Annotated in this window: 41 protein-coding genes and 4 pseudogenes (1 of these 45 only partly in view); 18 read left to right on the top strand and 27 right to left on the bottom strand. The window is 40.1% G+C overall.

The window, feature by feature from the left end:
* Together BW961_RS15690 and BW961_RS15685 are read right to left on the bottom strand one after the other, a co-directional pair.
* A protein-coding gene (locus tag BW961_RS15690) for a GGDEF domain-containing protein (RefSeq protein WP_068579384.1) crosses the window boundary here: on the bottom strand, nt 1–344 show its beginning. Its footprint begins 349 nt before the window's first position; only the first 344 of its 693 coding nucleotides appear in the window; the start codon lies at nt 342–344; its stop codon lies off the left edge, out of view.
* Nucleotides 345–495: 151 nt separating this feature from the next.
* Complete coding sequence (locus BW961_RS15685; RefSeq protein ID WP_068579380.1) at nt 496–3057, bottom strand: winged helix-turn-helix domain-containing protein; 2562 nt, start codon at nt 3055–3057, stop codon at nt 496–498.
* A gap of 403 nt (nt 3058–3460) precedes the next feature.
* Between BW961_RS15685 and BW961_RS15680 the strand changes: the two genes are divergently transcribed.
* Complete coding sequence (locus BW961_RS15680) at nt 3461–4621, top strand: asparaginase (RefSeq protein WP_068579377.1); 1161 nt, start codon at nt 3461–3463, stop codon at nt 4619–4621.
* A gap of 119 nt (nt 4622–4740) precedes the next feature.
* Here the strand turns inward: BW961_RS15680 and BW961_RS15675 are convergent, their stop codons facing one another.
* The 6 genes from BW961_RS15675 to BW961_RS15650 form a co-directional block, all read right to left on the bottom strand.
* The gene (locus BW961_RS15675) at nt 4741–5451 is read right to left on the bottom strand and encodes a stalk domain-containing protein (protein ID WP_068579373.1); all 711 of its coding nucleotides are present in this window, start codon (nt 5449–5451) and stop codon (nt 4741–4743) included.
* A gap of 26 nt (nt 5452–5477) precedes the next feature.
* Nucleotides 5478–6683 (bottom strand): hypothetical protein, encoded by a 1206-nt coding sequence (locus tag BW961_RS15670; RefSeq protein ID WP_068579370.1) that lies wholly within the window; start codon nt 6681–6683, stop codon nt 5478–5480.
* 269 nt (nt 6684–6952) lie between these two features.
* Nucleotides 6953–8455: a sensor histidine kinase gene (locus BW961_RS15665; RefSeq protein ID WP_068579367.1), complete on the bottom strand. Its 1503-nt coding sequence runs from the start codon at nt 8453–8455 to the stop codon at nt 6953–6955.
* 2 nt (nt 8456–8457) lie between these two features.
* Nucleotides 8458–9150: a response regulator transcription factor gene (locus BW961_RS15660; protein ID WP_068579364.1), complete on the bottom strand. Its 693-nt coding sequence runs from the start codon at nt 9148–9150 to the stop codon at nt 8458–8460.
* A gap of 238 nt (nt 9151–9388) precedes the next feature.
* Nucleotides 9389–10777 carry an MATE family efflux transporter gene (locus BW961_RS15655; protein WP_076576908.1) on the bottom strand — a complete coding sequence of 463 codons (1389 nt, stop codon included), beginning with the start codon at nt 10775–10777 and terminating at the stop codon, nt 9389–9391.
* Nucleotides 10778–10951: 174 nt separating this feature from the next.
* On the bottom strand, nt 10952–11608 hold the full coding sequence (locus BW961_RS15650; RefSeq protein ID WP_068579358.1) for a M48 family metallopeptidase: 657 nt from the start codon (nt 11606–11608) through the stop codon (nt 10952–10954).
* 529 nt (nt 11609–12137) lie between these two features.
* Between BW961_RS15650 and BW961_RS15645 the strand changes: the two genes are divergently transcribed.
* The 5 genes from BW961_RS15645 (at nt 12138) to BW961_RS15630 (ending at nt 18826) form a co-directional block, all read left to right on the top strand.
* Nucleotides 12138–13667: a flavocytochrome c gene (locus BW961_RS15645; protein ID WP_068579354.1), complete on the top strand. Its 1530-nt coding sequence runs from the start codon at nt 12138–12140 to the stop codon at nt 13665–13667.
* A gap of 376 nt (nt 13668–14043) precedes the next feature.
* Complete coding sequence (locus tag BW961_RS30595; RefSeq protein ID WP_156510081.1) at nt 14044–14193, top strand: hypothetical protein; 150 nt, start codon at nt 14044–14046, stop codon at nt 14191–14193.
* A gap of 420 nt (nt 14194–14613) precedes the next feature.
* Nucleotides 14614–15354 (top strand): LytR/AlgR family response regulator transcription factor, encoded by a 741-nt coding sequence (locus BW961_RS15640; RefSeq protein WP_068579351.1) that lies wholly within the window; start codon nt 14614–14616, stop codon nt 15352–15354.
* A 1-nt stretch (nt 15355) separates the two neighbouring features.
* Nucleotides 15356–16648 (top strand): sensor histidine kinase, encoded by a 1293-nt coding sequence (locus BW961_RS15635; protein ID WP_068579349.1) that lies wholly within the window; start codon nt 15356–15358, stop codon nt 16646–16648.
* Nucleotides 16649–16771: 123 nt separating this feature from the next.
* Nucleotides 16772–18826 (top strand): serine hydrolase domain-containing protein, encoded by a 2055-nt coding sequence (locus tag BW961_RS15630; RefSeq protein ID WP_068579346.1) that lies wholly within the window; start codon nt 16772–16774, stop codon nt 18824–18826.
* Nucleotides 18827–19079: 253 nt separating this feature from the next.
* Here BW961_RS15630 and BW961_RS15625 read toward each other — a convergent pair whose 3' ends face one another.
* The 3 genes from BW961_RS15625 to BW961_RS15615 form a co-directional block, all read right to left on the bottom strand.
* The gene (locus tag BW961_RS15625; protein WP_068579343.1) at nt 19080–21329 is read right to left on the bottom strand and encodes an S-layer homology domain-containing protein; all 2250 of its coding nucleotides are present in this window, start codon (nt 21327–21329) and stop codon (nt 19080–19082) included.
* Nucleotides 21330–21829: 500 nt separating this feature from the next.
* Complete coding sequence (locus BW961_RS15620) at nt 21830–22444, bottom strand: glycerol-3-phosphate acyltransferase (protein WP_068579337.1); 615 nt, start codon at nt 22442–22444, stop codon at nt 21830–21832.
* Entirely contained in the window at nt 22441–23544 is a 1104-nt protein-coding gene (locus BW961_RS15615; protein ID WP_068579335.1) for a glycosyltransferase family 2 protein, read from the bottom strand. The genes BW961_RS15620 and BW961_RS15615 overlap by 4 nt, the downstream gene beginning before the upstream one ends.
* A gap of 156 nt (nt 23545–23700) precedes the next feature.
* On the opposite strand from BW961_RS15615, the gene guaD reads away from it, so the two are divergent.
* Nucleotides 23701–25071, top strand: a complete 1371-nt coding sequence (gene guaD / locus BW961_RS15610) for a guanine deaminase (protein WP_068579331.1) — start codon at nt 23701–23703, stop codon at nt 25069–25071.
* A 393-nt stretch (nt 25072–25464) separates the two neighbouring features.
* On the top strand, nt 25465–26817 hold the full coding sequence (locus BW961_RS15605; RefSeq protein ID WP_068579328.1) for a uracil-xanthine permease family protein: 1353 nt from the start codon (nt 25465–25467) through the stop codon (nt 26815–26817).
* A gap of 138 nt (nt 26818–26955) precedes the next feature.
* Here BW961_RS15605 and BW961_RS15600 read toward each other — a convergent pair.
* A pseudogene (locus tag BW961_RS15600) lies at nt 26956–27578 on the bottom strand (GH32 C-terminal domain-containing protein); the annotation flags it as partial.
* A gap of 1123 nt (nt 27579–28701) precedes the next feature.
* Here BW961_RS15600 and BW961_RS15590 point away from each other — a divergent pair.
* Nucleotides 28702–29229, top strand: a complete 528-nt coding sequence (locus BW961_RS15590) for an RNA polymerase sigma factor (RefSeq protein ID WP_068579323.1) — start codon at nt 28702–28704, stop codon at nt 29227–29229.
* The gene (locus BW961_RS15585) at nt 29226–30392 is read left to right on the top strand and encodes a DUF4179 domain-containing protein (RefSeq protein ID WP_068579319.1); all 1167 of its coding nucleotides are present in this window, start codon (nt 29226–29228) and stop codon (nt 30390–30392) included. Before BW961_RS15590 ends, BW961_RS15585 begins: the two co-directional genes overlap by 4 nt.
* 293 nt (nt 30393–30685) lie before the next feature.
* Here the strand turns inward: BW961_RS15585 and BW961_RS15580 are convergent, their stop codons facing one another.
* From BW961_RS15580 to BW961_RS30585, 4 genes are all read right to left on the bottom strand, one after another.
* Nucleotides 30686–31309 carry an alpha/beta hydrolase gene (locus tag BW961_RS15580; RefSeq protein ID WP_244555975.1) on the bottom strand — a complete coding sequence of 208 codons (624 nt, stop codon included), beginning with the start codon at nt 31307–31309 and terminating at the stop codon, nt 30686–30688.
* A 115-nt stretch (nt 31310–31424) separates the two neighbouring features.
* Nucleotides 31425–31625 carry a helix-turn-helix domain-containing protein gene (locus BW961_RS31590; protein ID WP_082867277.1) on the bottom strand — a complete coding sequence of 67 codons (201 nt, stop codon included), beginning with the start codon at nt 31623–31625 and terminating at the stop codon, nt 31425–31427.
* 65 nt (nt 31626–31690) lie between these two features.
* A complete protein-coding gene (locus tag BW961_RS30590) occupies nt 31691–31861 on the bottom strand; it encodes a hypothetical protein (protein ID WP_156510080.1) in 171 nt (56 codons plus the stop codon).
* Nucleotides 31862–32272: 411 nt separating this feature from the next.
* Entirely contained in the window at nt 32273–32449 is a 177-nt protein-coding gene (locus BW961_RS30585; RefSeq protein ID WP_156510079.1) for a hypothetical protein, read from the bottom strand.
* A gap of 519 nt (nt 32450–32968) precedes the next feature.
* Here BW961_RS30585 and istA point away from each other — a divergent pair.
* From istA to BW961_RS29930, 7 genes and pseudogenes are all read left to right on the top strand, one after another.
* A complete protein-coding gene (istA, locus tag BW961_RS31250) occupies nt 32969–33664 on the top strand; it encodes an IS21 family transposase (RefSeq protein ID WP_244555973.1) in 696 nt (231 codons plus the stop codon).
* A 228-nt stretch (nt 33665–33892) separates the two neighbouring features.
* Nucleotides 33893–34213 carry a Mu transposase domain-containing protein gene (locus BW961_RS31245; protein WP_244555972.1) on the top strand — a complete coding sequence of 107 codons (321 nt, stop codon included), beginning with the start codon at nt 33893–33895 and terminating at the stop codon, nt 34211–34213.
* A pseudogene (gene istB, locus BW961_RS15560) lies at nt 34210–34958 on the top strand (IS21-like element helper ATPase IstB). Before BW961_RS31245 ends, istB begins: the two are co-directional and overlap by 4 nt.
* A 52-nt stretch (nt 34959–35010) precedes the next feature.
* Nucleotides 35011–35463, top strand: a pseudogene (locus BW961_RS15555) (transposase); the annotation flags it as partial.
* 24 nt (nt 35464–35487) lie between these two features.
* Nucleotides 35488–36179: pseudogene (locus BW961_RS31240) on the top strand (IS3 family transposase); the annotation flags it as partial.
* 470 nt (nt 36180–36649) lie between these two features.
* On the top strand, nt 36650–36928 hold the full coding sequence (locus BW961_RS31950) for an IS3 family transposase (RefSeq protein WP_326110800.1): 279 nt from the start codon (nt 36650–36652) through the stop codon (nt 36926–36928).
* Nucleotides 36843–37295 (top strand): DDE-type integrase/transposase/recombinase, encoded by a 453-nt coding sequence (locus BW961_RS29930; protein WP_139331659.1) that lies wholly within the window; start codon nt 36843–36845, stop codon nt 37293–37295. The genes BW961_RS31950 and BW961_RS29930 overlap by 86 nt, the downstream gene beginning before the upstream one ends.
* A gap of 156 nt (nt 37296–37451) precedes the next feature.
* On the opposite strand, the gene BW961_RS15540 is transcribed toward BW961_RS29930, so the two are convergent.
* Complete coding sequence (locus BW961_RS15540) at nt 37452–38447, bottom strand: hypothetical protein (protein ID WP_068579310.1); 996 nt, start codon at nt 38445–38447, stop codon at nt 37452–37454.
* A gap of 548 nt (nt 38448–38995) precedes the next feature.
* On the opposite strand from BW961_RS15540, the gene BW961_RS15535 reads away from it, so the two are divergent.
* Nucleotides 38996–39220 (top strand): hypothetical protein, encoded by a 225-nt coding sequence (locus BW961_RS15535; protein ID WP_068579307.1) that lies wholly within the window; start codon nt 38996–38998, stop codon nt 39218–39220.
* Between the two features lie 2031 nt (nt 39221–41251).
* Here BW961_RS15535 and loaP read toward each other — a convergent pair.
* From loaP to BW961_RS15485, 10 genes are all read right to left on the bottom strand, one after another.
* Nucleotides 41252–42085, bottom strand: a complete 834-nt coding sequence (gene loaP / locus BW961_RS15530) for an antiterminator LoaP (protein ID WP_068579304.1) — start codon at nt 42083–42085, stop codon at nt 41252–41254.
* A 583-nt stretch (nt 42086–42668) separates the two neighbouring features.
* A complete protein-coding gene (locus BW961_RS15525; RefSeq protein WP_068579300.1) occupies nt 42669–43295 on the bottom strand; it encodes an HAD family hydrolase in 627 nt (208 codons plus the stop codon).
* A 36-nt stretch (nt 43296–43331) separates the two neighbouring features.
* Nucleotides 43332–44546, bottom strand: a complete 1215-nt coding sequence (locus BW961_RS15520) for a DegT/DnrJ/EryC1/StrS family aminotransferase (protein WP_068579297.1) — start codon at nt 44544–44546, stop codon at nt 43332–43334.
* Nucleotides 44547–44602: 56 nt separating this feature from the next.
* Nucleotides 44603–45109, bottom strand: a complete 507-nt coding sequence (locus BW961_RS15515) for a type II 3-dehydroquinate dehydratase (RefSeq protein ID WP_244555971.1) — start codon at nt 45107–45109, stop codon at nt 44603–44605.
* Nucleotides 45093–46088 carry an ROK family protein gene (locus tag BW961_RS15510; RefSeq protein WP_068579294.1) on the bottom strand — a complete coding sequence of 332 codons (996 nt, stop codon included), beginning with the start codon at nt 46086–46088 and terminating at the stop codon, nt 45093–45095. Before BW961_RS15510 ends, BW961_RS15515 begins: the two co-directional genes overlap by 17 nt.
* On the bottom strand, nt 46081–47205 hold the full coding sequence (locus tag BW961_RS15505; RefSeq protein WP_068579746.1) for a Gfo/Idh/MocA family protein: 1125 nt from the start codon (nt 47203–47205) through the stop codon (nt 46081–46083). The genes BW961_RS15510 and BW961_RS15505 overlap by 8 nt, the downstream gene beginning before the upstream one ends.
* Nucleotides 47206–47286: 81 nt before the next feature.
* Complete coding sequence (gene panD, locus BW961_RS15500; RefSeq protein ID WP_068579291.1) at nt 47287–47673, bottom strand: aspartate 1-decarboxylase; 387 nt, start codon at nt 47671–47673, stop codon at nt 47287–47289.
* 278 nt (nt 47674–47951) lie between these two features.
* On the bottom strand, nt 47952–52655 hold the full coding sequence (locus BW961_RS15495) for an SDR family NAD(P)-dependent oxidoreductase (RefSeq protein ID WP_068579288.1): 4704 nt from the start codon (nt 52653–52655) through the stop codon (nt 47952–47954).
* A 19-nt stretch (nt 52656–52674) separates the two neighbouring features.
* The gene (locus BW961_RS15490) at nt 52675–56577 is read right to left on the bottom strand and encodes a non-ribosomal peptide synthetase (protein ID WP_068579285.1); all 3903 of its coding nucleotides are present in this window, start codon (nt 56575–56577) and stop codon (nt 52675–52677) included.
* Nucleotides 56578–56672: 95 nt separating this feature from the next.
* Complete coding sequence (locus tag BW961_RS15485; RefSeq protein WP_068579283.1) at nt 56673–57632, bottom strand: Gfo/Idh/MocA family protein; 960 nt, start codon at nt 57630–57632, stop codon at nt 56673–56675.
* Nucleotides 57633–57671: the final 39 nt, after the last annotated feature.

Here is a 57671-nt window from a genome sequence, read left to right as displayed (position 1 = left end):
TCCCCGGTTGCATGTCCATAATGATCATTTATTACTTTGAAATTGTCTACATCAATTAGAAAAATGAGAAGCTTCTGCGCTTTTCGATCCGACCTACTTTTCAATTTCGGGAACATATCCACGATGAATCGACGGTTGTAGCTTCCTGTCAATAAATCCTTTTCCGAAAAGTATTTAACCTTATCGTATTGCTTGCCGAGCCTCCAACCTAGAAACAGGAAGAACGCTGAAACCAATAAAAACATGATATCCGTGTAATTATTGACTATATCGTTATAGACAATTAATCCGAGCGAACTTATGACAACAATAACCACGGATATGATGCGCCCTGTGTATTTCATATGTTAATACCACCCCCTATGTATTCACGTACTAATAATCCAACTCTAGCTGTTTTTGTAGTACATCTGACAAACACCGAGCTTATTCTAATATAGTTCTAATTTTATCAATATTTTCGACATAAAAATATCCCCCGTTTGGGGGATAACATTAATCCAATATGTTTAATTCCTTGGCTCGTTGTAATGCTTGTACGCGATTACTGACTCTTAGCTTCCTGTACACATTTTTAATATGCGACTTTACGGTTTCACCTTTAATGCTCAGGTCATAGGCGACTTCCTTGTTCGACAATCCATTGCCTAGCAACCGTATGATCTTCGCTTCCTGTTCTGTTAATATTTCTTTAAGCGATATATCATCTTCCGGTGTGATATTCATAACTTGAAGTAGATATTTCACATATGTTAAGGATACCAAGAGGGGATTTCTTAATCGACTATTCGTTTGTTGAACCTTCAAATAATTAGATAACAACTCCCCCATTATAGGGCCTTCATCCAGAAAACTTCGGATGTAACCTTCAGGTTCCGCCAAGTGTAACGCACTTTCTAATGGAACGAGCGCTTTCTCTGTTTGATTTGCTCGCTGAAGCGTCATACTTTGCAGAATAAGTACCTTAATCCGATCCCGAAGACGATCTTCCTTCCTCAATAAAAGATTTAATCTTCCCAATAGATCTAGTGCTTCTTCCGATCTTCCGCACTCTCCAAGCACTCTAGCCAAGGCTAAATGCTCGGCCACACGACCCATTGAAACCTCATCGGTATGCGCCAGCTTGTATTTCTCCATCCAATCTAAAGCATATTCCGACGAGCCTTGTTGCAGGGATAGAATAGCTTCTTCCGCTTCGATTTTTACCACAAATAATTCATAATCAGGGGAGTCAATCTGCAACTTCACCTTTCTAAGTATGGCTATTGCGCCATCAAGATCCCCTTGGGCTTGCTTGATCCGTGAAGCACTAATCGTATTATGTATGACTATCCGTGCAAAGGGTTCTATATCCTTACGTCTCAGCGCTTGATTGACATAGAATTCTGCCTCTTCTAGCCGATTCCACTCATACAACAACTTACTATAAGAAGCATATATGTAACCGATAAAAGGATAGACCTTCTTTTTCTTCCACAGTCTAATCCACTTCACGAGGAATGCATCTGCCGCATGCAAATCGTTGATAAATGCCAAATGATCATCAAATGAATCATAACCTTGAAATCTATTACGTCCCATCGTTTGAAAGAAACTACCTTCAGGCATATATCGTTCTACCAACTCAAAATATTCCGAAGTTCGCACCAAATCTTTCTGAAGATACGAGGTGACCGCACAGAAAAAGTAAATGTTACCCATAACCTGATGCCATTCCATCTTGGGCAATGTATCCTGTAACGCATGGAACCACAGCTCCGCTTGTTTCACTCTTCTAAATGCGGATTCCCATTCCCCCACCCCTAGTAATATAGAGATATAGAACATTTCGATCATCGGCTTCTCAGCAAAGGAATTTTCCGGCAATACAGATACCCATCGATTCAGCGTTACACTCTTCGATTGCATCAATGTTTGAAGATTCTTCTCAATTAATCGAACAACATCTGCATACTGCTTTCCCTCTAAAAAATGCTCAACGGCTTCTTCATCAAATCCCGCATTCTCCAACCAGTATGCTGCACGGATATGTGCTTGCTCCCATTGACCTGGATCTGACTCCGATAATAACCGACGCAAGAATTCTGAGAACAAATGGTGATACCTATACCAATTCCTATTATCATCTAGAGGAATAATAAACAAATTAAGTTGTTCTAATCTTTCCAGTTGTTCCTGAGCATTCATCTGACCCATCACGGCCTGACATAATGAAGAGTTCATTCGATTTAATATGGATGTATTCAATAAGAATTCTCGGAGGGTCTCGGATTGATGACGCAGCACTTCTTCTAATAAATAATCGGAGATATGATGATGTTGACCACTAAATCGATCGATGGATTCAGCTATATTATCACTACGCTTCAGAGAAATGGCTGCCAACTGCAACCCACTAACCCAACCCTCTGTCTGCTTGTAAAGCTCAGTAACTTGTTCATTCGTGAGCGATAAATCTGTTGTATCACGGAAAAAGTTAATCCCTTCATCCAATTGAAAACGTAAATCCTGTATGTTAATCCGATATAACTCACCTGTTGCCAGAAGTCTAGCAGTAGGGATCGCCAAATCGTTACGACTTGCTATGTACACGTGAATATGGGAAGGCAAATGGTCGATCAGATATATAAAAGAATGATGTATGACAGGTAGTTCTATCGAATGGAAATCATCGAGAATAATGATCAATTCATTTGATAACCCATTCAGTTCATTCAGTATCGCTGTAATCACAATCTCCCATTGTATCGAAGAGCCTTTTTCAAGGAGAGGGAATATCGTCTGACCATATCCCGGAACCCTCTCCTCAATGGATGTCGTTATATAACTCCAAAAACGTATCCAATCATTATCTTGATGATCTAACGAGACCCACGCCACGAGTTCACTGCATTGTTTCGCCCATTCACTTAATGCTGTTGTTTTCCCATATCCAGCATTTGCAGAAACAAGTGTCAACTTAGCTGATCTCCCCTCATCAAGCTTGTTCATCAGTCTAGGGCGAGACACTAATGAATTCCGTACATGAGGAATATATAGTTTTGTACTTACAATCATTAATAACTCCTCCGTATTCTTAAGTTCCAATAAAGCACTTCAATCCCCACTCAATACTCACAATAATTGTATCAATTTTCGACTAATTCTACCAATTTTCTTTCAAGATTCGAGTTACTCTCAATTACCTATTAGATTCATTAAGATCCACTATGCATTAATGTAATGTTTTCTTACATCAAAAGTAATGAATATGGTTATTTTAATCATTTTCAATAAAGTGAGTATTATATCGATTTTAGAACTATATGGCATTATTATAGTTAATTAAGCGTTTTATTAGTATATTCCATATTTGCTTTTCATTATATCTCATCGATATAATCTAGTTATCAGTCATCGACTATGTTATTTATAGTAACATGAAAGGTGATAATACATACTAAAAATAGGGGGTCACATCATGAAACTATCAACATCAACAGCTCTAAAAACTACTTTTGCAGCAAGTCTAGCTTTTACCGCTCTCTTCTCAACGATTACCGTGTTACCCAACTCACACGCTTATGCAGCAGAAGCCATTGTATCCGCTGAATCAGCTCCAAAGCTTCCCAAGGTACAAGTGATTGCAACGGGTGGAACCATCGCAGGTAAATCTGTTGATGAAACAAGCTTCCAGAATTACAGAGCTGGTACGTTATTGATGGAAGATATGGTAAAATCACTCCCAAATAAAGACCAAATCGCTGATGTGTCAAGTTTTCAATTTGGAAATGCGGGTTCCAGTTCCTATACGATGCAACAATTATCTAGTCTTTCTTTAAAAGTGGATCAAGCCCTTGAAACACAGGATGGCGTAGTCGTGACAACAGGTACAGATACGATGGAAGAAATCGCATATTTCCTCGACCTTACAGTACGCAGTGCCAAACCAGTTGTTGTAACAGGTTCCATGCGCCCTTGGACCGTTATCGGAAGTGACGCACAAGCGAATCTATACAATGCTATCAAGTTAGCTGCAAGTGGAAAAACGAAATATTACGGAACAGTCGTGATGCTTAATGATGAGATTCATGCTGCAAGAGATGTCACCAAAACCAATGCGACTCGAGTGGATACATTTGAAACGCCTATGACGGGTATGTTGGGATATATCGATGAGCAGAACATTCGTATGTATCGCGCTAATGCTAGAGCACTCATGAGTGCCGATAAATGGGCAACACCTTTCGATCTTAGAACGATCAAGAGTAGCAGTATGGCGAAGGTGGAAATAGCTTATTCTTATCAGGAGGCTGGAGCTGGAGCGATCAACGGATTTGTCGAGGACGGTGCTAAAGGTATTGTTACTGCGGGAACAGGAACTGGTGGTGTTTCCAAAGCCATTGGAGAAGCTCGTGCGAAAGCCATTAAAGAAAAAGGTGTTATCTTCGTTTCCACAACTCGCACAGGTTCAGGCAGTAACTACTCATCCGGTGATGGTATGATTGCGGGAGACAGCTTGAACGCTGCACATGCTCGTATACTGCTACAGTTAAGCCTATCATTTAGTAAAGATTTCAAAACGATCCAAGGATGGTTTGATACTTACGGATCTGGCCAAGTTAACATTCCAACGAAATAATCGAAATCTCATTGTTAAATCAAGATTATTACTTACTTACCAAGGTAGAACATCCCAATCAATTTAAAGCCTAAAAAGCTGCACCAACGAATCTCCGTTGGTGCAGCTTTTTAGTGTTATTACTTCAGTTTCGCTACACTCACAGCTACCTTCTCGATTTGTGCCTTGCTTAAGGAATGATCTTCTGATCTGATAGTCACGATCCGATCGTCAATCTTGAAGCCTAAGATTGACGTTTTATCAGGTGTATACCACTTGGCTTGAGTGCCATTTGATAGTTTAACAGGCTTGCTCTCATAACCATCAGAGTAATCTCTCGGTGAAATATTTACGGTCATATGATTAAATCTCAGGGTCACACCATCTTCTGAAGCACCCGTCTTTAAATAGGTATCTCCCTTAATCATCTGTTGTGGAGCATATGCGGTTTCGAAATGTTCGAAATTAGCAAACGCCTTCGTCATCTCTTTGATCTGCTCCTTGCTATACTTCACCTCTGTTACATTCACTTGCGACGTCGTATTTCCTCCGGATTGACTGGTTCCAATCAGCACCTGACCCGTCTTACTGTCATACTGAACCGGGACTTTCAACACATCCGCTAACGCTCGCACAGGTAGATAAGTTGTATTTTGATACGTGATTGGAGCTAGTTGTTTACCATTAATATCTGTTGGAGTATAAGTAGTCCCGTTTACTTTCAACCCAATACTATGGTTTAGATATGCCGTGATCTTCTGCATATTACTTCCTGCATAGACACCCGCAGCACCCGATACTGTCATTCCGATTACAACCAAAGACATAATAGACTTTCTGATTTTTTTCATAATATTTATCCCCGTTTCATTATTTCTTATTTAAAATCAATAACCTGTGTGACAATGATCGATTTCTTGTCTTCAATCGTGATGCCAAGCCGTTTGCCAGATGGGCTCCATGTCAGTGGATACTGAGGGTTGTAGGACATCCCAACTGGAGAGTAAGATGAACCCATAGGCGATACCTTACCCGAAGAGGAGTCGAAAATATACACGCCATTCATCCCATTCTTGTCCGTCGTATACACGTCGAAAGCAAGCCTTGATGAATCCGGTGACCAGGCTAAATAAGACATCAATTCGCCTTTAGCGATTTCAGAACCTTTCATATTACCTGCGGAATCGTAGATGAGTAGCTCAGTACCTAACTTGCCCGGAGCACTTACGGTAGTTACTGCAATATGCTTACTATCTGGTGATATTTCGAAGTCCCATACCCCCTTTACGAGGACAGAAGGCTGTTTCTCCCCCGCCTCCAAACCTTTCAAGTTATTCTTCGAATCCGTATAGTAAATACGACCATCACTCACAGTGAAGCGATTAAATATTTCATTAACATCCTCATCCTCAATTTCCAAATTTGTGGATGTACCATCTGTGGCAATTTGGCGTATATCGCCGCGTCCTTCCATAGAGCCTGCTGCGAGAATATACGTATCCTTATTCAACCAACCTCCCAATTCCATATAGTTATCGCCCTTTACGGCAATACTTTTACCTGTGCTCAATTCCTTAATGAAATTATCTGCCGTATACTTATCCAACCACTTCTGAACGAAGCTAAATTTACCATCCGGTGATATGGTCTCCTTAACGATCTTTAGAGACGTCTGATGGTCCATTACATCTCGTTGTTCCTCAGTACTTAAATCAACAATTGACGTTGTGTACGAATATTTCGGTTCCTCTGTATTCGTCCCAGCTTTCAGTAATTTCGTTGTATTAATCCTAACCTCATTGTCCGAGAGCCAAGCTTCGATATTGGAGCCTTCGAGTCGGTGAATTCGTTCTACTGCCAATTCTTGATTATCTTTCTGTGCAGATCCCGCTACAACTGTAAGCTTGCGATCACTTCCACCTGATTTGTTGCCTGAACTGACCTGAGCATCTGCAACCGTCTGATTGTTACTCGGTGTAACCGTGGTGACCCTCTCATGGGAGGATTGGCAGGCAATCAATGTAACCAAAAGGGTTATAACTGACAACAGTTTCACACTATTCCTTCGATTTATGCGTTTCATACAAATCCTCCAGTGTTATCACTTCGATTAGGGAGCATATAGCCCGAATCTCAAGCAGCCTTGCGATGTTCTCCCTTCTTCAACTATCCCTCTTAACTACAGTATAGATTCGGGATATCTCGAAAATATATCTGACTTGTAAACAACTTGTAAACAATGTACCCCTAAACATGTAGTAATGGCTGCGCCGTCCTTCTCCAAGGACAGCACCCGTTTCAGAGGAATATAATAAAGCCCAGACTCAATATAGTCTGGACTTTCATGTATCGTCAGAGTCCGTCTGTATTCAGATGAACCATTGGCAGTTTGATTTCAAAGCGCGAACCGTTCGGTCCAGAACTCACGAGCCGAACTAAGCCATTCTGCTTCTCAGCTAGACTGCGCACTAGCGACAATCCGAGTCCCGTGCCTCCATGCGTCCTAGATCGATCACCGCTTACCGTATAGAAGGGATCAAATATCCTGCTGTGCGCTTCCATTGGAATTCCGATACCCGTATCCACTACTTCTATTACCATATAACCTTCGCTGTTTGAACCTTCCACCAAATGGTTAGAGAGGGTAACCGTTCCGCCAGGCTTGTTATATTTCACTGCGTTATCTAGTACATTAAGCACCATATGCATCATATTCTCCGGATCAGCCCATACCGTTCCTTCTCTTAAACGGGTTTCCATAGTAACTCCATGTCTTTCCGCCTTTATCTGAAGGCGGTTCACCGCTTCTTGAAGCAGTGGCAATACCTCAACGACTTTCGCCTTTGTCTCGAATTCATAGATATCCATGGACGATAACTGTAGCGCTATCTCTACCAGTCCATATAAGCGTTCCGCTTCCTTGCCAATTTGCATTCTGGCTTCTTCCAATAGAGATGGATCATCACGATACATCTCTAGCAGATCAGCATAAGCTAGAATTGAAGTCAGTGGTGTCTTCAGCTCATGGCTAATGTTACCGATGAACTGTTTCTGTTGCTGTTCCAACTCTTGCAATCGTACGATAGCGTCCAGTAACTTCAACTTTTCTTCCGTAAGCTGGCTGAGCGAGGTTGCGATACTTCCGCTCATCTCATAAATTCCTTGAGCAAGCTCTCCCAGCTCGTCCCTTCTAAGGACCGGAGGAACAATGAGATACTTTCCTTCCCCAATCTGTTTAGCGGCATTGTTCAATTTCTCAATCACATTCACCTGGCGCCTGACATACAAGTATCCGATTAAGAATCCCGCTGCTAGAACTGCTGCACCAGTAACAAGAAATAAGTTCTGAATCCGTGAATAGAAGGCATATTGATCTGCAAGCGATGCATGAAATTGTACAGTCCCAAGTCGCTCATCTGCATTATATAGTGGAGCCAAATACAGCAGTTGGTCTCCTTCTGTTATATAGACAGACTGTCCCTTAGCTGTATATTCGAGAGCATCCTTAACATCTGTTCTAGCCTGAATCGGAAGTGAGGTGCCTGCGAACGAGGCGTCAGCTTTATAAAGCGTGACCGCCATACCGCTCTGTGCACCCAAATCAACCGCTAGCCGCTGTGCGCTCCGTTGCATGAATAGATCTGGCGTTATTCTTGTTCCCGTCAGGAATTCCTGCCTTACTCTCAAATTAGCATTTGCCGATTCATGAGCAAATGACTGTTCCAACCGATTACGTTGATCCTCACGTATTCCCGCAAGCACCATGGTACTGAGCACAACCAGAACAGACGTAAGCAACAAGGCAAGTAGCAAAGCTAACTTGCCCTTTAAGCCTATGTTTATTTTTCTCTTCATATTTATGGAGTCTCCTTACTTTTGTATCCAATGCCATATACCGTTTGGATCACTCCGTGCAGTTCACCCAGTTTCTTGCGTAATCTCTGCACGTGAATATCAACCGTACGTGTCCCACCAACAAAATTCATATCCCATACTTGCTCAAGTAGCGCTTCTCTGGAATATACTCGCTCAGGATTACGTGCCAGTAGCACAAGTAAATCAAATTCTTTTGGCGTAAGATCAAGCTGTTGCCCCTCCATGCGAACTGTGCGACTGAACAATTCTATGTTGAGGCTCGCCAGTTGGATCTCCTCTTCATTGTGGGACAATTGTCCTACGGCATCATTAACACGTCTACGTGATAATGCCTTCACTCTAGCCGTAATTTCCCGTATATCAAAAGGTTTCGTCATATAATCATCTGCACCAAGCTCCAGGCCTAGCACTTTATCTACAATATCATTCTTAACGGTCAATAGAAGAATCGCCGGCCGTTGTTGTCGATCTGCAAGCTTACGACAGACATCATATCCACTGAGTCGTGGCATCATGACATCCAACACCATCACATCAGGCTTGAATATTTCTACACGATCAAGAGCCTCTTGCCCATCTCCAGCCGTTTCCACCGTATATCCTTCTCTGCGGAGCGCATAAGCTAAGGCGCTAGCAATGCTAACTTCATCATCTACTATAAGCACTTTCGTCATGGATTATGCTCCTCTACTTGTTATAGGATTGATTATGAAACCCTGACGCACTTATCTTGACTACCCGTCATCGTACTGCAAGTATAAATTAACCTGACCTATAATATCAAAATGCAAATAACCACGACTTCATTACGGCGCTTCTCTCTAGAATAAATATATCTATTTATGTCACAGTAGAGCAAAAAGAGCTGTCGATTAGACAGCTCAGGAACGAGGTGAAAGAACCATATTTCATTTAAATCAACTTATGAGCATACCATTTATCCCCTCTGAATCGTAATCCAAAGATCAATCCACGAACGCCCCATTCGGCAACCATCGCAACCCATACACCCATAATACCGAACCCGAGTGTAATGCCCAATACATAACCAAAAATGATGCGGAATGCCCACATAGATAACAACGAAGAGATCGACGTATATTTCGAATCTCCAGCTGCTCGTAATGCTGAAGGAAGAACAAAGCTAAATGACCATAATATAGGTTGAGCAATCGATATTAACAATGTAAGTGCGAAGATCGAAGGTATAATGTCTTCCGGTGGAGAGAACAATTTCACAATAAACGGGAACAATGGTAATAGGATTAACGTTACGATCACGAAGAACACCGTGGAAAGTCCGAGAAAAGATTTAATAAACTTCCTTGCATCCTTAACGTTCTTTCGCCCGATACACTGACCGACAACCGTTACGATGGCAATGCTAAGTGCACTCCCCCCGATTTGAAATAATAGCGATATCGAGCCGCTGATCGCGTTCACTGTCATTGCAATCGTCCCTAACTGAACAATAAACGTCTGCGTTAATAGTTTACCTCCATTGAAGAACATCTGTTCTGCTGCAAATGGAATCCCAATGAACATAATTTTCTTCATAATCGCTACATTCAATCTCAGTGCATTTCTTATCTTGAAACCTAACGTATGATTATATTTCGTCAAATAGATCAACGAAGTAACCATTCCCAATACTCTTGCTAGAATCATCGAGATCACTAGCCCCATGACACCCATATGAAACATACTGATTAACACGATATTTAAACATAAGTAAGTTAAATTCATTATTAATGATAAACCCAAGCACGCTTTGGTCTCCGCGACACCTCTCAATACGCCACTCACCGCTTGAAATATCGCAATAAATGGATAAGAGATACAACTACCAATTAGAAAAATCTTCGCATTATTAAATACTTCAACATCCGCATTCCCAAACAGTAAGTTTAAGGTTGGCATATGGAACACGATAACGAACGTACTGATCAGTACGGATAACATGGCAACTGCAGATATGGCTTGCGAAGCAGCTTTGGATACCATCTCTTGATTCCCACTACCTTTATATTGCGCCACAATGACCGTACCACCTGTCGCCACAGCGACAAATACATTAATCAAGAAAATATTCAGCGAATCCACCATACTCACGGCACTGACAGCAGCAATCCCTGAGGAGCTTATCATCGCAGTATTCAGCAAGCTCATCAGAATAATAAAAGCTTGATCTACAAAAATCGGAATAATGATTGCGATAATTTGTTTGTAATCCATCGATTCCCCTGTAAAATACTTGTTTAGCCAAAAAACTGTTTTTAGTTTAATATTCGGTCTAAGTATATTCACCGTATCATCTTCTTTGCATGGATTATGTCGAGATTCATCGTTTAGGGTTGAGCTACTTTGCATATTATACCATTACTATAGAACGTGTGCTGTGAAGTGTATTGCTCCAATAATCTCGTATGTAATAACAAAAACGGCTACATTTTTTTCAAAATGCAACCGCCATATTTAAAGTGTCATGGATCGTCCGTTCCTAGCTAAATACTCTTCTTTTTCCTTATAGTCGGGCATTATGCTACCCACACGTCTCCAAAATGATCGATCATGATTCATATGCATCAGATGACATAGTTCATGAATGATCACATAATCTATCACTTCAATTGGAGCCATGGCTAGACGATAATTAAACGTTATTTTTTTGTCTGCACTACAACTACCCCATTTAGTATTAGACTCCACGATCTCTACCGATTTGGGCGGCTTCACACCCAGTTCGCTTTGAAATACTTTAATACGTTCTCCTACAATTTTCTTAGCGTTTGCGAAATAGAACTTCTTAAGATTTTTTTGTAGTTCTTCTTCTTGTAATTCATGCGTCTCGATTAATTCATTAAGCGAGCACTCTTTGCCAAGATAAAGGAACTTACCCTCTTCTTCGTACTCTCTCGTATGGTGGGCTTCTTGAACTAAAGCAATCTGACGCGACTTCTCTAGTATCCACTTACCTTGTTGTTGTACAGCTCTAATAATACTCTGTTCACTTGCATCGTTAGGAACTTTAGCCGTGACGAGACCAGCCGCATCCATATGAATCGTAATTTTAGTTCTATGACCATATTGAACATTATATTCTATAACATTATTGTCAATTTTAATTTTCATACATAAACACCATCTTTTCTGTACAGTTATTTCATATCTCAAACCTTATTCATTGTTACTATTGTATAACCCCTTACTCGTTCACATCCCACCAACCTGCACTTTTCGAGTTACCTCTCATACTAACCTTCACCGATTATATCACGTATGTATTCTCTTCTCTTAACCTTTTCGATATGTATCAGCCATCTAGCCTCCCGCATCCTCAGCGCCTTCATAACAGCAGCCTCCAAACTCGGTAATCGTAACTGGTTTGTTATATTTTAGAAACCCGAAGCATGATTACAGACGAAAACCAAAACATTGTGAAATATATCACTATGTAAAGGGCCGATGGTGTATTAAAATGAAGTGAACCTAAAGAGGCTAACGATGCGGAATAGGGTGGTAACCGTGAAAGATATGAAGTTCAGAGCATAAAGACGCAGTTCACGCTCCTTCACTTCTAATTTTCTCCGTTACTCCCTCCTTTTTTGTTTCATTCTTTATGTTCATCTAAATAAAAGACATAGAAAAGTGGAGGGTTAACATGAAAAAGAAAGTAACAGCAACGCTTATTCTCCTTCTCTCTCTCATGCTTGTGATCGTAGGATGCGGCAGCGAGAACCAGAATCAAAACCAGAGTCAGGGCAATGTGAAAAAAGAAGAGACCAAAGAAACGGAAGCCGTTTCGGGAGCGTCTCAAACCAGCTATACACCATTCGATCAACTAAAAGATAAATATGATATCATCATTGTCGGTGCAGGTGGTGCCGGTATGTCTGCTGCACTTGAGGCAAAAGAAAAGGGCATGAACCCGGTTATTTTTGAAAAAATGCCGGTTGCTGGCGGGAATACATTAAAATCATCTTCGGGAATGAATGCTTCTGAAACCAAGTTCCAAAAGGAGCAGAGCATTAAAGACAGCAATGATGTATTTTATGATGAGACCTTAAAAGGCGGTCATGGTACAAACGACAAAGACATGCTTCGTTTCTTCGTTGACAATTCTGCAAGTGCAATCGATTGGCTGGATTCCATTGGGATTCGGTTGAACAATATCACGATTACAGGCGGTATGAACGAAAAGCGTACACACCGTCCTGAAGATGGCTCAGCGGTAGGACAATACCTTGTCAACGGTTTGCTGAAAAATATGCAAGAACAAGAAATACCACTTTTTGTAAATGCTAGTGTGACGGATATTACGGAAAAAGACGGCAAAGTAAACGGTGTCAAAGTCGTCTTCAACCAGACTGATGAGAGAAATATTGCAGCGGATGCAATCATTGTGACAACCGGCGGTTACGGCGCCAATATGGATCTAATTTCCGAAGTTAGATCCGATTTAAAAGGGTACGTGACAACAAACCAAGAAGGCAGCACTGGTGACGGCATTAGGATGATTGAAAAACTCGGCGGTACAACGGTCGATATGGATCAAATCCAAGTTCACCCGACGGTGCAGCAAGATAAATCCTATCTCATTGGGGAAGCTGTTCGCGGAGAAGGAGCTATTCTCGTATCCAGTGACGGCAAACGTTTCACAAACGAACTGGATACTCGTGATAATGTTACTGCCGCAATCAATAAACTTCCTGAAAACTCGGCTTATCTTGTATTTGATTCTGGCGTAAAAGCCCGCGTTAAAGCGATCCAGCAATATGAAAAAATGGGCTTTGTCATTCAAGCGAATTCGATCGAGGATTTAGCCAAAGAAATGGGCGTTCCGGTAGATCAGCTAAAAACCACGCTGGATACATGGAACAGCGCAGTGAAGAATAAAAAGGATGCCGAATTCGGCAGAACGACAGGCATGGACAACGACTTGTCCAACGCGACATACCATGCAATTAAAATCGCCCCCGGGATTCACTACACCATGGGTGGCGTAAAAATCAACACGAACACGGAAGTTCTGAATAAAGACGGCGAACCCATTCCGGGACTGTTTGCAGCAGGCGAAGTTACTGGCGGCTTGCACGGTCAAAACCGGATCGGCGGCAACTCCGTTGCGGAGATCATTATTTTCGGTCGCCAAGCCGGCATAAAATCGGCTAAATTCATAAAAGCACAATAAGATATCAGCTTCCTCTTTTCACTCAACAAACAACAAACGCTTGGGCTTATCATAGTCCAAGCGTTTGTTGTTTTATTTGGCCGGATCGACGGACGACCAGGAGACGCAGCTCTATCTGCAATGGTTATCTATAATCTTAAAAAAGTTCATTTTCAAATAAACGATATCCTGTTTAGTGACTAGAGCATGAAGCAGATCTGATGTAAATTGACTCATAGGGGAAGACCTCTTTTATTCCCTTTTATCCTCTGATATTGTATCCGAAATAGGAATTAAATTCGAAAATGGGGATAAACTTATTCGGAGTTTTGGGATCGATGGAGACGAATACACTTTTCAAAAACACCATGATCGGATCCAAATAGGCGATTTTATCATGGAAGGCACTCCTATTGATCTTGGTGTTTTCCATGATGATATTAATTACATTAACGGCCTCATCGGTCTAGACATCCTTAAGAATGGTAACATGATCATTGACCTTCATCGGATGGAAATGTATCCAGCACACCTCAATCGCAAATAAAATAGGGACGTGAATAGCTCACGTCCCCATTTCGTCCCCAACTTCCCTATTCACTCAAAACCCTTATTAATCAACAAATAAACGCTCTCGATAACCATCAGTATTAAGCACCCCACATGTGTCGAGACAGTGAAAGGGATATAATGGTTAACGCTTTTTAAACACATATAAAAAGACTTTTTTTACCGTGAATTTCTTGTTCTCGGATAGAACTTGGACTTTAATCTTTCCTTCATCATCGTAATCCAAATTAACCTACTAGTAAAAAAACTTTGCCTCCGGAAAGGCATTCATCACCTAAGGAGTGATTGAGGGATTCAAATTTGCATTTCATCCAAAAGTTAACTATACAAAGTCAAAAAGTTGTATCATGCTTACATAGAGTTCTAGAATAAATGTAATGGAAATGAGGGTCTATCATTGTATAGAGTGGCTATTTGCGATGATGAAGAAAAACAAAGAGAGCTTGTTAAAAGCATCCTCATTACTTTGTCGATAAAGACAGATATAGATTTTGAAATGGAATTATTCGGATCGGGAGAGCAGTTGGTATCTCATTATGAGAGCCATGAAACGCCATTTCATATTTTAATTTTGGATATTGAAATGGGTGGGATGAACGGAATTCAAACAGCCCAAAAAATAAGAGGGTTAAAGAATCTGGATGAACAAATTATTTTTCTAACAAGCTACCCTGAATATATGGTGGAAAGTTTCGACGTCATGACATTCCAGTATTTGATAAAACCCATTACCCCCTCGATCTTGGAGGAGAAAATCATCAAGCTATGCCAATACTTTCAGGCACTTGATAAAAAGTTTATGGTCATCAAATCAGCCTATGAAGAAGTCGTTCTCAAATATGATGACCTCATTAGTATTGAAGCTGCCAAAAGCTTAACCATAAAAAGCAAACTACATTTTATTACCCCTAATCAAACCTATGAAAGCAAAGGCACCATTTCAGATTATGCTGTGGCGTTAAAAGACTGTAACTTCTTACAAATCCATCGTTCCATTATTATTAACCTGCTTCATGTGAGGAAGTTTGCCAGCGGAGTTGTTCTAATGTCCAATGGGTTGGAGTTACCCATAGGTCGTTCTAAAATTAAAGAGGTTAAAGATGTTTACACCAAGTTTATGATAATGAAGATCAATTGATATGATTCAATATAATTTGCCTATAGTCTTTTGTGTTGTATTTGTGATGGGCGTTCAACTTAATTTTTTCTTCAACTCGGTTTTTGATAAATCAACTAAAAAACATAACCGATTCATTTACTTCATTATCTTTATCTTTGGGCTGCTCGTTTACCTGTATCTGGTTATCCTTATCTCTCCTATTTTATCTTCGATTCTAGCTTGGCTTGTGGTATTTAGCTTTGCGCAATCTTATCAAGTAGAAATTAAAACCAAGATCATTTTTTCACTGCTTTACGGTGTTTTACTGTCTATCATTTATTCGATCTCCCTTTATATTTTATATACCCTGGGTTCAGTTGACGACAGCTTTACACTTTCAAATCAATCCAATCAAATAGCCAACACAAAAACTATTTTACTCAGTTGCATGATCATGTTTGCTGTCATTCCGTTCATACGACTAGTTGCCAAACAAAGAAGTTTCTCTCTGCCTTATCGTTACTACATCTTATTTTTGGTTATTCCACTCCTAAGTATATATCATCTGGATCTTTTAACTTATAAGAGCGTCTATGATTTCATTTCCGCCATTGGGTTTCTTTTCTTAAACGTTATGATTGTCTATATATTTGATACGATTATGGATAAATTCCAATTCATGCATGAGAATGCTCAGCTGCAACATCAGATGGACTATCAGGATGCCAATTACGAAAAAGTCGTTCACAGTTTCAAATCCATTAAAAGAATCATTCACGATACGAATCAACAGTTTTTGTATATTGAAGAATGTATTAAGCGAAATGAGTTAGCAGCAGCAATGGAACATATTAAGTCTACATTAAATAAAGTCGAAGGAGCCTATCAACGGGTTAATACGGGGAATCTGGTTATAGATGCCCTTGTCACAAATACCCTCAATATTGGACAAGCCAATGGCATAAGAATAGATACAAAGCTTAACTTATGTTCACAAGAAGTCCATATTGACCGTTATGACTTATGTGTTATCATTGGAAATATGCTGGATAACGCAATAGAAGCTTCTAAACGTGTAAAAATCGCAGAAGATAGGTATATTCTTATAAAAATACATGCTACCGAGTCTACCCTTCTCATTCACATCTTGAATCATATGGAGAATGAAGTTGCCCACTTGCACAGCCAAAAACCAAACCCGGAATTTCATGGTATTGGATTAACCAACATAGCTAGAATCTGCGACAAGTACGGTGGTCATATGACCATTGAAACGAAACATAAAATATTTAATAATATGGTCCTACTGCCATTTCAAACGAACCATCCTTAGACAATATGTTGTTTAGGGATGTTTTTTTTCGTTTCAGGGTGTTTTTTTAACTAACATCCTTTTTCCTTGTATGATGAATTCAGTAAGTACAATCTAGAAAGAAATTACGAGGAGGAATTAATAATGAAGAGAATGTTTTCTGTAGTAATGACCGCTATGCTTATTGCAATACCGGTCACCCCTGCTTTTGCTCAACCGAATAATGATACTGCAAAAGAAAAGGCACAGGTGCTGGCTACGACGATGGTGTCCGATTATGGTGTGAGTGGATTGCAGTATGCCATTATGGATAAGGGATCCATTGTTTTATCAGATAACGCTGGTGTATACGATAAAGCTTCCAATGCTCCGATCACCAAAGACACGATGTTTGGTATAGGCTCGTTAAGTAAAATGTATGTATCTGCTGCAACGATGATGCTAGCTGAGTCTAAAAAAGTGGATATTGATAAACCACTCACAACGTATATCAAAGACTTTACAATGGCAGATGAAAGATATAAAGAAATTACGCCACGTATGTTAATGAATCATTCGTCAGGACTTTACGGTACTCACTTTCCGAATAGTCTGTTATTCGATGACAATGATACAAAAGTCCATGATGAATTATTGTTCTGGTTACAGTCGGAAAAATTAAAATCAAATCCCGGTGAATATTCCGTATATAGTAACGATGGATTTGATTTGCTTGAAATAATGATTGAACGAGTGAGCGGTATAAGCTATACCGAATTCCTTGCGAAATATGTTAGCACCCCTCTGAATTTAAGCTCAACTAAAACACCACTCGATCATTTTGAAAGAGAAAGGTTAGCCAAAACTTATTTTCCTACGATTGATCAGGCTTTACCCATTGAATATACCAACACCATTGGGTCAGGCGGGATTTACTCAACTGCAGAAGAATTAACTAAGTTTGCAGAAATATTAATAGGTAATCGAACAGATGTTTTATCTAAACAATCAGCCAAGGACATGCAAAGTCCTGAATATAAAAAAGGAATATGGGTTTCTGAAGAAACAAACACCTTTAACTATGGTCTTGGTTGGGACAGTGTTAGCTTGGCACCGTTTGATAATTATGGAATAACGGCATTATTCAAAGGTGGGGACACCTCAAGTTATCACGGTTCCTTGATTTCAATACCAGAATATAATATTTCTATGGCTGTGCTTTCTTCAGGAGGGACTTCATTCTTCGATCTTACATTTGCATCTAATGTTTTATTAGAATACTTAAGAGACAAGGGGCATATTAAGGAAATTCTACCCGAGAAAACATTTAAACCTTCCTTGAAAGTGAAAATGCCGTCTGAATTGCTTTCGTATGCTGGATTATATGGTTCTGTGGGTTCAACCATAAATATGGAGATTAAGAACGGAGAGATTGATTTACCTGCACAATTGGGGGGGCTTATACCAGCACAAAAATATGTGTATACGGGCGATGGACAATTCAAAAACAGTGATGGCAGTATAGCAGTAAGCTTTGACAAACAAACAAATGGAAAAACATATGTGAAGCTTAACGCTTATACGAATTTCCCGGGATTAGGTCAGTTCATGATGGTGATCTATGCCTATCAAAAGCTGGATCCCAATCCTCTAAATCATACAACTAAAAAGGTATGGGAAAATAGAAACGGGAAAAATTATTATGCGTTGGATGAAAAGATAACTTCTGGATATTATCTATTCCCAACGGTCTTAAATAAGAATATATCCGTTGATATGGATCACGGATACGCAAACGGCACTAAAATTGTTGATGGGAATAAAGCAGTAAATGCAGTCGAAATTCCGGTTATGATGGGAAGAGATGCATTTGATCTCAACTTTTATAAAGTAGGACATACGGAGTATTTAAAGATTGATGGAACATCCTATATCAGTGAAGATGCTGTTAAGGCAATCTATGGCGGAAAATCATCGACAACTACCATACAATCTAAAGGTCAAGCAGTATGGTATAAGATAGATGAAAACTCAGCCAATCGAGTCATGACCGTTGAGGCTCAAGCAAGTGGAGGATTTGCCGTTTATGACGCGAAAGGAATGGCTGTGGACTTTTCAAAAGCAAGCAATAATCATTCGGTAGTACTTCCAGAAGGTGGGATGATCGTTTTTGGTGGTAACGAGGGGGATGTATTTAAAATTAATATGAAGAATAAATAGACTTGTAGCACATAAAGTGTGGTTGCACAATCAAAACAGCCCGGTCACCAAATGATCGGGCTGTTTTGATATAGATAAATGTGGTCCTAGTCACTACCCTCTCACCAGCAACACACAGCACTCCACATGAGTCGTATGCTTAATATTGATAAAATAACTTTTTAATACTATCGCAAATTCGGTTTCAAATTTGACCGAATGCAAAAAAAACTTAGAAGGTCCACAAGGACCGTCCAAGCTTGTTATTTTTACTTTACTTGCTCTTTTGAACCAACATTTTCAGCAGAACCGTTACGGCTTCAGCCCTCGTTGCATGGTCTTGAGCGACGAATTGATTCGCGCCTTTACCTTGTACAATACCTGCTTGCTTCACGTAAGCAACACTGCCTTTTGCCCACGTAGGAATATCCTTGTCGTCGGCGAAGTCAGTTACGGCATTTGCTTCGATAGACTGACCCATAGCATTCCCAATCATTGCTACCATCTCAGCGCGTGTGATCTCAGCATCCGCACGGAAGGTACTGTCCTTATACCCTTTAATTATACCTGCTTGTACAGCTTGCGCGACCGCCTTCTGCGCCCAAGCTCCGATCTTCGCAGAATCTGTGAAGGTCAGCGCCACTCCTGCACCTTGCGGCTTCAGCGCATTCATCAGCATTACTGCAAATTCCGCACGTGTCACGGTATGATTCGGCTTAAATGTACCATCCGGATAACCTATGATGATTCCGCTACTTATTGCTTGCTTGATGTTCGCCTCTGCCCAGTGCCCAACGATATCACTAACATTAGCTTCCGTCGACGTTTCCGTTGGGTGGTTGGTTACGGGCATGCCCGTAGCTTTATCTACAACGAGTAACGCAAACTTTCCAAAGTGATTAACTTCCACACTAATGCGGTTGCCGTTGATCTTCCCTTCGGAGACACCCGTCCATTCTTTCTTCCCATCCTCATAATAGAAGACACCCACCGATTGATTACTCTTCAAACTAGTTGGATCAAATGTTAGAGCTATCGTTACCGGTTTACTGAAGTTTTCCGGGAAGTTTTTCACAATTTCAAATATCGAACTGCCCAGAATCTCTTTATTATTTAGAATATTTTGAGAGTTCAGGACTTTCCCTATCGTTAATTTCAGTTCTTTATTTGTTGCATTAGCCGGAATCGAGATTCTGATCATATCCTCAAGACTAACCTCGCCCATTTTACCCACGGGAAGCGTTATTTGGCCATTTGTTGAAGTCAATTTGGTTTCACTTGGTGACGGTGACGGTGATTGTGTTGAAGACACATCCGTTACCGGATAGACGGGTGGCAATGGTAGGTCCGCGGTTCGGGCTTCCACCAGATTGGAGGCCATTCTGTAGCCTGGAGCAAAATTGGCGCTCAGGCGGAACTGATAGTTTGTATTGACTGTCAATGGATAAATCGTTGTCTGCGTTTCATTGGCGGTCAAGGCTTTTTTGCTCCAGGTTTCTCCGTCTTTCGACCATTCAAGCTCGAGATCGGTTGCCCCCTCTACCTCAGGCCATGTTATGGTCGCCTGGTCTGAAGTTGTCACGATTTGCGGGCTGTCCAAGGTGAGTGAAAATTTTTGCACACGGCGCAGCATGGAATCATCTACATAGATATTTCCGGCATGATCGGTGGCAACACCGAATGTAACCTCAAATTCTCCAGGAGCTGAGCCTTCCTTGCCCCACATTCTGATTGATTTCCCATACGGATCAAGCACTTGAATCCGATAATTCTTCGTCTCCATTACATGCAGATTTCCGTACCTATCAAAGGTGAGCGCTTGTGGAAAACTGAATTGCCCCGGTTCGGCGCTTTCCCCCTCTCCCCATTGTCCAAGATAGTCGCCCATGGCATCGAATTTCTGGATGCGGAAGTTGCCCGGGTCAGCGATATAAATGGTGCCATCGCGATCGATTGCGATGCCAGACGGTGCATTGAATTGCCCGGGAGCTGCTCCAGGCGCTCCCCATGTGAGCAAAATTTGTCCAGTCGGATCATATTTTCGTACCTGATGCAATCCCGCATTCGATACATACACGTTACCCTCCTGATCGACTGCCATCCCCAATACGCCAGCATTCAGAAAATCACTATCATCCCAACGCCTCAGTTCGGTGCCGTCTGGCTGAAATACCCGAATGTTGCCTTGTCCATTATTCACATAGACAAGCCCACTATGATCAACCGCAATGGCCCGTGGCATTCCGTAGACCATTCCGTCAATATCCCATTCTTGTAGAAACTGCCCATTTGATGTGAATTTCTGCACACGGCTGTTCATTGTATCCGCAACGTAAAGATTTCCTGCTTGATCCATCGCCATCCCTTGGGGAAAACTAAATTGCCCCTCCTCCTCGCCATCTTCTCCCCATTGACTAAACACGGGAGCAGCGAACGCCTTCTCTCCATATCCGACGAACAACGCGGACGCCATCACAACAGCTGACAAAACACATTTCGTAAATATTGACATGCTTTTCTTCATTATTGTCTCACTTCCCTTTTCACCATTCTTGTTGGTATGTATTAATCTGTAGTTGTCAAACCTGAACCTGTTGCTCACATCTCCTCTCAAACTAGCTTTGTGATTCGATAAAGATAATCATTCTCAATAATACCCAAAAAAAGAGAGAGTGATTTATTTCTAAATAGCTCATTTTAATGATAATGATATTCATTATCAACTATGTAGTACTGCTATAGTAGCAATAAAATAAAAAAATTGTCAATCAATTGTTTTATCCATGTCGTTGTTCTGTCCGATACTGATAGTTGAAATACCCGTTTCGCAAACCCTCCGGTGCCTGATGATAGCTCACTATTCTTTCATTTAATTGAAATTGAGTACGATAAACTTAAATCCTGAACACAAAATAAAGAGGGGAAGAGTTAAGCACCAATGCTTAACTCTTCCCCTCTTTATCTTCAATCTGATGTAAAATCCTGAATCTTAACTTCGTTTTTTCCGGACCGCACTCCGCATGATTATTCACCTATATTGAACCTTCTTTTCAACCATGAATACCATTCTAATCTGTGGGTATAGACAAGAATGACTAAATTTCCAAACCACACCCACAGAATCGCAGCTGAGAACATCCTCATATACAAATAGACGAACAGGAGCACCATCCCACTTACGACCTGCAATCCATCCTCCTCCGAGGATTTAGCCTTGCTTTTGGTAATCAAACGGTTCACAACCGCCAGCAGCGCTAGAATCAAGGCATATACCAAAGAAACCTCGAACCCCGTCAACGCACACCATACCCCGAAAGTGACAGCAATAGCCTTCCCACCTTTCCCTTTAAGGAATGGAGAAAAGGCGTGGCCCGCAATGGGAGCTAAGGCAAGTGGAACGATGAGATAGCCTTGAGCATAACCCCTTTCGATCATCCAGACAAGAGGAAGATACCCTTTAACAATATCCAACACAACACCGAGGATACCCCATTTATAGCCAGATGCCTTCCAAAGGTTCAAGGCACCCGGGTTACCGTCACCAACGTCTTTTAGATTCTTGTTACCTGCTAAACCCAGCCAATATGAGAACATGAGAGAACCCGATAGGAATGCAACCACAATCAACCACATCATCATCGATTTCGCTTGCCCCTAACTGGGACGTTCCTTCCCTTCCATCTCACCTGACCCAGTACGACCACTTGATACATCGAATACAGCATGATAACTATGAAGAATAAGGAGGCTACCACATGCATCACAGGGATCAGGATTCCGAATTTCCCTACATATCTAATGAAATAAAATAATTGAACAATATACATGAGATAACCAATCAATAAAGGCACTGCCCATGAAGTATTCGCAAAAATAAACACGGTTTCCGATACCAGGAGTCCCACCACCCAAATGGCTATGGGGACAATCGTCCAAGGACTCAGTGTTGCTGTGCTTAAGATGGCACCTTTACTAAATCCTTCGATTTCGCTTCGGATCCCTTCTGGATACATACGGAACGACACCGTGTTATATCCGTTAAAATTGGTGACGGGTACACCCACTGCTACAAATTTCGATCCGATTAACAGATCATCTAGCACTTCAGATTTAACACTCTCATGACCATTAATTTTCTCATAATCCTTCCTTAAGGCCACTATGCAGGAGCCATAAAGACCTTTCTGGGGATTTCCTCTTTCAAAAACCGATGTAAACGCAAATATGCCCAACATGTTCATGATCAGGGCAAGTTTCTCATGCATTTTTTCCGTATGATGAAAGGGAACAACCGAAATAACTCCCTTCGAGCGCTCCCTTGCATGTATCAACGATGCCAACGCATGGGGCGCCAGTCTTATATCCGCATCCAAGAAGGCAAAGATATCGCCGGTGGCCTGCAAATATCCATTCCATACCGTCCAACTCTTACCTGTCCATCCCTCTGGAAGAGCACTGCCCACAATAACCTTAACGCCATCATAGCTTTCTGCTATTTCCTTCGTACGATCGGTCGAGAAATCATCCACCACAATAATTTCGTAAGGTGGATAGGTCTGCGCCATGAGAGAATCGAGTAGATAAGGCAAATTGCTTTCTTCATTTCTAGCCGGAATGATAATGGACAATTTCCCTTGACCCTGATCGGGCTTATGATAGATGGGCACTGTATTTTTTCTGAACAGAATAAATCCAGAGAGACATCCGACTACCATTAGAATGAGAATACATATCCACATATCCTGATCCCTCCCTTCTGTTTGTATATATATGAGGGACTGACGTGTATTATATTCGTCCGGTTTAATATCCTTCTAAAAATAGACTTTACATTTCATATCTCCTATAATATCTAGATATAATTCAACAAAAATACGAATATAAAGGTGTAATCCATGACGAAATATACGCGAATTTTTCAGGGAACTGCTTTTTCATCCAAGTCACCCAAAGAAGTACAAATTCTAAAAGATTATCTATTCTGTGTGAATACGAACGGTATGATCGAACAAGCCGTTACCCCAGGAGATGCAGACTACCGAACATTATTAGATGCTTATCAAGGCAAAGAGAACTTCCATCGTTTGGCGGAAGGCCAGTATTTCTTACCTGGGTTCATCGATTTGCATGTTCATGCGCCGCAGTGGGCACAAGCCGGAACAACTTTAGATATTCCACTAGACGATTGGTTGAACACGTACACGTTTCCGCTAGAGTCGAAATTTGCAGATTTGAATTTCGCACAAGATGTCTACCAAGATGTAGTAAGCACCCTACTCGCTAACGGAACTACGACGGCACTTTATTTTGCAACCGTTCATAAAGAAGCAAGTATATTGCTAGCTGAAATCTGCGCGAAACAAGGGCAGCGTGGTTTGGTTGGGAAAGTCGTTATGGATCATCCCGAGAATAATCCAACCTATTATCGTGATGCAGATACTCAAAGCGCATTAGCAGATACAGAGGAATTTATTATCGCGATCAAGGAATTAGCGAAATCAACGAAACAAGGGGTCTACCCTGTTGTCACGCCACGCTTTATCCCAAGCTGTACGGATGAAGCATTACAAGGGTTGGGAGCATTAGCTGCGAAGTATGATACTCACGTGCAATCGCACTGCAGTGAAAGTGATTGGGAGCATGGGTATGTGCAGGATCGTTTCAACAAGAACGATGCATTTGCTTTGCATGATTTTGGTCTATTGCGTGATAAGTCCGTTATGGCGCATTGCAATTTCTTAAACGATGACGATGCCGATTTATTCGCTGAAACAGGCACAGCGGTTTGTCATTGTCCCATCTCAAATGCTTATTTCGCCAATAGCGTGATTCCTATCGCGCATTTGCATGCTAAAGAGGTTGAGATTGGTTTGGGATCTGACATCTCAGGTGGCTTTTCACCGAGTCTCTTCGATAATGCCAGACAAGCTGTGATCTCCTCCAGAATGTTAGAAGACGGTGTGAATACGGCTCTTCCTGCGGAAGAACGCGGTGTCCCGAATTCACGTATCACCATTAACGAAGCGTTCTACCTCGCAACTGCCGGAGGTGGTGAAAGCCTCAGCTTACCGATCGGCCGCTTAGAAGCGAACTACGCATGGGATGTACAAATCATCGATACGACATTAGCCTCTGCCAAGCTGCCTATTTATCAGGCCAATGAGGATTTACATGACGTCTTCCAGAAGATCATGTATCTTGCCCGACCTGAGAATATCCGTGAAGTTTGGGTCCAAGGTGAACAGGTTCATTCACGTATGTTGTAGTACTAATTCCTGATGGATACAAATTCAAAGTGAAAGAGGGGCCCTCTGCCCCTCTTTTTTCATTCCCAAAATGGAAGATATTCCGAATGTGATCAGTGGCAGAACTATAACTCCAATACTACCGTTAGGACTAAAATTTACGCCTAATTCGCCTTTTAGTATGGACTTATCATTTTTGACGGATTATAATAACAAATACATCCCCCAAAAGCGAACATTATGACAATATTGATGGTTGAATATATGCAATTACTAAATTCAATTATTAAAAGACTATCTTAATTGTATCTTACACCCGGGATGATTAATAAAATTGGCAGTACTCTCTTCAATGAGAATGAAGATTCACATGTTAAGAATATAAAAAAAAGAAAATCCGAGGTGCACAACTGAGTGAAAACACAAGTAGACAAGCAAGATCAAGCTCAAATGAAGTCACAACATTTAACTGTCTTACCCGATGATAAACTTTCATTCAGTAAATCAGCCATCCTAGGTTTACAGCATGTATTAGCAATGGACGTTTATGTCGTTCCTTTCCTTATTGCGATGTTAATCGGTTTACAACCCAATCAGTCAAGTGCATTGATTCAATCTACTTTTATTGCAGCTGGACTTGCAACGATTGTTCAAACTTATTTCTGTATGAAACTTCCTATGGCCCAAGGTCCTTCTTATGTTCCGCTTGGTGCGATCGTCAGTATTTATGCCACAAGTGGTGGCGGAGAATTAGGTTGGAGTTCCGTGTTAGGTGCTAGCTTAATTGGTGCAATCTTAGTTATCATTTTGGGCTATACCGGCATTTTCAATAAAATTGTTAAATCATTTATTCCTCCGATTGTAGGCGGAACGATCATATTCATTGTAGGCCTTTCTTTATTGCCTGTAGCGATAAGAGACAATATTTATGGCGCTACTGACGCTACAATTAATCAAAACGTGTTATTAGCCCTTATTTCAGGCGCTGTGCTTATTATTTTCGTAATCCTAGGTTCTTTGCTTGGTAATAAAGGATCCCTATTCCGAACTACTTCCGTGATGTTCGCATTAATTGTTGGATGTATTACTGCAAATTTTATGGGCGTCTTAGATTTCTCAGTAATTGGAAACGCCAAGTGGTTTAGTATGCCGCGGGTACCTTTTAAAGATTTCGGCTTTTCTTTCGATTTTTCTGCTATTATCACCATGGTCATCATATATCTTGTACTGCTGGCTGAAACAACAGGAACGTGGTTTGCTATCAGCAACGTGATCGATAAACCATTAACCGATAAGAACATTAACCGAGGTGTGATTGGAGAAGGGATTAGCTGTCTTATTGCCTCTGCACTCGGATCAACTCCTGTTACAGGCTATTCCACTAATGCGGGTATTATCTCCATCACAGGTGTTGCGAGCCGCCGAGTCTTTCTCGCTGTAGGAGGATGGTTCGTCATCTTTGGTTGTTCAAGTAAATTAGCCGCATTAATATCTTCGATTCCAACAGCTGTCATCGGAGGCGTATTCGCCATCGTCTGCGGCATCATCTCGATTAACGGTGTGCAGGTCATGAAGAACGAGACCATTGGCGAAAAACAAATGTATATTATTGCGATACCCATGATTATAACCTTAGCGTTAGTTCTCATCCCTAAAGACTTCTTATATTCCTTACCTACTTTTGCACAATATTTATTAGGCTCGCCTCTTTTAGCAGCTTCCATTGCAGCCATATTATTGAATAAATTATTGCCAAGTGCAAAGTAAGTTGTAAGGCGAAGCGATTGCATTCATAGGGATCGCTTCCCCCTTTAAATTAGTAATTGCTAACCTAAATGGGGCTGATGCCAAAGGATACAGTTTATGTATCCTTTGGCGTCAGCCCCTAATTTTTTGTTTAGTATATTACACTTTGTTGAAGTGCTTAATTACAATATTGTTAAAGATCGCCGTGCCACCTTCTGTAAATAGGGTAATTGCTTTATCGTTCGTTTCCGGAAAAATTTCATTAGAAATAACGATTTTACCATCATCTATAAAAACTTCAATGCTTGTTTTATCAACAAGGATCTTTAAATGAACCTTCTTTTTTTTCACATCAAATGGCACTTTGCTTTCAAGATATCTCTTACTCTTGTCGGGCTGCCCTATAGAAGCTCTATTAACATAAGCATATTGACCTTCTACAAAAATACCGACATCTACATGGCGGGTTGTATCCTTTGACTCTCGAAGCCTTAATCCTACATTCTTGATGTCCGACCAAGATATATCAGCGTCAAGTTGGTACGTATCGCCTGTCATATCGAGCGTTGTGGACCCATTCACTTTTATTTGTTCCAAGGAATTCTTAGAGCTTATCAATTTATTTAATGCTTCAATAGGTTGTGATACCAGACTATACGTATGATCCCAACTTGTTTTAATTTAATTTGGCGAACTATTGAATCCGTTCCATTAAACCCTTCTTTAAGCGTTGGTGTATTATGAGCGTAATCCCAATTATTCATCCAGGCCAAAGCATAACGATGGTTGTATTAAGACACAGAAGAAGGATTCCGTGTCTTTCAATAACAAATTGGTTTATTTGCGCAACTGAAGGCTGACATCAATCTATATGAGGTGCTCAGTGTGAACAAATCTTATACGATGTGCCCCCATCCAATGACTCTGAAATACCAATTGCCTTCAAGAAGACTTTTCAGAAAACAAAATTTTGTTAAGCAACAAACAGGCTCACCCGTAATGGGTGGGCTTTATTAACACTTTTCTGGTATTTTCCCTTTGATTTCCTGCATTATTTTCTGCACTTCCAATTCGCGGTCAAACAATACTTCTAACAATGGTCCGTTATCTGAGGCAATCTCAATCCCTCATTAGTTTCAATGTTCGGAATTGACTCTAAAAAGTAATTATTATCCAACTAGAGACACCCAACGTTCTGAGATCCATTCTGATACGTCGTGATAATTATAGCAGTACTATTTTATAATACGTTTGTGAATATAGGAGATGGTCGTTTCGGATAAGCCCTGAATACTTGACGAAATACACTTCAGTATTCTCAATCGCTTCATCCTCAGTAAAACTCTATTACCTATGTCGCTAAAACGCTCGCACGCTACAACCTCAATAGTAATCTAAATATATTGAGCGTCATTCTTTCCGTTTAGTCCTTATTACTCACTTTTAAAACGATCTATCCCGTGCTTAGTAAGAATTCAGTAAGGAAGACGATACTTGTGTAGATCACGTAATAGGACAATTGCCGGTTACCCAGGTACCGTCCTTTATAATGCAGTTTTCTTGTTGCTCAACTATCGCCTGCACCATCAGCGCTTCCGCATCACAACATGCTTGTGCGGAGCTTTTAGCTCGGACGCAAGCTTGCTTGGTCCTTGTTTGGTCCCTGTCTCACAAACGGGGTGCAGTCCTTGAATACGTTGGTTTTTTTCATGTAACCTTCTAGCAACCTACCCGATCTAATATATACGTAACGTTACGAACATTCTAATACTTCTAGTCAAGAAAGCAGGTGAACTCTTGCAGTTAGTTTTTTTTCCATGTAACCTTCTAGCTACCTACCCGATCTAATGTATAGTAACGTTACGAACATTCTAAACACTTCTAGTCAAGAAAGCAGGTGAACCCTTGCATACAGATCCTATTGTCCTCAAAGCCAAAGCTGGGGACCCTGAAGCATTCATGCAGTTGATGCAAGAGATAGAGTTACCCTTGTATAGAACTGCAAGGTCCATCGTCAACAAAGACGAAGATTGTGCAGATGCCCTACAGGAGACGATACTTAAAGCCTTTAAATCCATCCATACTCTCAGAGAGCCCGCTTTTTTCAAAACGTGGATCTTCCGAATTCTGATTAATGAATGCAATAAAATGGTCAAAAGCAACTCAAGAACCCTCCCTTACGGAGAGGTTCCCGACGTCCCTTCCACTTCCAAGGATTATGAGAACATCGAATTATGGGATGCCGTTCAACATCTTGAGGAAAACCTACGGATTGTCATTCACCTTCATTACCTACAGGACATGCCGATCAGTCAAGTTTCCGACATTCTCGAAATTTCTACGGTAGCCGTGAAGACCCGGCTACATCGCGCCCGCAAAAAGCTAAAACATTCATCTCAAATCAATCAAGAAAAAGGAGTTGCGACATCGTGAACACTAAATTAGAAGAACAATTAAAGAACTGCCAAAGCCTACTTCCCGATCAGTTATCTGATATTGCCCGCTCCAAGCTGAATGAGACTTACCAAATCATCAGGGATACCGATAATTCCATTTCCCCCATTCAGAGAAAGACAAATGTATCAAGAACTTTAAATAAATGGTGGGTTTCCACTGCAGCCGCTGCAATCCTTGGAGTTACACTCATTGCTTCCGGATTTGTATCTCCCGCCATGGCAGATGCACTCAAGCAAATTCCGGTTCTAGGACAAATCTATTCATTATGGGGCGAAAAGAACTTAGATCCCGGTCTTCAACAAGCCGAGGATTTCATCACAAACGTAAACCAAAGCGTGACCCATGGCAATGTGACTATGAATATTCCAACGTTGTTATTTGACGGGACCCGAATTCTTATGAACATAACCACTCCTGGAAACCGTCTTGCTTCGGAGCCCAATTCGCCGCCTTCCGATGCCAATAAAGGGGCGGTAGATAAGTTTGAGGTCCTCTATAACGGCCAACCTCTGCAATGGGGTTACGAACACATGGACGGTGAGACTGCTTCCAGCATAATGGTTCAGGTTTTCAGCACTTATTATGAGCCGCGCACAACAACACCGACTATCCAGTTCCCTGATCAGTTTGACTTGACTGTAAATGTAACGTTAAAGGGCTACGATGTCCCGTTCCAATTCGTTGTGCCTGTTACAAGATCAACGCCCATTACCGTTCTAACTTCAGAGGAGACCAAGCATCACGATAACATTAACTTGCAGAACAGTAAGCTGGAAATCACACCAATCACAACGCAGTTATCCGTTGAGTACAAAACCAAACCGGGCCAGAGCGTAGAAGAAATGCTCGCTTCTATCCCTTCGAAATACAAGGGTGCTAACGGGGGCGTCATCGCTCTTCAGTATGACATTGTGGATGAACATGGCGTTCAACTGAAGCCCATCGGTGGTCACCCCTTAAGCGAATCTTATAATGTTCTCTTTGAACCTTTCAAGACTCAACCGCGTACCGTAACCATCAAACCGTACTTAATCGTATCCGAAGGTCAAGCGCCAGCTGGGGCTATAGGACTGGTGGAAGTCAAAAATATAGTCAAGGAATATATCCCTGAGCTAGAGACTGTATTTTCGGTGCAATAGTTCATCTGTAAAAAGGACCTTATTATCTAGGATTAAAAAGGTATGCAAACCTACAAAAGACGGAGCCATAATTGGCTTCGTCTTTTTCTTTAAATGACTTTAACCCTTGTCTGGCCTAACTCAAGTCATCTTATCCTCTAGTGTTTTGATGATATCTATTCCACCTTTTCCCCCGTTTCAAAGTACATAAACATATTAAGTATAAATTAGTTTCCCGGGTACAGTTCATGGATTTTGGAGACCAAGTTTTCTGAATTGGTACGGAACACTTGGTTTGAATCCGTCCAATCCGATTACAGAAAATACGCAGCATGAAACTTCCATCCCAGATGAGCTGGATTAAATTCCATTTGAATTTCGCGCCCGGGACTTCCTATGTACACCTTAGAACCTGGCTTACGCCATCTACCAATTTGGGTGATCCTGTCCGGATTCTGGCCAGTAATATATGTAAACCTGCCATTGTATGGAATGTCCCTCAAATGAAACTTTGGACACCCTACAGCAAATACTTGAACTTGCTGATATCCGTACTTTTCCTCCAAATAAAGCCCTGTCCGATAGGCGATCATTCCTCCAGCACTATGCCCGATAAGGATTAAGTCATCCGAAACTTCTACATGCTCGCGGATGATTTGCGATACGCTTGTTACTCGCTTGGACTGGTCATAGTGTTGGTCATAGCCAACTTGAGTAAGCTGCCTTGCCAGGAGACGGATTAAAGAGAAACCCGTAGTGCCGTTTGCAATCCCATAGGGAAAGATCATCACAACTTTGGCATTTCGATATCTTTTGGCAATCTCACTTGCAGCGTCTTCAAAATTATTTCGATAAGTCAGTACACCGGCAAAAAAACAAACCACCGTGCGGTACTTTATTGTACATGTGCTATTGGAGGATACGAACGTCTCTATCATGATTTCACAACTACCTCCTTATGAGGTGCAAATTTATTCATTAGTAATCAGCTATTAATATGTACCATGCACCTATCTTTCTCTTCAACGCAAGGTAACGAAGCTTAGTAAATATTCAGTAAGGAAGACGATACTTGGCAAAACACCCTTCTAGACTCTCTATCGTCGGACTCTTCTCCCCACGCTCTAGTTGTCCAATATATACGCTATGGAGATTAGCAAGGTTAGCCAACTCTTCCTGGCTATATCCCCGCCCCTTCCTATAATTGTAGACTACTTGATCTCCTAAATGAAGAGGAACTCTCTCAAGATGAATGGCGTACTGAGAATACGCTAGTTCGAAATGAGAATACTTTGCTTAGTGAATGTAAGGTTGAATTGTTAAAGCATGTTAACAAAGAAAAAGACCTGGACACTAACATCCAAGTCTTCGAAAAACAAGTAATGAATTTGCTGCACCTCAATATTGCAGATGAGCGGATCCTGAAGCAAATCGTTATGAAGCTCATCCAGAAGATCGAAGTATTCGATGATGGCAGCATTAAGATACATTACAATATTGCTCATCCATATCAAATACAAGGGGCGTAGGAATTAAGCTTGCCCCACCCATTTTAGCCACACTGTACACTCCACATGCACCGTATGCGGGTTGATCAGGCCTTCCGATATAATCTGTTATAGTAGGCTGAGGCCTTGGATTTACTGAGTTTTCAGTTTTCACTCTCCATTCTGTTTGGGTGGTTTAGGATGGTTGGTGTTACTTTTCAACACCAATTTAACACCAGTATTAATATCAACGGTAGTTCCAAAAAGCTTGTGAAAAACGATATAAATATCTATCGGATGTCTTTTTCAAGCTGAATCCAAAATCTAAGCTTAGAAGAAGAAAAAGATTCAGCTTCTATCTCAATCACAATATTTGCAACCATCAAGATAATAAATAGGGAAACTGTAGAACACCTAGGCGAGGGCATGTTCCTTCACCACGTTATCCGTTATTATATCCCCATGATTGGACGCATAAATTGAAGAAGCATTGTAATATAATATTCGTACTTTCTCTTTCTCAGTCACTTCCTTTTGATTAAAGCGCGGGAGTACAGGACTAATTCGGTAATCGGTACATATTCTTGTCATCCGACATTTACCCATTGTAGTTCATTTTTAATTGCTGATTAACTGTCCTGTATAGAGGCATCTTGCCCCTGTCAGCCAACAACAGAAGTCAAACCATCATTTATTACCACCAATAAACACCTTAGATGAATCACAAAGACAAAAAAAACGGCATTTCTGCCGTTTGTGTTTAAGGTGTTGGTAGAGACTAAGGGATCGAACCCCTGACCTCATCACTGCCAGTGATAGAGATAGGCTAGGATTTAGTATGCTTGTGTAGGAAAAATCTTTATTAAATAAGGTTTTTTCATAGAGTCATGTGATCTAAATGGCTCTTTTATGATGCTTGGTGATGAATCTTGTCCCCTATTCGTCCCCACAAAATAATGCAATATGTTTCCGCACACAACATGCGTTGGGTGCTGATTGTTGGATACTTTCTAAAAAATAAAAACGCCCGACAGCCAGCGAATCGATAAAACAATTTTACCGCACAATTAGCCGACATACTCTCCGAGATCTCCGAGAGGAGTGGAATATATGGTCATGAATGGGGAGTTCTTTGTGATCAAGGAAATGCATGCAAAGGGAATGTATATCACGTATATTGCTAAAGAAGTAGGAAGAGATCCGAAGACAATACGAAAATTGTTGGGGCAAAATGAACCCCGCCGTTATCAACGTTCAAACCGTCGAATTGGCAAGCTCGATGCATATAAAGCCTATGTAGGTCAGCGTATGGAGGATGGTTGTCTAAACGCAGTAGTCATTTACGATGAGATTAAAACAAAAGGATACATCGCTAGCGTAACCACCCTTCGTTACTTTATGAGACCACTGAATCCTATCATTTCTTCTAAGGCAACTGAACGATTTGAGACCGAACCTGGGGAGCAAGCACAGGTCGACTGGGGTCATTTTCGAGTAGATTGGAATCAATCACAAAAGCGGTTATATGCGTTTGTTATGGTACTTGGTTATTCGCGTACGTTGTATGTGGAATATACAGAAGATGAGAAAGTAGAGACGCTTATCGGCTGCCATGAACGAGCTATGACGTACTTTGGAGGAGTGACAAGAACCTGTTTGTATGACAATATGAAGACCGTTGTCATTGGACAAGACGAGCAAGGTGAGGTCATATGGAACGAGAGATTTGCAAAGTTCGCAACTCATCATGGATTCATTCTTCGTCGTTGCAAGCCCTATCGCCCCCCAGACAAAAGGAAAAGTTGAGAATGGCGTTGGTTATGTACGGAAGAACTTTTTGTCCAAGGGTTCGGTCTTATACAGGACTACACGATCTAAATCAACAGGTGCGTCTATGGTTAGATACTGTAGCAAACTGTCGTATACATGGAACAACTCATAAGGTCCCTACGAATCGTCTAGTAAATGAAGCGTTGAATCCGGCCAATCCCTTTCCCTTTCATTCAGAAGAACGCCATATTCGCAAGGTTTCGAGTGACACATTGGTCTTACCAGAGCAATCGCTACTCCGTTCCGTTTGGTTATGTAGGCCATCACGTACATGTTCAGGATGAGAAAAACGGCATACTACATATTTTTAACCAAGAAGGCACACCCATCACCAAACATGAGAAGGCGAACGTTGTACACCAAGTCATTACCAATAAAAAGCACTTCGAAGGCATCCGAACAGCAGGTAGCAAAACGGTTCCCCAACCCATGCCCAAACTGGTCGCAACAGTATCCCTCGAAGTGGTCGAACGCTCATTAGCAGTGTATGAAGCGTTGACGGATGAGGAGGTGATCAAGCAATGATCCTCACCGAACGTCTTTACGAAGCTTTTCAGCAGCTTGGATGGGGAAGAATACCTGAAATTGTCCATCAGCATGCAGAAGAAGCAGCTAAAGAAAATATATCGTATCTCGCGTTTTTAGACAAGCTATTACATGAGGAATTAGAGGCTAAACACCACCGCAATTTGCAGACAAGAACTAAGCTAGCAAGGCTACCGTACCAAAAGACATTGGCTCAGTTCGACTTCTCTTTTCAGCCAACTATTGACGAACGACGTATAAAAGATTTAGCCACGATGAGGTTTGTCGAACATCAGGAGAACCTCGTTTTTCTTGGTCCACCCGGTGTAGGCAAAACCCACCTTGTCGTAGCCCTAGCTTTAGAAGCGATTGCTCTGAGATATTCGGTTTACTTCATTACCGCTCATGATCTCGTTCAGACCCTGCAACAGGCCCATCAAACGAACACGATGAAACAAAAGGTACGTATGTTTCTCAAAGCAGACCTGCTCATCATTGATGAGATTGGTTACCCAAAGATGGATGCCGCTCACTTCTTCTTCCAGATAATCTCTGAACGGTATGAGAAAGGCTCGATTATTCTCACCTCCAATAAGTGGTTTGGATCCTGGGGTGAAATATTTGGTGATACGGTACTTGCTACCGCAATCCTAGATCGTCTCCTCCATCACTCCGTAACCATAAACATAAAGGGGAGAGCTACAGAATTAAAGAAAAGAAAAAAGCTGGGTTCTTTCAAGCATGAATTAATGGAGAATAACGATATGTAATTCAGCTCTATCTAGGGAATTTTCGATTCTCCAGTTCTTCGGGATATCACGTGTCAACTAGGGACGGATCAGTGTCGATCCGAAAAACGCCATCGGGTAGTGATATTTCAGGACTTTGAAGGCCGGGAGATTCGAGTCGTTACGGATTTAATGCAGGTGGCTGCGGAACAAATCGCAAAGATGTATAAAGCTCGTTGGCAGATCGAGGTCTTTTTCCGCTGGATTAAACAGCATTTAAACATCCCCACATTGTTTGGCACCATCGAAAATGCCGTGTATGGTCAACTGTTTGGAGCTTTGATGGTTTACGTACTGCTCAAGTGGCTGTTTGATGCCACTAATCCAACATTGCCTCGGCATGCAACCCTTTCTTTTGCCCGATTCTCTCGTGCTATTTGTAGATTACCGGTTGAATGGCTGGTGCGGATTCAACATATTGTTCAGAAATATAACCTTTTTTGGTTTATTGAGGTTACATAATTTAGTTAATCAACAGGCGTGTTAAAGGAACATATTCTTGCTATACACCGGTTGCGATCTCATTAGGTTATTTCCGTATGCGCACGGCCTTGCGTAAAGAGGGTTTGGTAGTTAACCACAAGAAGGTACGCAGACTGATGCGAGAGCTAGACATTCAATCGGTTATCCGAAAGAAACGACCCTTTGCTGAACGTAAGCCGTCTGTTCTCTTTCCAAATGTGCTGAACCGTGAATTCACAGCAGAGGCAACATAAATTAAATTAGTGACGGATATTACTTTTGTCCGAGTAGGACACGGCTTTCTGTATTTATCTGCAATTCTTGATCTTTACAACAACGAAATTATTGCTTGGAAACTGGGAGAACGGAATGATCTGCAGCTCGTTCTGGAGACAGTAAAACAGGTAAAAGCACCCACAGCCTTACTACACTCTGACCAAGGCTTCCAGTACACCACAAGAGCTTACGCGAAACTGCTTGCTGATCAGCAACTTAAGGAAAGTCATTCTAGACGAGGAAACTGCTTTGATAATGCTTGCATCGAATCATTCTTCTCACATCTGAAGACTGAGAAATTACACCTAGCAAAGCCAAAAGATGTTGCTGAAGTAGAGCGATTAATTGAAGAATACATCGATTACTACAACCACGAGCGGTTCCAAAAAAAACTCGGCGACCTATCCCCGGTTGAGTACCGGGAAGCGATCGCCTCTTGAATAACTTCTTTTTTTTTGCTGTCTACTTGACGGGGATATGACCACCTTTACCAGATTTGGATACCGCTTTTTTAAGTTATCCACCTTTACTGTCAGATAATCTCGATTCTTCCTCTACGGTGTCAAATACTGTACGGGCACGTCCTTTAAATGGATTTGATTGGCCCTTACGAACATCAAATTTCTCCCCGTCTAGCCATTTCTTTACCCATACCTTTAATTGTGTGCAATTTCTTATTTCTAAGCTTTCTGCTACAACTTATAGCTCACTGATCCCTCTAAGGAGGCTTCCTCAGTCAGAGAAAAATACCAAGTGATTGAACAACTACGTGATCTACACGGAGTCACACACCTGCTAGCCATCTCAGGAGTACCTAGAGCCAGTTACTATAAGTGGCGAGCTACACGGTCACGACGGGCCGTAACACAAACTCGGGATCACGAAATCATGAAATACATGATGGACATTCATTCCGTTCATCCTTTATTTCGGATATCCTCGTATGGTGACGGCTTTGTGGGAAGAAGGCTACCGTGTCAACCATAAAAAAGTATCTCGTCTCATTAAAGAATTATCCATCCAATCTGTGATTCGAAAGAAACGACAACGATTGAGTTATACACCTTCTGTCGTATATCCTAACCGATTGAAGCGTCACTTTCATGCTACACAAAAGATGGTCACAGATATCACTTATCTCCGATGGTACACGCTTTTATTACCTGTCGGCAATTCAGGATTTGTTTAATAATGAGATTGTAGCTTGGCAATTATCCGATCGTAATGATGTCAAACTCGTGCTGGATAAGGTCGATCAGTGGACAAAGAAAAGAGACTTGGAAGCCGTGCTCTATTCGGATCAAGGCTTCCAATATACGTCTCATGCGTATTACACACGACTAGAAGCATTCAACATCAAAGGTAGCCACCCTCGCAAAACAACCTGCCTAGATAACGCATGCATCGAATCCTTCTTTTCGCATCTCAAAACAGAGAAGTTGTATCTTCATCAGTGTAAGTCAGAAGTCGAGATACATCAAGCCGTTGAAGATTATATCTACTTCTATAACTATCAACGGTTTCAGGCAAAAACTCAAACAGCACGTGCCGATTGAGTATCGGCACGCGTTATTTGAGTTTTTTTCATCTGTCTACTTGACAGGGGTATGACCAGACCACCTTCCCGTTCAAGGGTTTTCTTCTTATTTGAAGTTTGTACTGTTGAGTCATATTGCCGTATTCAGACCCATTGGTACTTTTTAAAAGGCCTCTTATATTATTTCTTTGATCTTTAATATCACGTTTTTTAGAATATCCTCTTCTTGTTGTTCTATTTGTTTAATGAGTACACTCAATTTATCCTTTTCATAAGTTCCAAAAGCATTAGCAATATTAAATTTTAGAGTACAATTAAATAAAATATTTGCTGTATTTACCAGTTTTTCGCTACTAATAATAAGTTCATCTATATTTTTTATATATCCCATTTTTCCTAAAAAATTTATTCGTTCTAATAAAGCCGCTTTGTGTTCAAGTAACAAACGAAAAACTCTTATGTCCCAAAAAGTTGTGTTCGCCTTAATGTAGGATAATATATATTCATACACATCTTTTCCATAGGCATCTTGTTCATTTATTGGAATATTAAAGTATTTAAACTGTGCATCATTCGTACCATTCAAAAAATCTTCCATTTGATTTAATATAAATGAAACATTAAAATGGAAATCTTCCTTTTTCGGAATTATTAAACTGAATGTTCTTTGCTCTGTATTATTCATAGAAGAGCAAAATATAAAGCCATCGCGAAAATCATCATAAGACACCTTTTCAGGAACAAATTGACCTTCTCTGTTATAACCTACTGCATTTAGTATCTTTTCATCATCATCATAACCTATTATTAGAATATCATGTAAAAAGCTTTGTGAATAATAAGCCTGCCGGTTTGGTAAGAAGTATTCGTTGATATATGTATTCACATAATATCCATGATTCAATGAAACGATAATAAACTGAATTGGATCAGTAATATCTTCAACAAAGGATTTTGTAAGATAAGTTCTGCTTAAAAAAGGGTTTCTTAATAATGAAAAAACTAGCTTATGGTCTTCTAAGTTTAAATCTGTTTTAGGGCAACATAATTGTAAATAATTCATCTGATACCAAGGTATTGACTCTTCAATGGTTGACGTTATTCCTAATTCACAAGCTAGATAGTTGAATGTCCTAATAGGAGGAACTAAAAAGGGTAGCAGCTTTTTCATATTATCTTCTCCTCGAAAAATATTTTTATGCTTAATTTCTACTTTGCTTCTATAACCCAATTCCATCGGAACTGGCGATGAAGGTCGTGTTTACCCGTCATTACTTTAAAAAATCGAGTGTATTGCAATTATCTCCAGCGACCTGAGCCTGATAGCCTATGGGCATTCTAGTCGGACAAAGCAATCTGTGGGACAGGCTTCGCCTGCAACGTCTCTAAGAATAATTTTAACACCCAAATGCCAAACGCCAGCTACATAGGGAGATTGATTTACCGATTCTCGAACGAATCCGCCAGGCTCATCAACGGACGGTAAAGGCCAAGCGCCTTACGTCTGCCCAAGCTGCCAAACTGTTGTCGCTTTATTTGACGAGCAGGTCCGTACGGTATGCGAGTTGTACTACGCAACTTCGTCCCTGTAAATTTAATTCTATTAGAGCCTGTTCAAAAAGCTCACAAATATATAAAAACCAAAATGCACTGATGCATCAAATGGTAAAATGGAAGTATCCCACCGACCAAAAATACCAATATGCGAGGTGCATTTTCATGGAGTTACAGTTAAAATTGCTTCCCTACCACTATTACTATTATAACGCACTCGGCTTTGACCCTGAACTCATAGATTATATCGATCATGTGGATGACTCCATCGTGCTAGAGAAGATTCTTCCGCTATACAAGGATGGCGGTCGTCCTCCCATTGATCCAAGAGTCTGCGGATGCATTATTTATACTTCACCCATCCGGAAATTACTTCGTTTCCGGAACTAGTCCGGCAAATAAAAGAACCGAAAATTTAGGCTTGGCGTAATCTCAAACATTCAAAAGGTAACTGTTCATAGTAGCCTGAACCATTTCAGAACTAAAGTAACTGCAGAGTTGTTTTACGCGATCCTATTTGACATCATCGCACAAGCTTATATAACACTTCCCATTTATAATGGGTGTGTTTATGAACTGCCCTCATTAGAAGTGAATGACTGAAGTTATCAAAAAGTCCTTTGATATTGAATTCGAGTACCCAATTATATTTTCAGCATCTTTGCCTTGTTATGTCTACGGCATCATGTGCTGACTTGTTTCGGCGATATCCTTAGGAATCCGATAGAAAATAATAATCTACATATGGCTCTAGCGAATTTCTCACTACCATTTGGGCAATCTATCCTCTATGTTGAGAATACCCAAAACACGTCTTCCACCACTTTTCTTAGGAATTCCGACTGCCTTTACTGGTTGCAGAAAGTACCTAAGTACCTACCCGATGCCATCCTATTCCATATCTTATATAGGTTGTCTCTTAGACTTTTGTCGAACTCTTCTAAGGCTCGGTAGTCTATGCCTACCGAGCCTTTGTTTGCTTTTACTGCTTTGTACGCCTTCCTACACTTCTCTTTTAGTAATGTTAAATGACTTTGCCTTTTCCATCTAGTTCCTCCCAATAATGGTTGACCAAATTTATAAGCTGGATAATACAGTTCCTTCGCTCCCTTTCCATTACAGAAGCTTCATCGTAGGTATAAACTGTTTCGCCCCTATATTTCGCATTGGTACTTTCGCCCTCGTAAGTTCTTTACTTATGGCTTTTCCTTTTACATCGAAATCGTAGTTTCTCACTTTCTATCTAAAACCCAAGTTATGTTCTTGCCACCTTTATTCCAGCTACCATCTAGACAGTAAACAGGATTAATTCTAGATTTATTCCAAAACTGCGATTCGTTTTGATAGCTTCAGAAGCATATCGAAACGTCATCGGTGGTTTTATTTTCGTTCAACTCCATAACTCACATCTGACGAAATCTTAAGTTTCACCTTTTTCTTAACGCTCAATACCATTGCTTTTGATAACAGCACCTTAAGGTGATTTCAAACCTCTACCTGTATAGTAGATTTCGAGGGGCCTACCCTCATCTTTTAGATAGCATAAGGCAACTTCCCAAATTGCCTTTTCATGACACACGATCTGTCGAGCCTTTTTTCACAACACCAGTAGGGCTGCGGTTTCAGTTAATGCCCGCATCTTTTCGTTTCAATTCACGAGTAAGGCTCTTATTCTCGCTTTATTTGTTGCGCAGTTATTTTTGTAGATTTATTGCTTGCTCTGCAACACCTCCGTTGGCTTGCATACAAGCGTTACGCTAGGCTTCCACTTGCTCTACAAACATCCCCTTCGTTCGATAGTGCTCAGACAACTCGAATTCACTTAACGTGGACGTCTCTACAACAATGGCAACTTATCTCGCGTAATCCATTTTCAGATTCTGTGGTTGAGCCAATGGCTCGTTCAGCTGCTCGTGCTCAAAAGAGCTTGCTATATCGTCTTTTAGGCCCAATAAAGTCATATACCCAAACAAAACCAACATACACTGCGAACACTGCATGCGGATGGTTGAAACCAAGAGGTATACGATCTTCTCAAATACTGAAAGGTACCGTACGGTAAGTGTTTCATTACTTCCTTTACGAGTGCTGCGGATTCTTCTATATGAATTTCATCTGCGCTCATATCTCTAGTTCTAGTAAGTTGAGCATTTCATTGATATACACTTAGTCTGCATCTGCTAATTCCTTTGTTATTTGGTCGGACTTACAACATTACAGGATCAGAAAATGTGTTTTTCCATCTTCAACCTTGGATTATTTCGTCAAGAACTGGTTTTGGTTTTGAGCCAAATTTAATTCTTATTTTTTATTATCTATCGTCCCGATGGATAATCGTACCTTACACAAACTTCTTGACGCTACCTGATAACACGACCTCGCCTACAAATGAAGAAGGAAGTCATGTGAAAATCTTAAATGTTAGTTTACGGCTGCATTGGCTTCAATAAAACTTACGACGTCATCCACGCATGATATTGCTTCCACATTTAAGAGGTTATCAGGTATCTCCACACCAAAAACAGATTCTATATTTACGATCAAACGAATAAAAGTTAGGGAGTTAATGCCAATATTTTTGAATTGATTCAATATTGTGTTCTGTGGCAGTTCCATTAACTCGATAATCATATCTTCGATTTTTTTTTTCGTTTCATTCATCATCATTTCTCTTCCAAGTTCTTCGAACTCACCGCCGATTTTAAAAGTCGGCCTTATAATTTCAATACCTATGTCTATAAGCTTTTGGCTTCCCATAAATTCCAAGGATAATTTCGCTCGTTTTTTGTGCTTATCTATTCTTTGAATGTTACCTTCCATTCCTTTTAAAGGCCCAGAAATAACTAATACCTTGTCATTTCGAAATAATATATTGGAATATTCCACTATATCATTTTCATTAATAATCTTTATTATATTTTCCATCTCGATATCAGGAATATATTTAAAGTTCCCTTCTTCGTTAAACCTATTGTTACCGCGTGAGATGTCTCTTTTATTTCGATAATTTAATATTTTTATAATTTCAGGTATTGACTTGATTTTGTAATATTTCTCGTTATCCATATCAGTTTGTATAAAAACATATCCAGGAAAAATTGTTTTTATCGCATCACATATGATCCCATTCTTTTTCTCAGGTATTTTTCTTTTAGGTACACAGCATAATACTTTCGAAGTTCCAAGTCGTTGATAAATATTAATTTTAACTTCTTCTTCTTTGCCACTTTGAACAAATATACCATACCATCTCATAATTAGATCCACCTAGTGTATTTTAGTAGAGTATTACATGGAGAACTGCTCGTCAGCCTTCTACTGCATTATACATGGCAAAGATTTTGCAAGAGTCAAGTTCCTAATCGAATATGAGGCACTTCAAAATACCCATGAGGGGAGGCGATCCAATACCTTTAGTGCGCTCTTTCCATTGAGGTGGATTTCGTCAAGCAAAATCAAAAAAATCGTGCAATTTTACCCATCATCGTCAGGGGGAATTTAGCCAGCTTTCCTTATATAAGCAGTTCTGCAGGTAAAGAACCGCGTTTTGTCGTCCGCTTGCTGCACAGCCCCGGTGCCTGGTTAAACAGCCTGAACCGCAAAGCCCTTCCCGAGCATGCTGAGCTGAGAGAGGCATTGCGTACGATGCAGGACTTGTCCAGCTGGTTGCGGCGGGATTTCCGCCTTCTGCTAGAAGCTCGTGATCAGCCAGCGCCGTGCAGCTCTGCAAGATGGAGGCTACTCAGCCGCGCCGGATTTCCGCTCTACAAGACGCTGGACGGTTATGATTGCGACTCCCCAAACATTGTTGCCATAACGCTGAGTTCAATCTCACGACCTAGGCAATAACATTCAAAAGCTCATCAACGGTATTGACCATATAGTCTGGTGACTCTTGTTCAAGGACATTCTTAGGTACATCTCCCCAAGTAACAGCAACAACCTTGACGCCAGCCAACTTAGCACAAATAATATCGTTCGTGGCATCCCCGACCATAACTACACTGTCAAAACTAACACCTAGGTTATTGATAGCAAGAACTAGACTATCCGGATGGGGTTTGGGGTTCTTCACATCATCCGAGCATACAACGGTATCAAAATATTCATTTAGCATCAATTTATCAAGAAGCTCTAAGGTTCTCAGCCTATCTTTACCTGTGCACAAACCACATTTATATCCATTCTTTTTCAATAGTTTGAGTAAATCACTCATTCCATTGTAGATTTTTACTCCCCCAATTTTTTCACGGCTGATTCTTTTATAAGGTTCAACCATCTCAAGCGGCAGCTTCATTTTAATAAATATATTTTCAAGCGAATCCCCGCTATGGCTTAAAAATTCATCGATAGAGGGTGTACCCTCTCCTACAATGAGATTATAACTTTCCGTGAATGCTTGTCTTTGAATTTCAGATGAATCAATGATTACACCATCAAAATCGAAAACTATCCCCTTTTCCAAGGTATCACCTACTCCAATATATTATGCATTCATAAGCTATTTATATATTTCGGGAAAAAAGTTTTGGATTTTTTTAATTGCACCTGCAATCTCAAATATATCTTCTTCATCACCTAGCAATGTAAAATGTGGTAGCCACACGACATTGTCTGCGATTTTCTTCGCATTTGTTAGATCCGCTTCATTCTGATGTGGGTATTCATTTATGCGACCAGCAAAATTATTTTCTTTAAAAAAAATCGTTTCCGATATAACAGGATATGCTACAAAGGACGGCACGCCCTCCATAATAAGCAGCTCAACAAATTGTTGCCGGGACAGCCCGCCAAAATATTCTGAATTGTAATAGAACATATACATGTAATGCGGGTTTAAAGTTGCATGAGAATTCTTCCCCTGTGGCGTTATCCCCTGGACATCAGCTAAGAGCTTGTCCAGCAATGCAGCGTTTACTTGCCGCTTTTCATTCATTTTTTCAAGTCTTTCCATCTGGGCGATGAGCACGGCTGCCTGAAACTCATTCATGCGGTAATTAGATCCCAGCACCAGGTGTGCGTAAACCCTATCTCCTTTGGGCCTTCCTACACCATGGATAAGATAAGCTTTCTCATATAGCTCCTTGTTGTTTGTTACAAGGGCGCCCCCTTCTCCACAAGTCATAAGTTTTCCATTTTGAAAGCTAAAGATCGACATATCACCAAAGCTTCCCATTCTTTTCGCCTTGTACTCGGCACCATGGGCATGCGCCGCATCTTCGACAACCTTTATCCCATGCTTTCGTGCGATCTCACAAATGGCATCCATGTCACAGGAATGCCCTGCCATATGTACGGGTATAACAGCCTTCGTTTTAGGGGTAATGGCCTTTTCAAAGGCTTCCGGCGTCATACAAAATGTTTCAGGGTCAACATCAACAAGAATAGGCGTCGCATTGCAATACAAAACAGCTGTTGCTGTAGAAATAAAGGTAAATGCCGGGAGAATAACTTCATCTCCAATACCTATTCCTAACGTATACAACGCAAGCTCAATAGCATGAGTCCCATTTGTAACACCAAGACAGTACTCAGCGTCCTGCAGCTTAGCGAACTTTTCTTCAAATTCGACGACCTTATTCCCGCTCATTCGCCACCAATTTCGGCTTTTAACCACTTCCTCAACCAATTGAAGTTCTCTCTCATCCGAAAAAGGCCATGTTGGGAAAGGCTTTGTTTTATACGGTGTTCCCCCGTCTTTTACTAACATGTTCATTTCATTCTTCCTCCCGCTAAAGTAATATTTTCGCTTATTCGATCATTCGTTCACATTTATTGTTTTCCTTTGTTCTTGAGAACGTTATGGATAGCTATCAAACTAAGGTCATATCCATATCCTTTAAACCCTACTATGTGTCCCACCGCTTTTTCTGCGAATATGGACTGCGAATGCCAACCTCCTCTCTCGTAAATATTGGAAAGATGGATCTCCACAAAGGGAATATCAATAGCTGTGATTGCGTCCAATATTGCATATCCTGCCTTGGTGTACGCAGCAGGGTTTATTACGATTCCATCGATTGTGCTTAAATGGTCCTGAATGAAATCAACAAGATATCCTTCATGATTGGATTGAAAGAAGACGAGCTTAATACTAAGCTGGTTACCGAGCTTCTTTAACCGCAGCTCAATATCATTCCATGTCTCAATGCCATAAAACCCTGGTTCCCGAATACCCAATTTATTAATGTTCGGACCATTGATTACTGCAATAGTAATAGACTTATTTTCATCTAAACTTTTTCCCAGTAACAAAGAACGATTATCTATTCGATTCACTTCCCTTTGGATAAAATACTTCAATTGAGTTGCCGTCGTTTAATTGCTTGTATATGAGGTTCAGAGCTCCAATTGCTCCGCTATTGTCCCCCAACCGTGCTTCTATCACCTTCATATCCCTTTGGACATATTTAAGGTAGCCCTTCAGCGTATCGTTTAACGGCTCCAGCAATATATCCCCGGCACCTGTAACGCCCCCGCCAAGTACGATCAGAGAAATATCAAGCAGCATAATCATACTGCCGATCATCTTCCCCAAATGTACACCCGCTTGCTTAAAAATATCTCGAGCAACAGCATCTCCGTTGGCTGCTAGGCTTACAACATCCTTTAAGTCAAGTTCCGATACTGCCGTTGATCGCTCAAGCATCTTCAAATCAACAAATTTTTGTAGTAATATAGGTCCTGAAACTAATGATTGGAGACATCCGTTCATTCCACATTTACAATCAGGGCCATCCTCTATAACTCGTATATGTCCAATTTCCCCAGCCCATCCATTGGAGCCGATATGCAAAGAATTGTTAAGAATTAGTCCGCAGCCTACTCCTGTACTGATTGTTACATAAGCTAAATCGCTATATCCTTTTCCAGCTCCGGCCAAATGTTCTCCAAGCGCGGCAGAATTAGCGTCATCCTCAAATAACACAGGCACATTATATCTTTCCATCAGGTAGCTTCTTAAAGGAAAACCATTCCATGCCCTATTATTCGGCCATGTAACAATTGCTCCGCTTCGCCGGTCGAATAGTGCCGCCAGAGACAGACCTATTCCTCTCAACTCTTTATTCTCCAGCGATTTTTCCTTAATGACCGAATCCATTAATACACATAGGTTTTCGTGAACTTCCTTGCTGGGGTCGTTAAATTTTTTGAATAGCGCTTTATGCATATCCCCGATGCCATTCGTCGACTCATCGTAGGAAACTATCCGTACATATGTCCCACCTACATCCACTCCTATAAAAAAGCTATTCAAACCGCAGCCCCTCCAAGTCATTAATGGCAGTTTCCCGATCGATTCTGTTTTCGTTCGAATATAGCTTTTCAATCAGTTCAACTGTTCTCAGACCATCGCTTCCTGTAAGGTATCTAGTGGCGCCTCCTCTAATGGTATCTGCAAAAAACTGCCCCATAGCGTGAAAGGCTTCCATAGCGTTATTAATACTGTTATCTAACGTGATCACTTCCACACCTGCACTGTCTTCGACAATCAGACTATCCTCGTTCCACAATTTATCATTGCTAAACCCAAATAGAGTTTTTAGTTTAATGTTTCCCTTGGTACCCTTCACTATAAAATATGTACAATCTCCGTTAATATCAGCAGCCCAGCTTAGTTTCAAGTTTAGTTTGCTACTTCCAGAAAATCCTATTTCGGAAATTGCTGTAACTTCAACATCCATCGGCAAACCAACCGAATACTCACCTTTAAACCAGCCTGCATCTAAAGGATCAGCTTTACTTTCCTGCATCACCGTGTCCAAGTTTTGGCTTAAGGGCTGCTTGTCTCCAAATAACATCAAACAAATATCTACCATATGGGAACCAAGGTCGATCAACACGCCGCCGCCGGATAAAGCTTTGTTGGTAAACCAAGTGCCAGGTCGAGGAATACCTGATCTTCTTAACCAACCTGCTTCTACATGAATGATTTCTCCAATTCGGTTAGATTGTATAAATTCCCGCATTTTTAAGACGTCATATCTGAATCGGTTTACAAATGCAGGAAAATATACAAGTTGATTTTGTTCTGCAATTTCGATTATCTGCTTAACATCACCAGCTCTTATAGCAACTGGTTTCTCGCAAATAACATGAAGCCCACGTCTAAGTGATTCCATAGTATATTGCGCATGTGAATGATTAGGGGTAGCAACGATAACCGCATCGATGCCAGAGTCCAAAAAATCGTTTAAACTGCTATATATACCTTGAATATCGTGTGCTTTCGCAAGCCTAGCAGCCCGTCCAATATCTATGTCGAATACTGAACTGATCTTAACGTCACTGATCTGTTTAAACGCGGGGATGTGAGCATACTCAGCAATCCACCCGCATCCAATTATTCCTATATTTAACCTCTGACTCTTCATTTCTTCACCCATTATTCTCCGCTTTCAGCAGGAGCACCTCATCGTTGGTATCGTTTTCAAGATTAACATCGGCCTTTGGCTTTACAACACTTTTTGTCCATGAACCTCTACGTTATCCAATTTAATTATTTTATTGCAATCATCTACAAAAACAACTTTAGGTCTAAACGTTTTAGCTTCTGCTTTTTCGAGACTGCCATAAGATATAATAATTACTAAATCTCCTGGCTGTACAAGCCTTGACGCTGCACCGTTCAAACAAATCATTCCACTGCCTCTTTCGGCAGGTATCGCATACGTTTCCAGCCTGCTTCCATTATTAAGGTTAACAACATGCACTTGTTCATTAATCATAATACCTGCTGCATCCAATAGATCCTCATCGATAGATATACTCCCTACGTAATCTAGATTTGCTTCAGTCACCTTTACACGATGGATTTTGGATTTCATTAAAGTGATAAACATATTTACTTCTCCTCGAGTAGTAGATTTATATGATGGTAATTATTTCATTTTTTTGACTAAAGCAAGTTTAGTATTTCATTCGACTTTATTGACTCATTTTAATGCCTATTAAGGAAAATTGTCTCATAATTATATATATACGACAAAGTTATCCTAAAACCTTTTTTATTTTACAATATTTTCAGTATATAAAAGAAACCTCTGACTACAAAAACATTGATAATTATGAATTATACGGTGCTTGAGTCTAGCATTACGTTCCTTTTATCTTGACTATTCTAACGATTTGTATTTATAAACAAATGGACATAGCTACATTCAAGTTCATAGATAGTTTCAATACATTTACACATAGAATCAACCGAAGACCTATTATAGACTCTCGCATATATATACTTTGCAATTACTGCTCTTACTTGCTTCCAATTATGAATGATATTCTCTATTAATATGACTGCTTCTTTAATACTTGCATTTTCCTCTGAAAGCAATGAGACCTTATACTTTTCCACTTGTTTGGAATTAATGATTTGATTGAATCCAGCAATCAGATTATCCGACCATACGGATAATTCCGATTCATTTTGTGAGATCTGAATAAACCGCTTTTTAAACGTATTTATTTGTTCGATCCCATCAAATAAATCAATCTGCTTTTTGAGCATATTCCTTATGAAGATTGAACCATATTGTTTAGTCGTTTGGATGAACGCATCGCTACTATGGAGTAAGTTAAATGAATAAAAAGAAATATTCTCGTTTGTTGTTGATGATAATTGATTTACAAATCCCAAGTAAGAATTAGTCAGATCTGCATAGCTAATTATGCGGTGCTCATAACTCAGGTTATCCTTATGCCTATGCTCAATAATATTGAATGTCTGATCCATTTCTTTGTAGCCGTATACCAGAAGGGTGTGTTCCAGATGTTCCTTTTGATAGGTGTCTACCCGTATTGGCTCATAAAAGCAATCGATCCATATGATAGTAGGCATTCCATTATCAATAGCGGTTCTCAGATCGGCAACAACATCTTCGCATACCGCTTTAGTATTCATTTGAATGCCTTCAAACGCCATGAGTTCATCCACTTTGGCACATTGCACGTAGTCTGTCGTTAATTTTTGCGAGATTTCATCATATTCATATTTCACAACATCATTAATTAAAAAAGGTACGATGCTTCTTCCTAAGCTTCTAATAACAGGGAATGCCGAGTTGTAAAAACAATTCTTATAAAAGACATCATTAAATGGTTCGATGTTCTCTATAATCGTTGGAGTAACGCCATGTAATCGATACTCCTCCGTGTTGCCGATCGTGTCATGTTCATATGTTTTGTCGATAGCACCTGCTTCAATCTCAATATGATCCACGAATGCAGCTAATTGCTCAATCGTACTAATATCATCTAAATCTGAAAAATTGATAGGGATTCCCTTATTATGCAACTCGACTTCCATCCTTACCGCAATCAGAGAGTTGCCGCCTAATTCAAAAAAATCATCATGTATGCTTATTTCCCTAATTCCTAAAGCTGCTCCCCATGTTTGAGCTATTGCCCTTTCTGTATCCGAATAAATACCTTCACTTCGGCCGCTTATTTTGATGTCTTGAAAATTAACCAAAGTTACACTGGACTCAGAATTCACTTCACCAACCGTTACCCTTTTCACATCACTGCCAAGTATTCGATCAAAAGCAAACAAAGCTGTCTCCGTGTCTAATACTTTAAATGCTGAATCAAAATTTGCATGGTGTTCTACGGCCATCCCAATCTCTTTCCAACCCGCCCAGTTGATTGTTGTCGTCCTTTTCCCCTGCTTGTTTCTGTAGTATGAAAAGGTGTCCAGAAAGGAATTGGCAGCGGTATAATCACTCTGTCCCGCCCCACCCAAGAGAGCGGTTATGGATGAAAAGTTAATGAAAAAGTCTAAATTTTCGTCCTTCGTGAGCAAATCTATTATCCAAGTACCATGTACTTTGGGATAAATGACACGATTGAACGCTTCTTCCGTCTTACTTGCAACTAATCCGCCACCAGCCACTCCTGCAGTGTGTATAATTCCATTTATTTCTTGGTATCTGTTCTTTAAATCCAGTATGATCCACTTCATCTGATTGATATCAGAAACATCTGCAGCGTAACAGATTACTTCAGAGCCTGCTTTCTCAATTTCCAGGATGGTATTAATTCTGTTACACACCGATGTATCTTTGCTATTTTTTAAAATATCTTTCCATTCATCGCGTTCAGGAAGCATCGTTCTATTAATCAAAGCAAGCTTTACTTTATTTTTGGTTGAGACATACTTGCTAATTTCCAGTCCGATTGCTCCAAGGCCACCTGTTATAATGTAAACTCCATTTTCCTTTATCTTTTTGTTATCTTCATAAACTTCAATTAGCTCCTTATTTCCAAATACTTCATTGTATCGATTACCATTACGGTACGCCGTACAAAATTTTTGTCCGGCTTTGTTTATTTCGCGAAAGATGTCTTCTGCCAGAATGAACTCATCAATGTCGATACATCTGCATTTTAAGTGTGGCACTTCTTGCTCTATCACTTTACCGAGACCAATCATTGCAGCATTCTCAGGCTTAATGCACTTCTCATTTCCCGTTACTTCGTTAACATAGTTTGTTACCAATACGACTTCCATCGCTTGCTTTAACTCGCTTTTAATCATGGACTTTGCGAAATACAATAAACTATACATACCGTTTTTCATGGAATGATTAATCTGATCTAAAGTGTCAACTTGGGTATCCTTAGCATAAGAGCACAAGTGAATTAGTTGCGATATGTCATTTTCTTTTATGATTTGGGATAGTACCTCGTAGCCCTCCATGTCGCCAGTTATGATAAGACTGTGACCATCTATTCGCTTGCATTCTTTGCCTAAATCAACCTCAAATACAGTCCTGCCGATGGCTCTAAACTTTTGAGCTAACGCCTGACCTATGCCCAATTCATCTTTTAGAATTAAGATTCCACCATCTACATAACTATTTTTTTCATCCCCAATTTCCTCAAGCTTCCATGAAACATGACTAAATAAACGATCTTCATTTGCCTTCGCACTCATACCCTTTTGTAAAGTATTTTGGTTGAAACTCCGATTGCCTACATATGTCGAAGGGATTTCAATCCAGCTTTGGGTGCGTTCAAACAAGTAACCAGGTAAGCTTATTCTGGAAGGTTTTTTATTACTGTATAGCAAATCCCAGTCCATTTCCTCACCGTTCATGTATCGATTGCATAATTCATCTACAAGAAGTTCGTTCTCTGTTTTAATGAATGCGTCCTTTTTGGAACCAATAGAATTTCCTTCGTTATAATAAATCTCTTTCATTGCTTTGCTGCTCAAATCAGTATTGATTAAAGGCTTTAACTTTACTAGCAAATCACTGATTGATTCGGTTACGATTGCAAGTCTGTGATTCAAGTGATCCCTGCCTGTATGCAAGGTGAAGCAAACATCCTCCAAATTCAAACAGTCTCTGTTATTTAGCAAGAAAGCATAATAAGTTGAGATCGTATTTTTTAATGACTCAACGCTCTTGGCTGATAAAGTAAATAGAAAAGCACCCTCACTGCGCTTGCTTGTTTGTTCGATATTATGATCAGTTTCTTCAAGTACCACATGACAATTTGTACCGCTCATTCCAAAGCTGCTTACACCACATCTTCTCGGATTGCCGTCCGTATGCCAGTCCTCTAGCTCTGTGTTAATATATACTGGCGAGTTTTGAAGTTTTATTTTCGAGTTGGGACTGTTGAAATTTATGGAAGGCGGAAGTTTTTTATTTTTTAATGCCATTACCGCTTTAATTAAGCCAGCAATCCCAGAAGCGCAATCCAGATGGCCAATATTGGGCTTTACCGAACTTACAGCACAAAAGCTTTTTCTATCGGTGTACTTCATCAATGCATTCTGAATGGCTTGAATTTCAATAGGATCGCCCAATTGGGTACCCGTCCCATGCGCCTCGATATAAGTTAATGTCTCGGGATTAATTCCAGCATCTTTCCAAGCCTTATCTAATACATTTACTTGCCCTTGGGGATTTGGCGCCGTAATTCCAATCGACCTGCCATCATGGTTGACAGCGCTTCCTTTAATAATGGCATGGATACTATCTTTATCTTCGAGCGCTTTATATAACGGCTTCAGTACAATTGCGGCTACGCCTTCCCCAAAAGCTGTTCCACTAGCATTGTCATCGAATGTTTTCACCTTGTTGTCTGGTGCCGCTATACTTAATTTTGCTCCACCCTCCACAGGAAATAAATTTATGCTTACCCCCCCGACTATTGCCATGTCGCACTCGCCCGATTTAATTGCGCGACAAGCGGTATGCACAGCAACCAACGAGGACGAGCATGCTGTATTAATAACTACGCTAGGGCCAATCAAATCAAAAAAATGCGACACTCTACCTGGAATATACGATGACAAATTCAAAGGATAATAAATGGGATAGGATGAAGGCATTATTTCATCCAGAAGCTTGGTATACATCAGCTCTTTTGATAATCCAACGTATACTCCCGTTTTGCTTCCTCTAAGCATTTTAGAGCTATAACCAGCATCATAGATGGCATTACAGGCTGCTTCCAAAAATATTTTTTGATTGGGATCAATTAATTTAGCCTCATTGGGACTTATGCCAAAAAACTTATAATCAAATCTATCGATTTCTTCAAGGTATGGCATCCGTTCGTACTCCCATTTGCCTTCCTCTCGATAACTTAAATATTGATCAACATCTCTTTTTCTGCTTGGCGGTATAGTTCTAAAACATTCAACTTTATTAACGATATTTGACCAATAATCATTGTAGTCGTTTGACAAAGAGAATTTTGATGACATTCCTATTATCGCTATATCCTTCAAATTCACTTCTTCCATATTCCAACTGCTTTGGGATTTATTTTTTCTTATCCCTTCTATATTCAAGAGTTTTCCCCTCATTATTGTCTCCTTCACTTCTTCAATGATCAAAACGCTCGACTAAAGCCTCGATTGCCATTACATAATTATCCGCTATATATTTTGCAGATTCGTATGTTAGCTGTCTGCTAAACTCGCATAATAGATTTAATCCTTGAGCATCTACATCCACTTTAAAAATCACATCATACCAGTCCCATAAACTGTCCGTTGCGCATAAAAGACTTTTATCGGCAAATATAGGTACTATAGCAAATTTGTTATGTTGCCTTTTAATCTTCTTGACTTCGTTAATGTGATACGTATCGTATCTATTTTCATGCTGCACCATTTCCCGAACTGTATGCAAAAGTTCCTCTATACGTTCTATTTTGGTCAAGTTAATCGTTAAAGGACTTATATTGCCTTTTTCCTTCAACATCGTCTGAATGGTAACTTCCTCTTGATTTGAAATTTCTGCAAGCGAGTAGATGCACATGGATACAGCTATATCCATAACTTGAATATTCTCATGGAGAGCGATTGCTTTCATTTTATTAAAGAGAGGATCTATGATGCTAAGCTTAAACACATAGAAGTTACTTTCCGCTTCTCGATAGGTAAAATACGCTGGAGGCAAGATTATAGATTGAATTGAAATATTGTCTGCCTTGCTACTAACAACCGATTGAATTTTTTGCGCCAAAGCATATATGGTTGGATTGGAAAACATGTCTATCACCGTTAGTTTCCCCGGATAGATTTGATCCAACTTGTAATGAACTTTTAAAATTTTTAGTGAGTTGCCGCCAATATCAAAAAATCCGTCGTGAATTCCTATTGCTTCGTTCTCCAGAACGTCCATCCATATGTCTGCCAAGGTCTTTTCAATATCGTTTGTAGGAGCGGTGTATTCATGCGCTGAAACTTTAGATGTATCTAAATGTGAAAGTTTATTCCTATCAATCTTTCCGCTTGGAGTCAAAGGAAGCTCGTCTAATGGCATAAAATATGCAGGCACCATATATAAAGGCAACTTTGAAGCCAACTTTTGTTTTAATTCATGGATAGATATATGGATTCCGTCTCCAGGTACGAAGTAGCCTACTAACACGGTATTGTCGATATTTTCTTTTACTGCAGTCACAATACTTTTCTGTATTCCTTTTATTTCGTCCATAATCATTTCAATCTCGTTTAATTCAACACGCTGTCCTCTGATTTTAACCTGATTATCTTTCCTGCCAATGTATTCAATACTTCCATCCGGTAAAATCCGTCCAAGATCTCCACTTCTGTATACTCTTCCTTCATGCGCTAGAGGATTTGGTACAAATACGTTGGCTGTTGCATGAGGTAAGTTCCAATAACCAAGAGAAAGGCATTCACTGACATATATGATTTCACCTTCTTCGTAAGTTCTCGCTTCCTCATTATTCTCGTTGACAATTAACACATTCACTTCATCAATCGGATAGCCAGCTGATACCGTCTCACCCGAAAGTTCTATATGCTTGTCAACAAATTTAAATGTTGCTACCATTACTTCAGAGGCGCCCAAAAAATTTACTAGCAAACACTTGTCATTAAAATATTTTATATATTTTTCGGCATCAGTTTTCAGTACTGCTTCTCCGCCTAAAACAACTAAGCGCAAATGCTTTACGATCTCGCCTTCACTTAATTCATTAATGAAATATCTGTAAATTGTAGGTACGGAATGGAATATCGTAATCTTTTCTTTTTCCATAAACGTTGCCAAGTCTTTCAGATTCCCATCAGTTTTCAAATCAAATGGATATATAGTCCCTCCGGTAAGCAAGGTACTAAATATATCGATAATTCCCACTGCGTGGCTGTAGGAAGTGAGCAGCACCAACCTGTCTTCACTGTTAATATGCAGATTATTGATATAACTGCGCATCAGCTTTAGAAAATGAATATGATTTTGGACGACTCCCTTAGGTTTTCCAGTAGAACCTGATGTGTATAAAATAAATGCCGGCTGATCTGGATTAATATTTAGTCTGGGATTCTCACTTGGATTACTGTTAGATATGGATTCAATATTTACGATCTCAATGGAATCGCCATGTAAATCTTTTAGCTTTCGTGCAAGGCTTATCGTATTCGAGTTGCACAATACGATGTCCGCTCCAGAATCCTTCAGCATGTATGCTAAGCGTTCCTCCGGGAAATTCAGATCCAACGGTACGAATATTTTCCCAGATTTTACCACCCCCAATATTCCGATTATCATATCGGATCTATGCTCAAACAACAGCGCAGCGGTTGCGTTTGTATTTCCTCTGCTATCCAAAATGTATTGTGTAATTCGGTTGGCCCTCATGTTTAAACTACTGTAGCTCAATTCTCCTGAAAGGCTTTTTATAGCCGTTTTAAATGCGAATTTCTCGGCTTGCTTCTCAAAGCAATCCGCAATTGATATCCTCTCATTTACGAGTTCAAAATGTTCATACGGGGTTGCCATAAGTGTATTATTTCTTTGTCTCAAACTCGTTCTACTGAATATTTTATAATCTTTAATTAACTTTGCTGGTTGATCAGCTATTATTCCAAGCAGCTTTATGTATTCGCCCATCATGTATTCGATCGTTGTGTTTTTAAATATACTCGTACGGTAGGTACATAAAAAACGTATAATTCCATTGTAATCTGAATAATAAATGGTTAAGTCAGATGTCGTTGTTTTATTTTCAAATTCTAATGATGTAAACGAGAGATGATCACGATTATTTTCATTCAGTATTCGTTCGTCAGCAGCAAAATTCTGCGAGTTGAATATGGTGTCAAATAGCGGATTTCTTTCCTTATCCATTTTGATGCCAAGCCTGTGCAGCAACATGTCATATTGATAATCCTGATTGTCTATTGCATTGGTGAGGATATTCTTTACTTCCTCCACATATTCTGGAAAAGTTTTCATTTCATCAGGATTGCTTCTTATAGGCAACGTATTCACAAACATGCCTATTACATTTTGTACTTCGGGATGAGCCCTTCCTGCAGATGGTATGCCCACGATCACATCATCGGTGCTTGATACTTTTGACAACATTATTTTATATGCTGCCAGTAGAAGGGCAAACAAAGATGTGTTTTCCCTAGCTGCAAACTCCTTTAATTTCGCTCCTGTCTCTTCGCTAACGTTGCATTCAAATGATTCACCTTTGTAGTCCTTCATTCCCAGCCTTGGGAAGTCAATTGGAAGCTTCAACAAAGTCGGCTCTTTTCTGTACATTTCAAGCCAAAAATCTTCCTTCTTCTTCATCTCTACAGACTCTACCAATTTGTTTTGCCACTCAGAGAAATCTTTGTATTGCAACTTGATTGCTTGTAATTTCTGACCGTTGTATTGGCTTAAAAATTCTTTAATAAGAATACTTGTCGAAACGCCATCCGATATGATATGACTCTTATCATAAACCAAAATATGCGTATGATCAGAAAGCTTTAAGAGTCCGACTCTTAGTAGCGGAGCTTGACTCAAGTTAAACGGACGAATAAATTGTCTTAATACACCTTCTACATCATGCTCGCGAACTTCAATTTCACTAATTTCAAAATCAATAGCGGTATGAATTTTCTGAACTATTTCACCTTCTATCAATTCAAACGAGGTTCTTAATGCTTCATGTCTACATACGATCTCCATGAAAGCGTTATGTAACCGCTGCTTATCTAGTTCACCCTTAATAACAAATGCCCTCGAAATATTGTAACTTGGGTCTAGCCCCTCAAGTTGATTCATAATAAACATTCTTTTTTGAGCATATGTAGCTGGATAGTACTCTTTTTTTACTGCAATCTCTATACAGTTACGAGTACGATGTTCATGAGGCGTATATTCATTTTCCCAGACCTCATCCTCCTTCTGAAACTGTTCAAAAAACTTGCGTTGCTCGGTTGACAATCCTGAAATCCATTTCAAAATATCATTCATTAAATAACCATCCCTCTTTTTTCATGTTCTAATGGTGAATAATGGATCCCGCAGGAAAGCCGTGTTTCTGTTTCTTGTGCTCATTTCATGTCAACCTATTGGCCAATACGTACGAATTGCTTAGCTTCCAGAGACCTCAATACAGCGTTTTTTATTTTAATTGCCTCAATTGCAGATGAAATATCAAGGTAACTGCTTTTTTCGTTATTTTCTATGCAATGCATAATATGCTTGATTACTTCCTCATAATCATCTTTCATTTGTGGATTCAGTACTTCTTTGCTTCCATCGTTATAATAAATGACAAATTCCTCTTTAGTATGTTCTCCATACTGTGCATCAAATTTGATCGTTCCTCTTTCACAAATAATTTCAAATCCGATTAAAAACGGCGAACTTTTAGGTAGATTTGTATAACTTTCAATTTTAGCTATTTTATTCTCATAGTTTAGTGTAGTTACAACAATTGACTTATTACCCAAATCAATTCCATTCGAAAAAACTTCTTGAGGAAGTCCCATTATTTCTAGTAGAAAATCAAAATTATGAGTATGAAAGTCTGAGACATTTTTACTAAGACTTAGGTCGCCCCAATTAGGTGCAGTTTTATTATATGAACTAAAAGAAACCACTTCTCCTAGTTCGTTATTTTTTATTTTGTTTATAGCGATATTGTGTGGGGTAGAGAATTTAAAAAACAAATCCACAAAAACATCTTTATTGTACGCTTCCGCAGCTTTCTTTATTTCCTCAGCTTCCTCTAGTTGATAAGTTAAAGGCGTTTCGCAAAAAACATTTTTATTATTTTTCAACGCTTCAATCGCCCATTTAGCATGAAGTGAAGTAGGCAAACAAATATCAATTAAATCAATTTCCGAATTTTGAATGATCTCGTTGATAATCGTAGTCGTTTTAATATTGAACCTCTCTCCAATTTCCCCCAGCTTAACTTCGTCTCTTCCATATATAGCTATCAGTTCAAAGCCATTTATTTTTTTATACAATTCCGCATGATGTTTTCCAAATCCCGTTCCTAAAATCCCAACTTTTATCATTTAAACGCTCCCTTTTTTAAAGTATATTTAGAACTCATC

The sequence above is a fragment of the Paenibacillus macquariensis genome, from assembly GCF_900156375.1.
In the GTDB taxonomy this organism is placed as follows: domain Bacteria; phylum Bacillota; class Bacilli; order Paenibacillales; family Paenibacillaceae; genus Paenibacillus_AQ; species Paenibacillus_AQ macquariensis.
This window is presented reverse-complemented; position numbering and strand designations above follow the sequence as displayed.

Coding starts and splice junctions, on each gene's coding strand:
- BW961_RS30595 (WP_156510081.1), top strand. CDS start 14,044: ATGGAAGGCACTCCTATTGATCTTGGTGTTTTCCATGATGATATTAAT.
- BW961_RS15520 (WP_068579297.1), bottom strand. CDS start 44,546: ATGAACATGTTAGTAAAAGACGGGGGAACACCGTATAAAACAAAGCCT.
- BW961_RS15540 (WP_068579310.1), bottom strand. CDS start 38,447: ATGAAAAAGCTGCTACCCTTTTTAGTTCCTCCTATTAGGACATTCAAC.
- BW961_RS15485 (WP_068579283.1), bottom strand. CDS start 57,632: ATGATAAAAGTTGGGATTTTAGGAACGGGATTTGGAAAACATCATGCG.
- BW961_RS15645 (WP_068579354.1), top strand. CDS start 12,138: ATGAAAAAGAAAGTAACAGCAACGCTTATTCTCCTTCTCTCTCTCATG.
- BW961_RS15670 (WP_068579370.1), bottom strand. CDS start 6,683: ATGAAACGCATAAATCGAAGGAATAGTGTGAAACTGTTGTCAGTTATA.
- BW961_RS15660 (WP_068579364.1), bottom strand. CDS start 9,150: ATGACGAAAGTGCTTATAGTAGATGATGAAGTTAGCATTGCTAGCGCC.
- BW961_RS15580 (WP_244555975.1), bottom strand. CDS start 31,309: ATGATAGAGACGTTCGTATCCTCCAATAGCACATGTACAATAAAGTAC.
- panD (WP_068579291.1), bottom strand. CDS start 47,673: ATGTTTATCACTTTAATGAAATCCAAAATCCATCGTGTAAAGGTGACT.
- guaD (WP_068579331.1), top strand. CDS start 23,701: ATGACGAAATATACGCGAATTTTTCAGGGAACTGCTTTTTCATCCAAG.
- BW961_RS15625 (WP_068579343.1), bottom strand. CDS start 21,329: ATGAAGAAAAGCATGTCAATATTTACGAAATGTGTTTTGTCAGCTGTT.
- BW961_RS29930 (WP_139331659.1), top strand. CDS start 36,843: ATGCTACACAAAAGATGGTCACAGATATCACTTATCTCCGATGGTACA.
- istA (WP_244555973.1), top strand. CDS start 32,969: ATGGTCATGAATGGGGAGTTCTTTGTGATCAAGGAAATGCATGCAAAG.
- BW961_RS15615 (WP_068579335.1), bottom strand. CDS start 23,544: ATGTGGATATGTATTCTCATTCTAATGGTAGTCGGATGTCTCTCTGGA.
- BW961_RS15620 (WP_068579337.1), bottom strand. CDS start 22,444: ATGATGATGTGGTTGATTGTGGTTGCATTCCTATCGGGTTCTCTCATG.
- BW961_RS15650 (WP_068579358.1), bottom strand. CDS start 11,608: ATGAAAATTAAAATTGACAATAATGTTATAGAATATAATGTTCAATAT.
- BW961_RS15635 (WP_068579349.1), top strand. CDS start 15,356: ATGATTCAATATAATTTGCCTATAGTCTTTTGTGTTGTATTTGTGATG.
- BW961_RS15505 (WP_068579746.1), bottom strand. CDS start 47,205: ATGAAGAGTCAGAGGTTAAATATAGGAATAATTGGATGCGGGTGGATT.
- BW961_RS15685 (WP_068579380.1), bottom strand. CDS start 3,057: ATGATTGTAAGTACAAAACTATATATTCCTCATGTACGGAATTCATTA.
- BW961_RS15680 (WP_068579377.1), top strand. CDS start 3,461: ATGAAACTATCAACATCAACAGCTCTAAAAACTACTTTTGCAGCAAGT.
- BW961_RS30590 (WP_156510080.1), bottom strand. CDS start 31,861: ATGTATCTTAATGCTGCCATCATCGAATACTTCGATCTTCTGGATGAG.
- BW961_RS15495 (WP_068579288.1), bottom strand. CDS start 52,655: ATGAGGGGAAAACTCTTGAATATAGAAGGGATAAGAAAAAATAAATCC.
- BW961_RS15490 (WP_068579285.1), bottom strand. CDS start 56,577: ATGAATGATATTTTGAAATGGATTTCAGGATTGTCAACCGAGCAACGC.
- BW961_RS15665 (WP_068579367.1), bottom strand. CDS start 8,455: ATGAAGAGAAAAATAAACATAGGCTTAAAGGGCAAGTTAGCTTTGCTA.
- loaP (WP_068579304.1), bottom strand. CDS start 42,085: ATGAGATGGTATGGTATATTTGTTCAAAGTGGCAAAGAAGAAGAAGTT.
- BW961_RS15535 (WP_068579307.1), top strand. CDS start 38,996: ATGGAGTTACAGTTAAAATTGCTTCCCTACCACTATTACTATTATAAC.
- BW961_RS15630 (WP_068579346.1), top strand. CDS start 16,772: ATGAAGAGAATGTTTTCTGTAGTAATGACCGCTATGCTTATTGCAATA.
- BW961_RS30585 (WP_156510079.1), bottom strand. CDS start 32,449: ATGACAAGAATATGTACCGATTACCGAATTAGTCCTGTACTCCCGCGC.
- BW961_RS15675 (WP_068579373.1), bottom strand. CDS start 5,451: ATGAAAAAAATCAGAAAGTCTATTATGTCTTTGGTTGTAATCGGAATG.